The organism is Amycolatopsis sp. NPDC052450, assembly GCF_044547565.1.
Taxonomy (GTDB): Bacteria; Actinomycetota; Actinomycetes; order Mycobacteriales; family Pseudonocardiaceae; genus Amycolatopsis.
Genome location: NZ_JBIUAQ010000024.1, coordinates 1 through 54,840 on the forward strand (window position 1 = coordinate 1; position 54,840 = coordinate 54,840).

Annotated in this window: 56 protein-coding genes, 2 tRNA genes and 1 pseudogene (1 of these 59 only partly in view); 30 read left to right on the forward strand and 29 right to left on the reverse strand. The window is 68.6% G+C overall.

Features of this window, described 5'->3' with window-relative positions; translation table 11 throughout:
- Positions 1-370 precede the first annotated feature (370 nt).
- The 3 genes from ACIHAO_RS30635 to ACIHAO_RS30645 are packed head-to-tail and all read left to right on the forward strand — an operon-like array spanning position 371 to position 3,072.
- Entirely contained in the window at positions 371-850 is a 480-nt protein-coding gene (locus ACIHAO_RS30635; RefSeq protein WP_396563898.1) for a pyridoxamine 5'-phosphate oxidase family protein, read from the forward strand.
- A 30-nt stretch (positions 851-880) separates the two neighbouring features.
- Complete coding sequence (locus tag ACIHAO_RS30640; protein WP_396563663.1) at positions 881-2,428, forward strand: GAF domain-containing protein; 1,548 nt, start codon at positions 881-883, stop codon at positions 2,426-2,428.
- Positions 2,425-3,072: a response regulator gene (locus tag ACIHAO_RS30645; protein WP_396563665.1), complete on the forward strand. Its 648-nt coding sequence runs from the start codon at positions 2,425-2,427 to the stop codon at positions 3,070-3,072. Before ACIHAO_RS30640 ends, ACIHAO_RS30645 begins: the two co-directional genes overlap by 4 nt.
- Here the strand turns inward: ACIHAO_RS30645 and ACIHAO_RS30650 are convergent.
- Positions 3,069-3,701, reverse strand: a complete 633-nt coding sequence (locus ACIHAO_RS30650; RefSeq protein ID WP_396563667.1) for a sigma-70 family RNA polymerase sigma factor — start codon at positions 3,699-3,701, stop codon at positions 3,069-3,071. The two genes, ACIHAO_RS30645 and ACIHAO_RS30650, sit on opposite strands and share 4 nt — an antisense overlap.
- 243 nt (positions 3,702-3,944) lie before the next feature.
- Between ACIHAO_RS30650 and ACIHAO_RS30655 the strand changes: the two genes are divergently transcribed.
- Positions 3,945-5,714 (forward strand): chitinase, encoded by a 1,770-nt coding sequence (locus ACIHAO_RS30655; RefSeq protein ID WP_396563669.1) that lies wholly within the window; start codon positions 3,945-3,947, stop codon positions 5,712-5,714.
- A 248-nt stretch (positions 5,715-5,962) separates the two neighbouring features.
- On the opposite strand, the gene ACIHAO_RS30660 is transcribed toward ACIHAO_RS30655, so the two are convergent.
- The 3 genes from ACIHAO_RS30660 to ACIHAO_RS30670 all read right to left on the reverse strand — a co-directional run bounded on the left by ACIHAO_RS30660 (position 5,963) and on the right by ACIHAO_RS30670 (position 9,673).
- Positions 5,963-7,330, reverse strand: a complete 1,368-nt coding sequence (locus ACIHAO_RS30660) for a cellulose binding domain-containing protein (protein ID WP_396563671.1) — start codon at positions 7,328-7,330, stop codon at positions 5,963-5,965.
- Between the two features lie 11 nt (positions 7,331-7,341).
- Entirely contained in the window at positions 7,342-8,979 is a 1,638-nt protein-coding gene (locus ACIHAO_RS30665; protein WP_396563673.1) for a glycosyl hydrolase family 18 protein, read from the reverse strand.
- Positions 8,980-9,241: 262 nt separating this feature from the next.
- Positions 9,242-9,673, reverse strand: coding sequence for an RpiB/LacA/LacB family sugar-phosphate isomerase (locus tag ACIHAO_RS30670; protein WP_396563675.1), 432 nt, complete (start codon positions 9,671-9,673; stop codon positions 9,242-9,244).
- Positions 9,674-9,733: 60 nt separating this feature from the next.
- On the opposite strand from ACIHAO_RS30670, the gene ACIHAO_RS30675 reads away from it, so the two are divergent.
- Positions 9,734-10,363: a TetR/AcrR family transcriptional regulator gene (locus ACIHAO_RS30675; protein ID WP_396563677.1), complete on the forward strand. Its 630-nt coding sequence runs from the start codon at positions 9,734-9,736 to the stop codon at positions 10,361-10,363.
- Here ACIHAO_RS30675 and ACIHAO_RS30680 read toward each other — a convergent pair.
- Positions 10,360-10,902 (reverse strand): DM13 domain-containing protein, encoded by a 543-nt coding sequence (locus tag ACIHAO_RS30680; protein WP_396563679.1) that lies wholly within the window; start codon positions 10,900-10,902, stop codon positions 10,360-10,362. The two genes, ACIHAO_RS30675 and ACIHAO_RS30680, sit on opposite strands and share 4 nt — an antisense overlap.
- Before the next feature lie 169 nt (positions 10,903-11,071).
- Between ACIHAO_RS30680 and ACIHAO_RS30685 the strand changes: the two genes are divergently transcribed.
- Together ACIHAO_RS30685 and ACIHAO_RS30690 are read left to right on the forward strand one after the other, a co-directional pair.
- The gene (locus ACIHAO_RS30685; RefSeq protein ID WP_125786902.1) at positions 11,072-11,938 is read left to right on the forward strand and encodes a bile acid:sodium symporter family protein; all 867 of its coding nucleotides are present in this window, start codon (positions 11,072-11,074) and stop codon (positions 11,936-11,938) included.
- A gap of 13 nt (positions 11,939-11,951) precedes the next feature.
- On the forward strand, positions 11,952-12,752 hold the full coding sequence (locus ACIHAO_RS30690) for an alpha/beta fold hydrolase (RefSeq protein WP_396563682.1): 801 nt from the start codon (positions 11,952-11,954) through the stop codon (positions 12,750-12,752).
- Positions 12,753-13,023: 271 nt separating this feature from the next.
- Here ACIHAO_RS30690 and ACIHAO_RS30695 read toward each other — a convergent pair whose 3' ends face one another.
- A complete protein-coding gene (locus tag ACIHAO_RS30695) occupies positions 13,024-14,352 on the reverse strand; it encodes an aspartate aminotransferase family protein (RefSeq protein ID WP_396563684.1) in 1,329 nt (442 codons plus the stop codon).
- Between the two features lie 87 nt (positions 14,353-14,439).
- On the opposite strand from ACIHAO_RS30695, the gene ACIHAO_RS30700 reads away from it, so the two are divergent.
- The gene (locus ACIHAO_RS30700; RefSeq protein WP_396563686.1) at positions 14,440-15,336 is read left to right on the forward strand and encodes a LysR family transcriptional regulator; all 897 of its coding nucleotides are present in this window, start codon (positions 14,440-14,442) and stop codon (positions 15,334-15,336) included.
- On the opposite strand, the gene ACIHAO_RS30705 is transcribed toward ACIHAO_RS30700, so the two are convergent.
- Positions 15,257-16,483, reverse strand: a complete 1,227-nt coding sequence (locus tag ACIHAO_RS30705) for an MFS transporter (RefSeq protein WP_396563688.1) — start codon at positions 16,481-16,483, stop codon at positions 15,257-15,259. The two genes, ACIHAO_RS30700 and ACIHAO_RS30705, sit on opposite strands and share 80 nt — an antisense overlap.
- 64 nt (positions 16,484-16,547) lie before the next feature.
- Here ACIHAO_RS30705 and ACIHAO_RS30710 point away from each other — a divergent pair, with 64 nt between their 5' ends.
- Together ACIHAO_RS30710 and ACIHAO_RS30715 are read left to right on the forward strand one after the other, a co-directional pair.
- A complete protein-coding gene (locus ACIHAO_RS30710) occupies positions 16,548-16,919 on the forward strand; it encodes a MerR family transcriptional regulator (RefSeq protein WP_396563690.1) in 372 nt (123 codons plus the stop codon).
- An 88-nt stretch (positions 16,920-17,007) separates the two neighbouring features.
- The gene (locus tag ACIHAO_RS30715; protein ID WP_396563692.1) at positions 17,008-18,147 is read left to right on the forward strand and encodes a Gfo/Idh/MocA family protein; all 1,140 of its coding nucleotides are present in this window, start codon (positions 17,008-17,010) and stop codon (positions 18,145-18,147) included.
- Here ACIHAO_RS30715 and ACIHAO_RS30720 read toward each other — a convergent pair.
- Both ACIHAO_RS30720 and ACIHAO_RS30725 read right to left on the reverse strand, forming a co-directional pair.
- Positions 18,144-18,887 (reverse strand): GAF and ANTAR domain-containing protein, encoded by a 744-nt coding sequence (locus ACIHAO_RS30720; RefSeq protein WP_396563900.1) that lies wholly within the window; start codon positions 18,885-18,887, stop codon positions 18,144-18,146. The genes ACIHAO_RS30715 and ACIHAO_RS30720 overlap by 4 nt on opposite strands.
- Before the next feature lie 59 nt (positions 18,888-18,946).
- Positions 18,947-20,830, reverse strand: coding sequence for a GTP-binding protein (locus ACIHAO_RS30725; RefSeq protein ID WP_396563695.1), 1,884 nt, complete (start codon positions 20,828-20,830; stop codon positions 18,947-18,949).
- Between the two features lie 278 nt (positions 20,831-21,108).
- Between ACIHAO_RS30725 and ACIHAO_RS30730 the strand changes: the two genes are divergently transcribed.
- From ACIHAO_RS30730 to ACIHAO_RS30760, 7 genes are all read left to right on the forward strand, one after another.
- On the forward strand, positions 21,109-22,035 hold the full coding sequence (locus ACIHAO_RS30730) for an NAD(P)/FAD-dependent oxidoreductase (RefSeq protein ID WP_396563697.1): 927 nt from the start codon (positions 21,109-21,111) through the stop codon (positions 22,033-22,035).
- A 29-nt stretch (positions 22,036-22,064) separates the two neighbouring features.
- Entirely contained in the window at positions 22,065-22,664 is a 600-nt protein-coding gene (locus tag ACIHAO_RS30735) for a TetR/AcrR family transcriptional regulator (protein WP_125786893.1), read from the forward strand.
- Positions 22,654-23,535, forward strand: coding sequence for a crotonase/enoyl-CoA hydratase family protein (locus tag ACIHAO_RS30740; RefSeq protein ID WP_396563700.1), 882 nt, complete (start codon positions 22,654-22,656; stop codon positions 23,533-23,535). The genes ACIHAO_RS30735 and ACIHAO_RS30740 overlap by 11 nt, the downstream gene beginning before the upstream one ends.
- Complete coding sequence (locus tag ACIHAO_RS30745) at positions 23,532-24,422, forward strand: diiron oxygenase (protein WP_396563702.1); 891 nt, start codon at positions 23,532-23,534, stop codon at positions 24,420-24,422. Before ACIHAO_RS30740 ends, ACIHAO_RS30745 begins: the two co-directional genes overlap by 4 nt.
- 17 nt (positions 24,423-24,439) lie before the next feature.
- Positions 24,440-24,697, forward strand: a complete 258-nt coding sequence (locus ACIHAO_RS30750; protein WP_125792319.1) for a hypothetical protein — start codon at positions 24,440-24,442, stop codon at positions 24,695-24,697.
- Between the two features lie 202 nt (positions 24,698-24,899).
- Complete coding sequence (locus tag ACIHAO_RS30755) at positions 24,900-25,514, forward strand: GAF and ANTAR domain-containing protein (RefSeq protein WP_396563704.1); 615 nt, start codon at positions 24,900-24,902, stop codon at positions 25,512-25,514.
- A 20-nt stretch (positions 25,515-25,534) separates the two neighbouring features.
- A complete protein-coding gene (locus ACIHAO_RS30760) occupies positions 25,535-26,284 on the forward strand; it encodes a GAF domain-containing protein (protein WP_396563706.1) in 750 nt (249 codons plus the stop codon).
- Here the strand turns inward: ACIHAO_RS30760 and ACIHAO_RS30765 are convergent.
- The 6 genes and pseudogenes from ACIHAO_RS30765 to ACIHAO_RS30790 form a co-directional block, all read right to left on the reverse strand.
- Positions 26,281-26,538 (reverse strand): hypothetical protein, encoded by a 258-nt coding sequence (locus tag ACIHAO_RS30765; RefSeq protein ID WP_396563708.1) that lies wholly within the window; start codon positions 26,536-26,538, stop codon positions 26,281-26,283. The two genes, ACIHAO_RS30760 and ACIHAO_RS30765, sit on opposite strands and share 4 nt — an antisense overlap.
- Before the next feature lie 42 nt (positions 26,539-26,580).
- Positions 26,581-27,318 (reverse strand): ANTAR domain-containing protein, encoded by a 738-nt coding sequence (locus ACIHAO_RS30770; protein ID WP_396563710.1) that lies wholly within the window; start codon positions 27,316-27,318, stop codon positions 26,581-26,583.
- Positions 27,319-27,865: 547 nt separating this feature from the next.
- On the reverse strand, positions 27,866-28,213 hold the full coding sequence (locus tag ACIHAO_RS30775; protein WP_396563712.1) for a hypothetical protein: 348 nt from the start codon (positions 28,211-28,213) through the stop codon (positions 27,866-27,868).
- Positions 28,214-28,337: 124 nt separating this feature from the next.
- Positions 28,338-28,784, reverse strand: a complete 447-nt coding sequence (locus ACIHAO_RS30780; RefSeq protein WP_396563902.1) for an RICIN domain-containing protein — start codon at positions 28,782-28,784, stop codon at positions 28,338-28,340.
- An 18-nt stretch (positions 28,785-28,802) separates the two neighbouring features.
- Positions 28,803-29,162 (reverse strand): annotated as a pseudogene (locus ACIHAO_RS30785) (RICIN domain-containing protein); the annotation flags it as partial.
- Between the two features lie 458 nt (positions 29,163-29,620).
- Positions 29,621-29,693, reverse strand: a tRNA-Lys gene (locus ACIHAO_RS30790).
- 194 nt (positions 29,694-29,887) lie between these two features.
- Between ACIHAO_RS30790 and ACIHAO_RS30795 the strand changes: the two genes are divergently transcribed.
- On the forward strand, positions 29,888-31,108 hold the full coding sequence (locus ACIHAO_RS30795) for an Ig-like domain-containing protein (RefSeq protein ID WP_396563714.1): 1,221 nt from the start codon (positions 29,888-29,890) through the stop codon (positions 31,106-31,108).
- A 51-nt stretch (positions 31,109-31,159) separates the two neighbouring features.
- On the opposite strand, the gene ACIHAO_RS30800 is transcribed toward ACIHAO_RS30795, so the two are convergent.
- The 3 genes from ACIHAO_RS30800 to orn all read right to left on the reverse strand — a co-directional run bounded on the left by ACIHAO_RS30800 (position 31,160) and on the right by orn (position 32,446).
- Entirely contained in the window at positions 31,160-31,570 is a 411-nt protein-coding gene (locus ACIHAO_RS30800) for a hypothetical protein (RefSeq protein WP_396563716.1), read from the reverse strand.
- A gap of 113 nt (positions 31,571-31,683) precedes the next feature.
- Positions 31,684-31,759, reverse strand: a tRNA-His gene (locus tag ACIHAO_RS30805).
- A 78-nt stretch (positions 31,760-31,837) separates the two neighbouring features.
- Positions 31,838-32,446, reverse strand: coding sequence for an oligoribonuclease (orn, locus tag ACIHAO_RS30810; RefSeq protein ID WP_125786885.1), 609 nt, complete (start codon positions 32,444-32,446; stop codon positions 31,838-31,840).
- Between the two features lie 113 nt (positions 32,447-32,559).
- On the opposite strand from orn, the gene ACIHAO_RS30815 reads away from it, so the two are divergent.
- Both ACIHAO_RS30815 and ACIHAO_RS30820 read left to right on the forward strand, forming a co-directional pair.
- Positions 32,560-34,092, forward strand: a complete 1,533-nt coding sequence (locus ACIHAO_RS30815; RefSeq protein ID WP_396563904.1) for a helicase HerA-like domain-containing protein — start codon at positions 32,560-32,562, stop codon at positions 34,090-34,092.
- 47 nt (positions 34,093-34,139) lie between these two features.
- Entirely contained in the window at positions 34,140-34,517 is a 378-nt protein-coding gene (locus ACIHAO_RS30820; protein ID WP_396563719.1) for a DUF3224 domain-containing protein, read from the forward strand.
- Between the two features lie 85 nt (positions 34,518-34,602).
- Here ACIHAO_RS30820 and ACIHAO_RS30825 read toward each other — a convergent pair whose 3' ends face one another.
- The 3 genes from ACIHAO_RS30825 to ACIHAO_RS30835 all read right to left on the reverse strand — a co-directional run bounded on the left by ACIHAO_RS30825 (position 34,603) and on the right by ACIHAO_RS30835 (position 37,738).
- Entirely contained in the window at positions 34,603-35,562 is a 960-nt protein-coding gene (locus tag ACIHAO_RS30825; protein WP_396563721.1) for a S1C family serine protease, read from the reverse strand.
- 80 nt (positions 35,563-35,642) lie between these two features.
- A complete protein-coding gene (locus ACIHAO_RS30830) occupies positions 35,643-36,971 on the reverse strand; it encodes a M20 family metallopeptidase (RefSeq protein WP_396563723.1) in 1,329 nt (442 codons plus the stop codon).
- Entirely contained in the window at positions 36,968-37,738 is a 771-nt protein-coding gene (locus tag ACIHAO_RS30835) for a class I SAM-dependent methyltransferase (RefSeq protein WP_396563725.1), read from the reverse strand. Before ACIHAO_RS30835 ends, ACIHAO_RS30830 begins: the two co-directional genes overlap by 4 nt.
- A 141-nt stretch (positions 37,739-37,879) precedes the next feature.
- Here ACIHAO_RS30835 and ACIHAO_RS30840 point away from each other — a divergent pair, with 141 nt between their 5' ends.
- The 3 genes from ACIHAO_RS30840 to ACIHAO_RS30850 are packed head-to-tail and all read left to right on the forward strand — an operon-like array spanning position 37,880 to position 40,855.
- Entirely contained in the window at positions 37,880-38,821 is a 942-nt protein-coding gene (locus ACIHAO_RS30840; protein ID WP_396563727.1) for a DNA-3-methyladenine glycosylase family protein, read from the forward strand.
- Between the two features lie 35 nt (positions 38,822-38,856).
- Positions 38,857-39,570: a M50 family metallopeptidase gene (locus ACIHAO_RS30845; protein ID WP_396563729.1), complete on the forward strand. Its 714-nt coding sequence runs from the start codon at positions 38,857-38,859 to the stop codon at positions 39,568-39,570.
- A 52-nt stretch (positions 39,571-39,622) separates the two neighbouring features.
- On the forward strand, positions 39,623-40,855 hold the full coding sequence (locus ACIHAO_RS30850) for an aldehyde dehydrogenase family protein (RefSeq protein ID WP_396563731.1): 1,233 nt from the start codon (positions 39,623-39,625) through the stop codon (positions 40,853-40,855).
- Between the two features lie 139 nt (positions 40,856-40,994).
- Here ACIHAO_RS30850 and ACIHAO_RS30855 read toward each other — a convergent pair whose 3' ends face one another.
- The 4 genes from ACIHAO_RS30855 to ccrA all read right to left on the reverse strand — a co-directional run bounded on the left by ACIHAO_RS30855 (position 40,995) and on the right by ccrA (position 45,249).
- On the reverse strand, positions 40,995-42,140 hold the full coding sequence (locus tag ACIHAO_RS30855) for an adenylate cyclase regulatory domain-containing protein (RefSeq protein ID WP_396563733.1): 1,146 nt from the start codon (positions 42,138-42,140) through the stop codon (positions 40,995-40,997).
- Positions 42,140-42,589, reverse strand: coding sequence for a universal stress protein (locus ACIHAO_RS30860; RefSeq protein WP_396563735.1), 450 nt, complete (start codon positions 42,587-42,589; stop codon positions 42,140-42,142). The genes ACIHAO_RS30855 and ACIHAO_RS30860 overlap by 1 nt, the downstream gene beginning before the upstream one ends.
- A 105-nt stretch (positions 42,590-42,694) precedes the next feature.
- Positions 42,695-43,804 carry a chromosome segregation protein gene (locus tag ACIHAO_RS30865; protein WP_396563906.1) on the reverse strand — a complete coding sequence of 370 codons (1,110 nt, stop codon included), beginning with the start codon at positions 43,802-43,804 and terminating at the stop codon, positions 42,695-42,697.
- 104 nt (positions 43,805-43,908) lie between these two features.
- Positions 43,909-45,249 (reverse strand): crotonyl-CoA carboxylase/reductase, encoded by a 1,341-nt coding sequence (ccrA, locus tag ACIHAO_RS30870; protein ID WP_125798988.1) that lies wholly within the window; start codon positions 45,247-45,249, stop codon positions 43,909-43,911.
- Between the two features lie 203 nt (positions 45,250-45,452).
- On the opposite strand from ccrA, the gene ACIHAO_RS30875 reads away from it, so the two are divergent.
- The gene (locus ACIHAO_RS30875) at positions 45,453-45,821 is read left to right on the forward strand and encodes an SPW repeat protein (RefSeq protein ID WP_396563737.1); all 369 of its coding nucleotides are present in this window, start codon (positions 45,453-45,455) and stop codon (positions 45,819-45,821) included.
- Between the two features lie 16 nt (positions 45,822-45,837).
- Entirely contained in the window at positions 45,838-46,401 is a 564-nt protein-coding gene (locus ACIHAO_RS30880) for a TetR/AcrR family transcriptional regulator (protein ID WP_125792365.1), read from the forward strand.
- Here ACIHAO_RS30880 and mce read toward each other — a convergent pair.
- Complete coding sequence (mce, locus tag ACIHAO_RS30885; protein ID WP_396563740.1) at positions 46,395-46,844, reverse strand: methylmalonyl-CoA epimerase; 450 nt, start codon at positions 46,842-46,844, stop codon at positions 46,395-46,397. The genes ACIHAO_RS30880 and mce overlap by 7 nt on opposite strands.
- Before the next feature lie 131 nt (positions 46,845-46,975).
- Here mce and ACIHAO_RS30890 point away from each other — a divergent pair, with 131 nt between their 5' ends.
- Positions 46,976-48,157, forward strand: coding sequence for an acetyl-CoA C-acetyltransferase (locus ACIHAO_RS30890; protein ID WP_396563742.1), 1,182 nt, complete (start codon positions 46,976-46,978; stop codon positions 48,155-48,157).
- 5 nt (positions 48,158-48,162) lie between these two features.
- Positions 48,163-49,131, forward strand: coding sequence for a methylmalonyl Co-A mutase-associated GTPase MeaB (gene meaB, locus ACIHAO_RS30895; RefSeq protein ID WP_396563744.1), 969 nt, complete (start codon positions 48,163-48,165; stop codon positions 49,129-49,131).
- A 45-nt stretch (positions 49,132-49,176) separates the two neighbouring features.
- Here the strand turns inward: meaB and ACIHAO_RS30900 are convergent, their stop codons facing one another.
- Entirely contained in the window at positions 49,177-49,764 is a 588-nt protein-coding gene (locus ACIHAO_RS30900; RefSeq protein WP_396563746.1) for a hypothetical protein, read from the reverse strand.
- A gap of 146 nt (positions 49,765-49,910) precedes the next feature.
- Between ACIHAO_RS30900 and ACIHAO_RS30905 the strand changes: the two genes are divergently transcribed.
- A complete protein-coding gene (locus tag ACIHAO_RS30905; RefSeq protein ID WP_396563908.1) occupies positions 49,911-50,591 on the forward strand; it encodes a peptidylprolyl isomerase in 681 nt (226 codons plus the stop codon).
- Positions 50,592-50,674: 83 nt separating this feature from the next.
- Here the strand turns inward: ACIHAO_RS30905 and ACIHAO_RS30910 are convergent, their stop codons facing one another.
- On the reverse strand, positions 50,675-52,054 hold the full coding sequence (locus ACIHAO_RS30910; protein WP_396563748.1) for a PLP-dependent aminotransferase family protein: 1,380 nt from the start codon (positions 52,052-52,054) through the stop codon (positions 50,675-50,677).
- A gap of 46 nt (positions 52,055-52,100) precedes the next feature.
- Here ACIHAO_RS30910 and ACIHAO_RS30915 point away from each other — a divergent pair, with 46 nt between their 5' ends.
- On the forward strand, positions 52,101-52,565 hold the full coding sequence (locus tag ACIHAO_RS30915) for a carboxymuconolactone decarboxylase family protein (protein WP_016336647.1): 465 nt from the start codon (positions 52,101-52,103) through the stop codon (positions 52,563-52,565).
- A complete protein-coding gene (locus tag ACIHAO_RS30920) occupies positions 52,562-53,305 on the forward strand; it encodes an isocitrate lyase/phosphoenolpyruvate mutase family protein (RefSeq protein ID WP_396563751.1) in 744 nt (247 codons plus the stop codon). Before ACIHAO_RS30915 ends, ACIHAO_RS30920 begins: the two co-directional genes overlap by 4 nt.
- A gap of 58 nt (positions 53,306-53,363) precedes the next feature.
- On the opposite strand, the gene ACIHAO_RS30925 is transcribed toward ACIHAO_RS30920, so the two are convergent.
- Positions 53,364-54,840: the 3' portion of a cation acetate symporter gene (locus tag ACIHAO_RS30925; protein WP_396563752.1), read on the reverse strand. 152 nt of this gene lie beyond the right edge of the window; 1,477 of the gene's 1,629 nt are visible here — the last part of the coding sequence; its start codon lies beyond the right edge, outside the window; its stop codon occupies positions 53,364-53,366.

Sequence of the window (54,840 nt, forward strand, 5' to 3'; positions counted from 1 at the left end):
CCGACACCATGAAGTCAGCGGAATGCTCACGGCCTCAGGCGACAGCATCTTCACCGCGCGAAGCAACAACAAGATCCTCCGGCACCACGCCGAATTACCACACGAACTTCCGACTCGGGACACTAGGCGCAAGGGTGGGGGCCTTCACGCGCTGTCGCTGTAGTGCTGAGGCTCCAGGTGGTGTTCCTACCCGCCTGAAGCCCCGCCGCTGTCCAGAATCAGGCCTGCCCTGCCTCGACTTTGCCGGGCATCCCGGCCCGCGTGACCCAGCGCCGCCATCCCCCGCACGGGCCGGGTCCATCGGCCCTACCGGCGAGTCGGTAAGCCGGGGACCGTGGATCTCGACGAAGTACACGACGAGAACGCGGGGATGCCGATGTCCGACTCCTTGGGTCTCGAAACGCTCGACCGCGAGCAGTGCCTGTCACTGCTCGCGGGCGTCGGGCTCGGCCGGGTGGTGTTCACCTCCCGCGCCCTGCCGGCGATCCAGCCCGCGCGGTTCGCGCTCCACCACGGCGCGATCGTGGTCCGGACGCCGTCGCAGAGCGCGTTGTTCGCCGGGATACTCGACAGTGTGGTGGCGTTCGCGGTCGACGAGTTCTCCGCGGATCTCGGGACGGGTTGGTTCGTCACCGTCCTCGGCCGCGCCGCCGAGGTGCGTGATCCGATCGTGATCGCCGAGCTGGAGACCTTGCCGCTGTGCTGCTGGACTGGTCAGACGGACGCGCGCTACCTCCGCATCCCGGTCGAGTCGGTCACCGGTCGGAGGATCCTCGGCGGTCGCGGTAACGAAGCACTGTCCGTGATCGACGCACCAGATGAGCGATCCGGGCGCGTTTGTCATTCCTGACCCCACTGCCCGGGGAGTTACTCCGGGACGGTGACGCCAGTGCGGCGGGTGAGTGCGGCGAGTGACGCCAAGGCGCCCAGGATTCTGGACGCGGTGGCGGGGATCGCCCACGATCTCGGTCTCTCCGACGTCCTGCGGCGCCTGGTCGAATCCGCCTGCGACCTGACCGGCGCGCCGTTCGGCGCGCTGAGCGTGCTGGATTCCGACGAGTTCATCCGCTTCGGCGACGCCTGGGTGCGGCCGCCGTCCGAGGATGAGTCCCGGGTGGTGCCGATCCGCATGCGCGGCCGCATCTTCGGGATGCTGTACCTCGCCCGCAAACCGGACGGCGAAGAGTTCACCGAATCCGAAGAGGACCTGCTCGTCGCGCTCACCGCGGCGGCCGGTGTGGTGATCGAGAACGCCGCGCTGTTCGAGCAGGTGCAGCGGCGCGAACGCTGGCTCGAAGCGTCCTATCACGTCACCGGCGCGCTCCTGACCGACCAGGATCTGACCGCGACCCTGCGCCTGATCGCCGAGCGCGCCCGCGTCGTCGCCGGCGGTTCGGCGGGGGCGGTCGCCCGTCCGCGCGGCGACGGGATGCTGGTCTTCGAGATCGTCGAGCCGCCGGGGCCGGACGCCGACCGGATCGCCGGGGTCACCGTGCCGACCGAGGGCACCGCGACCGGGCTGGCGTACACGAGCGGCAAACCGGTCGTGGTCCGGGAGTACGGCGACAAGGTGATCGAGCACCAGGGCGGACGCGGCGTCACGATGCCCGCGATGATCAAGGACCTCGATTCCACGGTCGCCGTCCCGCTGATCGTCGGCGAGGAGAAGCTCGGCGTCCTGCTGATAGCGAAGTTCCGCGACAAGACCCCGTTCTCCGCCTACGACGTGCAGCTCGCCGAGACCTTCGCCGCGCACGCCGCGCTCGCCGTCGAATTCGCCCGCGCGCAGCAGGACAGGCAGCGGCTCGCCGTCTTCGAGGACCGCGACCGGATCGCCCGCGACCTGCACGACCTGGTGATCCAGCGGCTGTTCGCGATCGGGCTCGGCTTGGAGGGGCTCAGCAGGCTGACAGGCGAGGCCGCTGTCTCCGACCGTGTGGCCGGTTTCGCGCACGAGATCGACCGCACGATCCGCGAGATCCGCAACAGCATCTTTTCGCTGCAGGAACCGGCCGAGGCGCAGGGCAGCCTCCGATCGGAGTTGCTGCGCGTCGCGCTCGACGCGGGCTGCGTGTCGGAGCCAAGGGTCGGCTTCGACGGGCCGCTCGACTCGGCCGTGCCGGACACGGTCCGCTCGGACCTCATCGCGACCCTGCGGGAAGCACTGTCCAATGTGGTCAGACACGCGGCGGCGACGGCGGTGTCGGTCGACGTCTCGGTCGATCGCGACGGGCGGCGGCTGGAACTTTCGGTGGTGGACGACGGCGTCGGCATGCCCGCCCAACCCGGCCATCGCAGTGGCGTGGCGAACCTCGCCGAACGCGCGGCCCGCTGGAACGGCGCCTTCGCCGTCGAAGCGAGGCCGGAAGGCGGGACGAGGCTCGACTGGTCGGTGGAACTGCCGGCCCGACAGGGGAGTGTGGGATGACGATTTCGGTGTTCCTGCTGGACGATCACGAACTCGTCCGCACCGGGCTGAAGACCGTCTTCGAGGCGGAAGACGATCTCACGGTGGTCGGCGAGGCGTCCACGGCCACCGAGGCCTACGTGCGGATCCCCGCGGTCAAACCGCAGGTCGCGGTGCTCGACGTGCGGCTTCCGGACGGCGAGGGGGTCAGCGTCTGCCGGGAGATCCGGGCGTCCATCGAACCGCCGCCCGCCTGCCTGATGCTGACGTCCTATTCGGACGACGACGCGTTGTTCGGCGCGATCATGGCGGGCGCGGCCGGGTACATGCTCAAACAGGTCTCCGGCAGTGCGCTCGTCAAGGCCGTCCGCACCGTCGCCGCAGGAGGATCGCTCCTGGACAGCACGCTGACGGCGTCGGTGATGAACCGGCTGCGCGGCGAGAGCGACGCCCCGGACCCGCGTTACGAACAGCTGAGCCCGCAGGAGCGGCGGGTGCTCGACCACATCGCCGACGGGCTGACCAACCGCCAGATCGCGGAAAAGCTGTACCTGGCGGAGAAGACGGTCAAGAACTACGTGTCGTCCTTGCTGCACAAGCTCGGTTTCGAACGCCGTACCGCCGCGGCCGTCTACGCCACCCAACGTCGTAAGCCCATCGTCTAGAAGATCGTGAACTCGCCGGCGAAATCGGGATCGTCGCGCAGCACCCGGCGAAGTTCGTTGAGCGCCCGGTGCTGGGTGACGCGGACGGCGCCCGCGCTCGCCATGCCCAGCGCGACGGCGGTCTCCTCGGCGCTGAACCCGTGGATCACGCGCAGCACCAGCACGTCGCGCTGCCTCGCCGAAAGGAACTTGAACAGCCGCGACAACCGGCGGCCGCGGTCCGCCTTCTCGACCTCTTCGAACGTCGGGTTCCAGGGACCGTCCTGTTCGGGCTCCGGATCGGGCACCGGCGCGGACGGGTCGCGGGCGAGGTTCCGGCGGACGTCGGCGACCTTGTGCGAGGCGATCCCGAAGACGTACGGCAGGAAGCTGGTGTCCTGGTAGTTGTAGCGCGGCAAGGCGACGAGGACGGCCATGAGGACCTCCTGCGCGCAGTCTTCGGCGTTGGCGATGCCGCGCGTCGCCCCGCCCAGCCTGCCCGCGCAGTAGCGGAACACGATCGGCCGGAGAAGCGTCAGCAGGCTTCCCACGGCCCGCCGGTCACCACTGATCGCCGCGCGGATCAGTTCGCCGTCCGGCTCTCCCGGCCGGGGCTGGTACACCGGGCGCACGGCTTCCGACACGGTCATCACGCCGGATGGGCCGTTCTCGGCATGTGCCTGTGCGTTCCCATGGTCCCCACCTCCCGAAAGCCCCCAGCCCTCTTTGGCCCTTCCGACGTTACGGAGCGCGCTCGCGCGTCACACCGGTACAGCAGCCCGGAGTAGTCGGGTCTTTAGGCCCTGGTGTCCGCGGGGTATGGACTTTCGCCAGATTGGTCTAGACAATTAGCCCAGCGCGGCGGCAGGCCGCCCTTTCACGGAGGAATCGCGATGAGGCGTTCCAGATCCTTGGCCTTTCTGGCCGTTTTGGTGCTCACCTTCACCGGCCTGATCACCGGCGGCGGCACCGCGAACGCGGCCAACCTGCTCCTCAACCCCGGCTTCGAGGCGGGCTCGACTTCCGGCTGGTCCTGCGCGGCGGGCGCGGCCGTGAGCACCCCGGTCCGTTCGGGCGGTTACGCCGTTTCGGTCACGCCCGGCTCGACGACCGGGAAATGCGCACAGACGGTATCCGTCCGGCCGAACACGACCTACGCGGTTTCCGCCTGGGTGAACGGGAACCCGGTGTACCTCGGGGTCACGGGCGGGCCGTCGACCTGGACGGCGGCGACCTCGTACACACAGCTGTCGCTCTCGTTCACGACGTCGGCCACGCAGACGACGGCCGAGGTGTACGTCCACGGCTGGTACGGGTCGGGCACCTTCTACGCGGACGACATCAGCCTCGACGGGCCCGGCGGTGGCACCCCCGGCGCGCCGCCGACGCCGGGGAACCCGGCCGTGGGCACGGTGACGAACTCGTCGATCGCACTGTCGTGGGGTGCCTCGGCGGGCACGGTGACCGGCTACCGCGTTTACGAAGGCGGGACCGTGGTCGCGACGGTGACCGGGACTTCGGCGACGATCTCGGGGCTGACGGCCTGTTCCTCGCACAACTACTCGGTGGCCGCGTACAACAGCACGGGCGAGTCACCGAAGACCACGGACGCGAGCGCCACGACTTCCGGCTGCGTCGACACCGGCCTGCCGAAGCACGCGCTGATCGGCTACCTGCACGCGAGCTTCGCCAACGGCTCCGGTTACACGCGGATGGCCGACGTCCCGGCGGCGTGGGACATCATCAACCTGGCCTTCGGCGAGCCGACTTCGGTGACTTCCGGCGACATCCGCTTCACGCGGTGCCCGGTGGCGGAATGCCCGGCCGTGGAAAGCGACGCGGACTTCATCGCCGCGATCCGCGCGAAGCAGGCGCAGGGCAAGAAGGTGCTGATCTCCATCGGTGGCCAGAACGGCCAGGTCCAGCTGACCACGACCGCGGCGCGTGACGCTTTCGTCAGCTCGGTCTCCGCGATCATCGACCGGTACGGGCTGAACGGGCTCGACATCGACTTCGAGGGCCACTCGCTGTACCTCAACTCCGGCGACAACGACTTCCGCAACCCGACCACGCCGGTGATCGTCAACCTCATTTCGGCGCTGAAGACGCTGAAAGGCAAGTACGGAGCGGGATTCGTGCTCACGATGGCGCCCGAGACGTTCTTCGTGCAGACCGGCTACCAGTACTACGGCGGCCTCGGCGGCGCCGACAACCGGACCGGTTCGTACCTGCCGGTGATCCACGCGATGCGGGACGCGCTGACCGTCTTGCACGTCCAGGACTACAACTCCGGGCCGGTGATGGGCCTGGACAACCAGTACCACTTCATGGGCGGCGCGGACTTCCACATCGCGATGACCGACATGATCAAGGCGGGCTTCACCGTGTCCTCGACCGGATTCCGGTTCCCCGGGCTGCGTGAGGACCAGATCGCGTTCGGCCTGCCGGCCGCGGTGAGCGCGGGCAACGGGCACACCGCGCCGGCCGCGGTGCATTCGGCGCTGAACTGCCTCGTGAAGAATTCCGGCTGCGGGTCGTATTCCTTGCGTGGCGGCGCCTCGCCGGCGTTGCGCGGGCTGATGACGTGGTCGATCAACTGGGACCGGTACTACGGCTGGGAGTTCCAGAACGCTCACGAACCGTTCCTGAACGCCCTGCCCTGACGGCTCGCGGTCCTCTTCGCAAGTAGGTGACTACTTGCCGCAGGTCCGTGAAGGACCCCTTCCTGTACTTAGGCGCAAGGAAGGGGTCCTTCACGTACTCCGGCTTGCGGGCGACTGCCCACCGCGCAATTAGTCCTCTGGATGCGGTCCTTGCGCATGCATCCATCGCGAGTAGATGGCGAATTGCGGGAGAAAGGAGCGGGCCCGCACCGTGCAGCATCGGTGCGGGCCCGCAGTTCAAGGGGACGTCAGAAGGCCGCGGTGATCCGCGTGAAGTCCCAGTCGTTCTGAGCGATGCCACTGCAGTTCTCGGCCACCCCGCCGTTGGGACAGCCACGGTCACGGTTGGTCGACCAGAACGCGAGCCTGGCGATCTTGTTGGTCTTGGACCAGTCGGTGATCCGGGTCCAGGTGTCGAGACTCGTCAGTTCCCGCTGGTCCGAAAGACCGTTCATGCCGCTGATGCCGAGGTGGCTGTACGCCGTGGCGTCGTTCCACCCGAAGGTCGACTTCAGCTTGTCGCGCAGGCCGTTCGCGGCCTTGATGGTGTTGCCGTACATGTCCGCGCCACCACCGAAGTCGAACGGCATGATCGTGTAGACGTCGATCCCGGCGTTCAGCGCCTTCGACTGGTCGATGAGCCGGTTGCCCCAGGAGTTCGGGCCGCTGGTCGTCGTGCCGAAGGTGAGAATGGTCTGGATACCGGGGTTGTTCGCCTTCACGATCTTCAGCGCGTTCAGGACGCGGTCCTGCACCACCGCGTTCTCGAACTCGTCGGTGTTCTCGATGTCGATGTCGATCGCCTTGAGCGCGTAGGCGTCGATCACCTTCTGGTAGGCACCGGCGAGCGCTTCCGGCGTCGAGCAGTTCGGGCCGAGCTTGTTGCCGCTCCACCCGCCGAAGGACGGCACGATCTGCCCGCCCGCGGCCTTGATCTGCGCGATCGCGTTCGCGTCGACGCCGCCCTGCAGCGGGCGGCTGCCGTCCCAAGCGGGATTGCAGCCACCGGACGACAGGATGAACGCCATCGTGAACCACTTGATCCCGGTCGCGTTCATGACCGTCTGCGGGTTCGGCGGGCTGCCCCAGCCCATGTACAGATACGGCGCGCCACGGCCGCCGGGCGGCGGCGGGGTGCTCGTGGTCGTCGTCGGAGAGGTCGTGGTCGTGGTGGTCGGCGTGGTCGGCGTCGTGGTCGGACCGCCGCCGCCCGGATCGCAGGAACCACCGTTGATCTTGCAGTTCGCCGGGGCGACGTAGCCCCCGGAGTACTTGACGTTGAAGCCGAAGCTGGTGGAACCGCCGTTGGAAAGGTTGCCGTTCCAGGTGTTCTTCACCGTCACGTGCTGTCCGGAGACCGAGTAGCTGCCGTCCCACAGCGACGCGATCGAGTGCCCCGCGGGGAGGTCGAATTCGACCGTCCAGGTGGGCAGGCCCGATCCGGAGTTGTTGCTGATCGTGTACTTGCCCTCCCAGCCGGAGCCCCAATCGGAGCCCTTGCTGAAGGCGGCGCCGACGCCGCCGGCCGCGGAGGCCGGCGCGATCACGAGGACCGCGCCGGCCGTTGCGGCAGCGGCGGCCAGGCCGACGGCCTGGATCCAAGTCCGCTTGCCCACTGTCAAACCTCTCAGTTCAGGCCGTTGCGCATGGCCGAGACGAGTTCACCGTTGGAGGTGTCACCACTGAGTTCCCAGAAGAACGCGCCGCCGAGACCCTGGTTCTTGGTCCAGCCCATCTTTCCGTTGATGGTCGCGGGAGTGTCGTAGCTCCACCAGTTGTTGCCGCACTTCGCGTACGCGGTGCCCGCGATCGTGCCGGTCGACGGGCAGCTGTTCTTGAGGATCTTGTAGTCCTCGATGCCCGCCTCGTAGGTGCCCGGTGCCGCTCCGGTCGCGGTGCCGCCCGGCGTGTCCTGCGTGACACCGGTCCAGCCTCGGCCGTAGAAACCGATACCCAGCAACAGTTTGTTCGCCGGGACGCCCTTGGCCTTGAGCTTCTGGATGGCGTCGTCGGAGTTGAAGCCCTGCTGCGGGATGCCCGGGTACGAGGTCAGCGGCGAGTGCGGGGCCGTCGGGCCCTGCGCCGCCCAAGCGCCGAAGAAGTCGTACGTCATGACGTTGTACCAGTCGAAGTACGCCGACGCGGGGCCGTAGTCGGCGACGTCGAGCTTGCCGCCGCTGCTGGCGTCCGCGGTGATCGCGGCGGTGACCAGGAACGAGGAACCGAACTTGGTGCGCAGCGCCTGTGCCACGTTCTTGATCGCGGCGGGACCGCTGGTGTCACAGGTGAGACCACAGGCGTTCGGGTACTCCCAGTCGATGTCGATGCCGTCGAAGACGTCGGCCCACCGCGGGTCCTTGATCAGCTTGTAGCAGGATTCCGCGAACGCGGCCGGGTTCTTCGAAGCCTGGCCGAAGCCGCCGGACCAGGTCCAGCCGCCGAACGACCACAGCACCTTCAGGCCCGGGTACATCTTCTTCAGCTTGCGCAGCTGGTTGAAGTTCCCGCGCAGCGAGCCCGCGTCCCACGAGTCCGCGACACCGTCCACACTGGACCCGGCGTCGTAGAACTTGTCGTAGTCGGCGTAGGTGTCGTCATTCGCCGAGCAGGAACCGTTGGTGACGTTGCCGAACGCGTAGTTGATATGCGTCAGCTTCGCCGCGGAACCGGAAGTGTGAATGTTCTTCACGTGATAGTTGCGGCCGTAGACGCCCCACTGCACGAAGTAGCCGAGGTTCTTCTTCGCGCCCGGGTTCGGGTTCGAAGTCGTGGTGGTCGGCGGGTTGCTCGTGCTCGTCGACGTCGGGGGATTGGACGTCGTGGTGGTCGGTGTGGTCGGCGTCGTGGTCGGGTTGCCGCCACCCGGGTCGCAGGAGCCGCCGTTGATCTTGCAGTTCGCCGGGGCGACGTAGCCCCCGGAGTACTTGACGTTGAAGCCGAAGCTGGTGGAACCGCCGTTGGAAAGGTTGCCGTTCCAAGTGTTCTTGACGGTCACGTGCTGGCCGGAGACGGTGTAGCTGCCGTCCCACAGCGAGGCGATCGAGTGGCCCGCCGCGAGGTCGAACTCGAGGGTCCAGTTGGTCAGGCTCGATCCCGAGTTATTGGTGATCGTGTATTTGCCCTCCCAGCCGGAGCCCCAGTCCGAGCCCTTGGTCAGGGTGGCTCCGACGCCACCGGCCGCGTTCGCCGGCACGGTCACCAGACCGACCGCCAGCGCCGCCACGGCCGTGAACAGGCCGACCAGATGCCATCTTTTTCTCGACATTTCACTCCTTACAACCCGGTGCAGGGAAATGATCTTGGAGATGATTTCGTCAAAGGGAAATCGGCGACATCGCGTTGCCGCGGCCGGAGCCGGGCAGGCGGGGATGCGTCTTCATCGACCACCTCCATGCGGAAACGCTTTGTTGCGGGAGACGGTACGTGGTCTGGACCAATATGGGAAGCGTCACTACGTAGAGTGGTGATTTTCCTGCGAACGGCCTAATACGTTCGACAGCGTTAACCGTTCACTGGTTCGGTGCCGTTCAGCGGCGGAATTCGTCCATTTCGCCGAGCCTGGCGATATTCGCGGATTCGTCGGGGTCGGGCAGGACGCCGGAAAGGAACACCTCGGTGATTTCGACGGCCACGTCGGGGGCCAGCCGCTTGAGGCTCAGCGCCAGCACGTTGGCGTCGTTCCACTTGCGCGCGCCGGCGGCGATCCAGGTGTCCCAGGCCAGCGCCGCGCGGACCCCGGGGACCTTGTTGGCCGCGATGGCCGTACCTGTCCCGGTCCAGCACATCACCACGCCGAAATCGGCCTCGCCTGCCACGACCGCCCTGCCGACCGCCGCGCCGAGTTCCGGCCAGACGTCCGACGCCGCCGGGCGGAACACCTCGTGCCCCGCCTCGGCGAGATACGCCTGGACGGCGTCGGTGGTGGCGTTGCGGTCGTCGGCGGCGAAGGCGATCCTCATGTCCGGATCGTAACGCCGCGTCGACGGGTGACGAACCGGAAGTCATGGGAGGATCGCGGCGTGGACTCGTCTGCGGAGGAGCGCCAGGTCCAGCGTGACCAGGAGATCGCACGGACCCGGATTCTCGACACCGCCGCCCGCCTCATCGGCGAGGCAGGTTTCGCCCGGCTCAAGATCGGCATGATCTGCGCCAGGACGGGCTATCCCAGCGGCGTCGTCTACCAGTTGTTCGGCTCGAAGGAGACGCTGGTCCAGCGGCTCGTCGAGTTCGCGGCGGAGAAGTTCGCCGACGTCTTCAGCGCCGCCGTCGCCACCCGGACCGGTGGGCTGACGCCGAGTCCGATGGACATGTTGCGGGCACTGCTGGACATCTTCTTCGAGCTGCTCACCGACATGCCGCCGCTGAACCGGGCCTTCGTGGTGCTGTGGACGGACGCGACCGTGGGCGATCCCGCGGTGCGGTCGGCGATGACCGAAGCCGATCGCCGGTACCGGTTCGCCATCGCGCAGACCGTCGCCGCCGGGCTCGCGGACGGCTCCATCGGCGGCGTCCGCGATCCCGACGCGTACGCGGCGGCGCTCGTGGGGCAGCTGCGCGGGATCGCCGTGGCGGCGATCATCGATCCCGGCGGCATCGATCTGCGGGCCGTCCGCGCGGAGATGGAGTACGCCGTGGACCGGCTCGCCTAAACCTTCTTCAGTTCGGCCGCGCCGAAGGAAACGCTGAACCGTTCGCACCAGATGGTCACGCTCGAATACCGCGCCAGATCGGTGCCCGCCGGCAGCGTGTAGTTCTGGCTTCCCTTGTTGCCCTTGAGTTTCCCGGCGCTCACGTACGCGCCGTCGTCGAACACGAACCAGCCGCCCTTGCCGGGGATGACCGGCGCGTCGGTGAGCCAGACCCGCAGGTCCGGTCCGTTGCTCGTGTCGAGGTTCTCCAGGCGCAGCACCAGTGATCCGTCGGCCGCGCGCAGGATCCGGACGTCGCCGCTGGTCGTGTGCTCGTGGCTGATCAGTGCGCCGGTTGCCACGACCGCGGGCTCTTTCGGCGCGGGTGTGGCACTTCCGGTGGCTTGGGTCGTGGGCTGGGCTGTGGTTTCGGCGACGGGCAGCGCCTCCTGGACCGTCTCGTTCACCCAGAGCTTCCACGGCTGGAACCAGTAGAGGCCCGCGGCCACCGCCACCACCAGTCCGGCCGCCACGACGGCGAGCACCCGCTTGCGTTTCATGGGGACATTCAACCGTGTGAACCGTCCGGATCGCCCGGTTCGGGCGGTTACCGAACTCTTACGGGGCCGATCGGGCAGGGTCACGGCTGGGTGTCGGTGCCTTGACCCGGTTCACGCCGCTTGACACGATTGCCGATCTGAAAAGGGCATATCGGACGGAGGCCCCTCGATGGGTTCGGCGATGTTTTCCATTCTCCTGCCGATAGCGCTGGCGCTGGTCATGTTCGGGTTGGGGCTGACCCTGACCGTCGGCGACTTCACGCGCGTGCTGAAGTACCCGAAGGCCGCCGTCATCGCGCTGGTGTGCCAGATGATCGTGCTGCCGGTGATCTGTGTCGGCCTCATCATGCTGTTCGGGCTCGGCGGTGTGCTCGCGGTCGGCATGATGCTGCTCGTCGCCTCACCCGGCGGGACGTCGGCGAACCTGTTCAGTCACCTCGCCGGCGGCGACGTCGCCCTCAACGTCACACTCACGGCGATCAACTCCGTGCTGGCCGTGTTCACCCTGCCGCTGGTCGTCGGCCTGTCGATGGCCGAATTCCTCGACGGCAGCGCCTCCGTCGGGCTCCAGCCCGCGAAGTTCGTGCAGGTGTTCGCGATCGTGCTGATCCCGGTCGTGATCGGGATGGCGGTGCGGCACCGGTTCACCGACTGGGCCGAGCGGATGCGCAAACCGGTCAAGATCGGCTCCGCCGTGGTGCTCGTCCTGGTGATCGCGGCGGCGATCGCACAGGAGTTCCGGACGCTGGTCGACAACATCTGGACGCTCGGACCGGTGGCGCTGGCGCTCTCCGTGCTGAGTCTCGCGATCGGGTACTACGTGCCGCGGCTGTTCCGGGTGGACCGCGGGCAGTCGATCGCGTCCGCCATGGAGATCGGTGTCCACAACGCCACACTCGCCATCGCCGTCGCGATCTCCGTGCTCGGTGACAAGGCGATGGCCGTACCGGCCGGGATCTACGGCGTGCTCATGTTCCTCCCCGCCGGGATTGCGGCCTTCCTGTTGTCCCGCGGCAAGGTGAGCGCGCCGGTCTGAGTTACGTTGAGGTGTGCCTCGTTTCCCCATCGGAGACCTCCTCGACGTGAACGGTGTCGCCGTCCATGTCCGCCAGGACGGTGCCGGGCCGCCGATCCTGTTGCTGCACGGGTATTGCGGGTCGGTGCACTGGTTCGACAGGCTCACCCTCGGCCTGGCCGCGCGACATCGGGTGATCCGGGTGGATCTGCTGGGACACGGATGCACCGGTGGTTCTTCGGGTTTCGAGGCGGCGTCGCAGGCACGCATGGTGGCCGCCGTTCTCGACGCGCTGGACGTCGAGGACGTGCTGGTCGCCGGTCATTCCTTCGGTGCGGACGTCGCCTTGGCGCTGGCCGCGATCTCTCCGCGAGCCGGTTCCTTGGTGTTGATCGGGCAGGCGCCGGACTACAGCTACGCGTCCTTCCCGCCGGGCAGTTCGGTGTTGCTGCCGATGGTCAGTGCTGTCGTGCGACTTGTCGCCCATCGGCGGTGGATCCGGTTCGCGTCGCGGTTCCGGCGGGTGAGCTGGTTCGACGATCCCTTGCGGGAGTTGGCCGATCACGCCGTCACCGCGCCGGCGATGGCCCGGGTGGTGCTCGGGGAACGCGCGCGACTGCTCGCGTTTCGTCCTCTCGATGCGCAAGTGGCGGCCTTGGGCTTGCCGTGTCTGGTGATTCTCGGGCGGCGGGACCGTTTTTACGACTGTGAAAAGACTTTCGCCCGGTACTCGGCGGTCGGGGCTCGTGTGGAGGTCGTCGAGGGCGCCGGGCACTCGCCGTTCTTGGAGCGGCCAGGCGAGGTGGCTCGGTTGCTTCGCGAGTTCCGGGCATAGCGGCCGACGCTTTCGCGTGTCCGGATGGACGACTCGCGTGTCTGGATGGACGACACGCGTGATAGGGCGGACGACTCGCGGCGGAACGCGGCCGCGTGTCGTCCGTCGGATCACGCGTGTCGTCCACTCGGTCACGCGAAACCGCCTTGAGCGGCGCGTGAAGGACTCCTTCCCTCGGCTCAGCCGAGGAAACTCGACCTTCACACCTTCCCCATGTACATGAAGGACCCCTTCCTTGCGCCTAGGTACAGGAAGGGGTCCTTCATGTACTTCAGGCGCCGGCGTCACCGATCGCCTTGTCCAGGATCCCCAGCCCTTCCGCCAGTTCGTCCTCGGTCGCGGTCAGCGGGGGAGCGATCCGGAAGACCCCGCCCATTCCCGGCAGCTGCACGATGTTCATGTGCAGCCCCAGTTCGAGACAGCGCCGGGTGACCAGGGCGCCCAGTTCGTCGGAGCTTTGCTTGGTGGCGCGGTCCACGACGAGTTCCACGCCGACCAGCAGGCCGCGGCCGCGGATGTCGCCGACGACCGCGTGGCGGGTGGCGAGGTCGTCGAGGCCGCGGCGGAGGAAGGCACCCAGTTCGGTGGCGCGTTCGTCGAGGCGGTCGCGGGTGAGGACGTCGAGCACGGTGTTCCCGACGGCCGCCACCAGTGGGTCCGCGACGTGCGTGGTGAAGAACAGGTAGCCGCGGTCATGCGCTTCCTGCTCGATTTCGGCGCTCGTGATGACCGCCGCGAGCGGGAGTCCCGCGCCGAGCGTTTTGGACAGCGTGAGGATGTCGGGGACGACGCCGTCGCGCTCGAAGGCGTACCAGTTTCCCGTGCGGCACAGGCCGGTCTGTGCTTCGTCGAGGATCAGCAGCATCCCGCGTTCGCGGCACTTTTCTTGCAGTGCGGCGAAATAACCCACAGGCGGCTCGATGATCCCACCCGAGCTGAGGATCGGTTCGACGACGCACGCCGCGAGGCTGCCGACGGACTGGGCGTCGATCATCTCGAAGCCGAAGTCCAGCTGCCGCTTCCAGTCCGGTTCCCCGTCCGGGGTGAGGAAGTCGGGCCGATAGGAATTCGGCGCGGGGATGGCGAAGTTGCCGGGCGCGGACGGGCCGTAACCCTTGCGGCCCGCGCTGTAGGTCGCGCTGGCCGCCGCGTGCGTCATCCCGTGCCACGACCTGGCGAACGAGACGATCTCGTGGTTGCCCGTCACCAGTTTCGCCATCCGGATCGCGGCCTCGTTCGACTCCGCCCCGGTGGTCAGCAACAACGCCTTTTCCAGCGGTGACGGCAAAGTCTCGGCCAGCCGCCGCGCGAGGTCGACGACGGGGCGGCTCAGCATCCCGCTGAACAGGTGGTCGAGCGAGCCGATCTGCCGCCGCACGGTCTCGACGATCTCGGGATGCGAATGCCCGAGGATCGCGCTCATCTGCCCGGAGGTGAAGTCGAGGATCCGCCGCCCGGACTCGGTGAACAGGTAGCTCCCGGCGGCGTGGTCGATGATCTCGCGGGTGAAGTCGCCGGCCCCGGCGTAGCGCACGAGGTGCCGGTCGGCGTCGGCCCAGAAACGGTCGGCGGTGGACAGGTCGGTGTGGGGAGCAGCCATGTTCCGACGGTAAATCCGATCCGAGCGACACGTCCAGCTCACGATTCCGGCTGTGCTGTTCGGCCGATCCGTACAACAATGGCGTCCATGCTCAATCCCTGGAGGCTCGGCCTGCTGAGCAGGCTGGACACGCTCGGCACCGTCCGCGCGGTCGCGAAGGCGGCCAACCTGAGCGCGTCGAGCGTGTCCCAGCAGCTCGCGGTCCTCGAGGCCGAAACGCGTACCCAGCTGCTGGAACGCACCGGCCGCCGCGTCCGGCTGACCCCGGCCGGGCGGATGCTCGCCCGCCGCGCGAGGGAGATCCTCGACCATATGGACACCGTCGAGGCCGAGCTGCGCGGTCTCGGCGAGGGGCCGGCGGGGCTCGTCCGCCTCGGTGCCTTCCAGAGTTCGATCCACACCATCGCCGTCCCCGCGGTGAACCGGCTGGCGCGCTCACATCCGCGTCTCCAGATCGAACTGCTCGAACTCGAACCGCACGTGAGCATGCCCGCGCTCCGCGTCGGCGACGCCGACGTCATCATCACCACCACGGACTTCGTCGAGCAGCCGCTGGGCCCCGACATCGAGCTCGTCCCGCTCGCGACCGACCCGATCGTGCTCGTCGTCCCGCCCGGTCATCCGGCCGCGGGCCGCGGGCCCGCCGACCTCGCCGCCTACGCGAGCGAGCCATGGGCGTTCGACATCCCCCAGTCCTACATGGCGAACCTCGCCACCCGGCTCTGCCGCGAAGCCGGGTTCGAGCCGCGCGTGATCGCCCGGTTCAGCAATTACATGATGACCTTGCAGCACGTCGAGGCCGGGCTGTCGATCGCTCTCCTGCCCGGCCTCGCCGTCGACCGGCGCTACCGCGTCGCCACCCGTGAGCTCGCGACGCCGGTCGACCGCGCCATCACCGCGGCGATCAGGCGCGGGTCCGCGCCGCGCGCCGCTGTCGACCTGGTTCTCGAGGCGATCCGGAGTCATCCGGAACTGCCGCTGTGAACCCGTGCCGTCGCGCCACCAGCACCACGGCCAGCGTCGGCACGAGCAGCACCAGGACACTCCACGGGAACGAACCGGCGCCGAAGCCGTCGAGGAGGACGCCGCCGGCGATCCCGCCGCCCGCCATCGCCGCGTTCCACAGTGTGACCAGCATGGCCTGCGCGATGTCCGCCGCGCCGCCCTTGTCGCCCGCTTGCGCGGCCGCGGTCTGCAGCAGTGTCGGGATCCCGCCCCAGCCGAGTCCCCACAGTGTCACGGCGACGTAGACGAGCGCCGGACTTTCGCCCGGCAGAGCCAAAATCGTCGCCCCGGCCGCTACGAGGAGCGTGCCCGCGACGGTCAGCGGGCGCAACCGCCGGTCGATGAGGAGGCCGACGAACCAGATGCTGACCATCGACGCCAGCCCGAACACGAGCAGGATCCGATCCACCGAGCCGCCCATCGACACGTGCTCGAGGAAGGTGGCGATGTAGGTGTAGAGGATGTTGTGCGCCAGCACGAACGTCAGCGTCACGAACAGGACCGCGGCCACGCCCGGTACGGCGAGGGTCCTGCGCACCGGGAGCCTGCCGCCCTTGTCCTGCCCGGGGAAATCGGGGACGGCCAGCGTGATCCAGCCGAGCAGGACGAGCGCGAGCGCCGACATGAGCGAGAACGTCACCTGCCAGCCGAAGAGGCCGCCGAGGAAGGTGCCGGCGGGGATGCCGAGCGAGAGCGCGAGCGGGATGCCGGTCATCACGATGGCGATCGCCTTGCCGCGCACCGGTTCCGGCGCCAGCCGACGGGCGTAACCGGTCAGCAGCGCCCAGACCACGCCCGCCGCGATCCCGGCGACGAATCGCGCGCCGAGCGTCAGGGGGTAGTTCGTGGACAGTGCCGTGACCGTGTTGGCGACGGCGAAACCGGCCACACCGGCCAGGAGCAAACGTTTGCGGCGCCAGCCCGCGGTGGCGGCGGAAAGGGGGATCGCGGTGAGCGCGGTGCCGATCGCGTACACCGTCACCAGCTGCCCTGTCGCCGCTTCGCCGACACCGAGGCCGGCGCTCATCGCGGGCAGCACCCCGGCGGGCAGGGCTTCGGTGAGGACGGTGACGAACGCCGCCGTGGTCAGCGCGAGCAAGGCGCCGAGCGGGAGTTTCGGAGTCATGATCCGTATGCTCGAACCATCACATAGATGTGAAGGTCAAGTCGGCCGGAGTGAGGTGGCGCACATGCGGATCGGGGAGCTTTCGGAACGGACGGGGACGTCGCGCCGTCTGCTGCGGTACTACGAAGAGCAGGGTCTCATCATCTCGGAGCGGCAGGCCAACGGCTACCGCGACTACGGCGAGCCGTCGGTGGACCGGGTCATCCAGGTCCGTGGCCTGCTCGACGCCGGGCTGCCGACCCGGATCATCAAGCAGATCCTGCCGTGCCTGGACAAACCCCGGCAGATCTACTTCCCGGACGCGACCAGGGAGATGCTCGAGACCCTGGAGGCCGAACGCGACCGGATGACCCGGCGTGCCGAATGCCTGCTGCGCAACCGGGACGCCATCACCGAGTACCTCGACGCCGTCCGCGCCTACGACCCGGCGTCCTGAGCCGGAGGGACTTTCCTCGCATCGGTCTTGACAGGGTGAGAAAGCGCTTTCAGGATGTGCGCAGGAAAGCGCTTTCAAAGGAGAACGGATGACCACGCGGAAACTCGGCGTCGTGATGAACGGCGTCAGCGGGCGGATGGGCTATCGGCAGCACCTGGTGCGCTCGGTCCTGGCGATCAGGGAGGCCGGCGGGGTCGAGCTGGCCGATGGGTCGCGGGTCCAGCTGGAGCCGGTTCTGGTGGGGCGCAACGCGGACAAGCTCGAGGAGATCGCCACCAGGCACGGGCTCACCCGCTGGACCACCGACCTCGACGCCGCCCTCGGCGACGACGACCTCCCGCTCTACTTCGACGCGCAGCTGACCGCGGTCCGCGAGAAGTCGATCATCCGCGCCATCGACGCGGGCAAGCACATCTACACCGAGAAGCCGGTGGCCGAGTCGGTCGAAGGCGCGCTCGCGCTGGCACGGCACGCCGAGGCGGCCGGGGTCAAGAACGGCGTCGTCCACGACAAGCTGTACCTGCCCGGCCTGCTCAAGCTGAAGCGCCTGATCGACAGCGGCTTCTTCGGCCGGATCCTCTCCGTGCGCGGCGAGTTCGGGTACTGGGTCTTCGAGGGCGACTGGCAGGCGGCGCAGCGCCCCAGCTGGAACTACCGCGCCGAAGACGGCGGCGGCATCGTCGTCGACATGTTCTGCCACTGGAACTACGTGCTGGAGAACCTCTTCGGCGCCGTCGACGCCGTGACCGCGAAGGCCGTCACGCACATCCCGGAGCGCGTCGACGAGAAGGGTGACCGGTACGCCGCGACGGCCGACGACTCCGCGTACGCGATCTTCGAGCTCGAAGGCGGGATCATCGCCCAGCTCAACTCGTCCTGGTGCGTGCGGGTCCACCGCGACGAACTGGTCGAGTTCCAGGTCGACGGCACCAAGGGCAGCGCGGTCGCGGGCCTGCACAAATGCGTCATCCAGCCGAGGGAGGCCACCCCGAAGCCGGTGTGGAACCCGGACCTCGCCGAGACGCGGTCGTACCGTTCGCAGTGGCAGGAAGTGCCGGACAACGAGGACTTCGGCAACGGTTTCCGCGCGCAGTGGGAGCAGTTCGTCCGCCACGTCGTGGAGGACGCGCCGCACCCCTACGACTTCATGGCGGGGGTGCGCGGCATCCGGCTCGCGGAAGCCGGTCTGGAGTCGTCACGCGAGAACCGGCGGATCTCGCTGGGCTAGCGGCCGAAAACCGCGCCCGGGTCTTCGGCGATCAACACGGAGATCTCCCGGATCTTGCGGTTCGTGTGCTGTGACGCCTCGGTGAGCCAGCGGAAGGCTTCTTCGGCGTTCAGCTCCAGACGGGCCATCACGATGCCCTTCGCGGTGGCGATGGCGTCCCTGGTCTCCAACGCGGCGACCAGGGTCTCCGCCTGTCGTTCGGCGGCGGCCCAGCGGGACGCGGTCAGGATGATCGCCGAGATCGCCGAGGTGAACATCGCGACCAGTGCCGCCTCGACCGGGTCGAAGGCGTTGTCCTCGAAGCTCCAGACATTGAGGGCGCCGGCCAGCGACTCGGTCTCACGCCGCTTGATGTGGGAGTCGTCCGGGACGAACAGCGGACAGGACAACGCGGTCCGCACGCCGAGCTGTTCGGCGGCGGCCGCGAAATCCGGCCAGCGTCCGGCGGTCTCGTCGTCCAGCCGGGTCCGGACGATCGTGCCGCTCTCGGCGGCTTTCAGGCAGGGACCTTCGTCCGCGCTGTACTGCGCCTTGTCCAGGGCCAGCAGCGATTCGTCAGTGGTGGCGACGGTGCTCGGCTCGTCGCCGGAGTACAGCGTGACCGTCGCCCCGTCCGCACCCGGCAGCAGGCCGACCACCTTCTTCGCCACCCGTTCCAGCAACTCGTCGCGGGGCTCGTCGAGCCGCATCGACTCCGTGAGCTCCCGCAACGCCGAAGCGGTGTCGCGAAACTGATCCATCATGGCCCTTTCCCTCGGACGGCGGATTTCGCCGACCACCAAGAACGTACTCGTTCCGGCTAGCCGGGCATTGCCCGATTCGGGCTAACCCGTGGCCGGTGTCCCGCCGGTTCGCTTGCCATCAGGCCTTCACCGTGAGTGATCCCCGGTAGTTGCTGTTCGAATCCGGCGACCTCTCCCGTGGGCAGGATCCCCGTCAGTTCGGCCCGGTCACCACGGGCCGCCGATCCGGTGACGGTCCCACCGCGTTCGACCAGCCGGGACAGCGTCGCGGTCACCGAGTCCGCGGGCAGTTCCACCTCGATCCGGCTGACCGGTTCGAGCACCTCGGTCCCCGCCTCCCGGAGCGCTTCCCCGAGCACCAGCGGGGTGACCTTGCGGAAGTCGCCCGCCGCGCTGACCGGGCTGAAGTAGCCGGTGTGGGTGACGGTCACGTCGCAGTCGATCACCTCCCTGCCGGAGGGGCCTCGCCGGAGCGTCGCGTCGACGGTCTCTTCGATGGCCTTGTGGAAGGCGAGGGGGAGAGAGCCGAGTTCGACGTCGAGGCCGAAGGTCAGCCCTGATCCGGGAGCGCCGGGGCCGACCCGCAGCCCGAGTGTCGCGAAGTACGGATTCCGTTTCTCGGTGATGAACCACACCGAATGCCCGGTGCCGACCGGCCGTTCGACGCAGACCGGCAGGGTGAGGCTGAACGTGACGTCGAGGCCGTGCTGTGTGGCGAGTGTCTCCGCGATGATCTCCTTCTGCACCTCGCCGTAGAGCCGCACCGAGATCCGGCGCGTCTCGTCGTCCTGCCGGACGGTGATCAGCGGATCCTGTTCCGCCAGTTCCTGTAGCGCGGCGAACACCGACGCCGTCTCTTCTGGCCGAACCGGGCTGACCACGGTTTCCAAAGCGGGCGGCGGAAACTGTGCGGTGGCGCCCTCGCCCTCGGCAACGCCGACGAGGTCGCCGATCCGGATTTCCTTGAGCCCGGTGACCTTGGCGATCTGACCGGCCCGCGCCCGGCCCTCGACGGTTTCGTCACCGAGTTCGAAGACGTGCACCGCGCTGACCTTCGCCTCCTTCGTGAGTCCACGGCGATGGAACCGGACGTGGTCCCGCGCGCCGATCTCACCGGAGAACACGCGGACGTAAGCGATCTTCTCGTGCGCGCGGCCGCGTTCGATCTTGAACACGGTGGCGCGCAGCCGATCGTCCGGCACCGGCTTCGCCGCTCCCGCAAGGAATTCGCGGATACCGGTGGTCAGCTCGGCGATCCCTTCGCCGCTGCGCGCGGAACCGAAGAAGACGGGGGACACGACGCCGAGCCGGGTCTGACGGACGACTTCGGCCCGGTAGTCCTCGGCCGTCACCGTGTCTTCGAGATACGCGGTGAGGAACGCGTCGCTGTGCTCGGCGAGCTGTTCGGCCAACGCGGGCGGCGGTGGGACCGGCCGGATCTTCGCGGCCGCCGTGCCGATGTCGTCGACTTCGGACAGCGGCACGCAGGTGACACCGAGACGTCCGGCGAGATCGGCGAGGAGGCCGTCGTACCGGGCACCTGCCCTGTCGGCCTTGTTGGCGAAGATCAGCACGGGGATCCGCAGCCGCTTGAGCGCGCGCATGAGCACCCGGGTCTGCGCCTGCACCCCTTCGACGGCGGAAACGACGAGGACGACGCCGTCGAGCACCCGCAGCGCGCGTTCGACCTCGGCGATGAAGTCCGGGTGGCCCGGGGTGTCGATCAGGTTGACGTGCAGTTCGCCGATGCGGAAGGCGACCACGGCCGAGCGGATGGTGATGCCGCGACGGCGTTCCAGCTCCATCGTGTCGGTGCGGGTGTCCCCGGCGTCGACGCGGCCGAGGGTCCCGATCGCGCCGGTGTGGTGGAGCAGGCGCTCCGTCAGGCTCGTCTTACCGGCGTCGACGTGGGCGAGAATTCCGATGTTCAGGTGATCCATGGATGAACGGCTCCAGGGCTGTCGAAAGGTCCGTACGGCTCGGGGACTCGACAGCTCGGCGCACGCCGTTCTCCATCTCTGCGGGAAACACCTGGTCAGGCCGGACGTTAGCAGTGTGTTCCCGGCCGGTCACGCGATTTAGGGCCGGGCGCCATCCGGTCGAGGACGCGGTGCTGACGAACGTGTCGATCACCGGCGGCCCGCCGGGAGCCGGTGTGAACGTGGACCCAGCGGGTACGCGGGAGCCACCCCGACTTTCCCGACAGAGAGGCCGTGCCGTGCGCGATGCCGGATATGACGTGGTGATCATCGGTGCCGGGCCCGCCGGGTTGAGCGCCGCGCTGGTGCTCGGCCGATCCCGGCGCAGCGCACTGGTGGTCGACGGCGGGCCGGGCCGTAACTCCCCCGCCATGGGGGTGCACGGCCTCTTGGCCTGTGACGGGATGACCCCGGACGCGCTGCGGACGGCCGGTCGCGAGCAACTGCGGGAATACCCGGCGGTCAGCCTGCGCGAGGGCCGGGTCCAGGCGGTCGAAGGTGAATGCGGCGACTTCACCGTCGGGTTCGAGGACGGCCACTCGGTGCATGCGCGCCGGATCGTGCTGGCCACCGGCGTGATCGAAGACCTGCCCGCGATCGCGGGGCTGGCCGAGCGCTGGGGAAAGAGTGTTCTCGGCTGCCCGTACTGCCACGCCTGGGAGGTCCGGGATCGTCCGTTCGCCGTCCTGGCCACCGAGGGGCGGCAGGATGTCTTGTTCGCCGCTCAGCTGACCGGATGGAGTTCGGAGGTCACTTTGTGCACCAACGGAATCCCGTTGTCCTCCGAAGACGAGGCGATCCTGGGCGAACGTTCCGTCCGCGTGCGCACGGAGCCGGTGCGAAGTGTGGAGGGACCCGGTGACGCCGTCGAACGGGTCACGTTCCGCGACGGCGAGCCGGTGGCGTGCGCGGCGGTCTTCCTCCATGCCACCACTCGGCAGGCCGACCCGCTGGCCGGGAAGCTCGGCTGTGTCGTCCAGGACGACGGGACCGTGCGGGTCGACGACGCCGGATTCACCGGTGTGCCGGGTGTTTACGCCGCAGGAGATCTGGCGCGGCGGGAATCGTGCCCGCCGGGCATGACGTTCGTGGCGACCGCGGCCGCCATGGGTTTCGTGGCGGCCACCGCGGTGGATCACGGACTGTTCCGGGAAGAGCTGGACTGAAGTGCGGAATCCGTGCTTCACTCTTTGACGTGCCGTACCGACGCACCCCGAAGACGCAGGCAAGACTGGACTCCCAGCGAGGGGAGATCCTGGTCGCGGCCATCGCGCTGCTGGCCGAGACCGGCTACGCGGGCTGCTCCATGGCCGCGGTCGCGGCGCGGGCGGGGGTCGGCACCGGCAGTGTGTACCGGCAGTTCCCCTCGAAGGCCGACCTCGTCGTCGAGGTCTTCCGCGAGGTGGTCTCCCGGGAGGTCGACGCCGTCGAGGCCGCCGCGTCCGAAGGCGACGTCCGGGAGCGGGTGGTCGCGGTGATCGAGACCTTCGCCGGCCGGGCGCTGAAGGCGCCGAGGCTGGCGTACGCGTTGCTGGCCGAACCGGTCGACGCCGTCGTGGAGGCCGAACGGCTGGTCTTCCGCCGCGCGTTCCGCGAGGTCATCGCCAGGAACATCGCCGACGGCGTCCAAAAAGGACTGCTGCCGCCGCAGGACGCGGAAGCGACCGCCGCGGCGCTCGTCGGCGCGGGTGCGGAAATGCTGGTCGGGCCACTGGCCGGGGAAAGCGGACCGGACACGATCCCGCATCTGGTCACGTTCACCCTTCGGGCGCTGGGAGGCTCCGATGGAGCTTGAGACGCTGACGTACCGCGTCGAAGACCGGAAGGCATATCTGACGTTGAACCGCCCCGAGCGGCTCAACGCGATCAACGACGTCATGCCCGGCGAGATCCGGCAGGCCGTGGAGCGGGCGAACGAGGACGACGCGGTCCGCGTGATCGTGGTGCGCGGCGAAGGCCGCTCGTTCTGCGCCGGGTACGACCTCAAACAGTTCGCGGAGGAAGACGCCGAAGGCCGCTGGAACCAGGGCCCGGTCTGGGATCCGGTCAAGGACTACCGGGTGATGAAGCGCAACACCGACGACTTCTTCAGCCTGTGGCGCTCGCTGAAGCCCACCATCTGCCAGGTGCGGGGACACGCGATCGCCGGTGGCAGCGACATCGCGCTGTCGTGCGACGTGCTGATCATGGCGGCCGACGCGCGTATCGGCTATCCGCCCGCACGGGTGTGGGGCTGCCCGACGACGGGGATGTGGGTCTACCGCGTCGGCGCTCAGCGCGCGAAGCGGATGCTGCTCACCGGAGACACCATCGACGGCACCACCGCGGCGGACTGGGGACTCGCACTCGAGGCGGTGGAACCCGGACGGCTCGAAGCCGCCGTCGAGGAACTGGCCGACCGGATGGCCGGTGTGCCGACGAACCAGCTGGTGATGCAGAAGCTGATGATCAACCAGGCCTACGACAACATGGGCCTCTCCGGCACGCAGACGCTCGCGACGCTTTTCGACGGCATCACCCGGCACACCCCGGAAGGCCGCTGGTTCCGCGAATTCGCCGAACGCGATGGTTTCCACGAGGCGGTGGCCTACCGCGATTCCGGACAGGTCATCCCGGACGGCGGCGGACCGCTGCCGGAGCACACGGATCCGAGGAGGTCGTCTTGACCGCGAACGCCGAGAGCGAACGTGTCGCCGAGCGCCTGCAGCGCTCCTCCGCACGGCTTTCCTACGACCCGGACGTCGACGTCGACTGGCTCGCACCGCTGGTCGACGGGGCGTACGGCAAGGCCCCGGAACGATGTTCCTTGTACGGCACCGAATTGTGGGAACGTCTCGACGAAAGCCGTCGTGCCGAGCTGAGCCGTCAGGAGGCCGCGGCCGCCGCCGCGTCGGGTATCTGGTTCGAGCTGATCCTCATGCAGGGCCTCGTGCGGCACGTCTACAACAGCGACCCGACGACCCACAACGCCCAGTACGCGCTCACCGAGATCGCCGACGAATGCCGTCACAGCACCATGTTCGCCCGCTCGATCGAGAAGAGCGGCGGTGTCGTCCGGCGCCCGAGCCGCTCGGCACACCGCGCGGGCAAGGTGTTCGGCGCGATCTGCGGTCCGGCGCTGCTGTTCGCCGGCGCCATCTACGTCGAAGAACTCGCCGACGGCATGCAACGCGAGATGATGCGCGACGACAGCCTGCAGCCGATGATCCGGATGATCTCCCGGATCCACGTCATCGAAGAGGCACGCCACATCAGCTTCGCGAAGGACGAATTGGGGCGGGCCTGGGCAAGGCACGGCCGCGTCGGCCGCGAACTGATCCGCTGGGCGATCGCCGGCATGGCCTACGTCGCGACGTCGGAGCTGTTGCACCCCAAGGCGTACACCGCAGTCGGACTCGATCCCCGCGAAGCCCGCCAGGTCGCCGCCGCGAATCCGCACTGGCGGCGGACCAAGGCGTCGTGGGCGGCCAAGGCCGTCGAACACTTCACCGAGATCGGCCTCATCGGCGGCCCGAGCCGACGGCTCTGGCGCCGCGCCGGCGTCCTCGACTGAACAAGGAAGGCAACTCCATGTCCTCACGCACCGGCAAGGTCCTCGGCCTCGGCATCGCCGCGACCGGTCTCGCCCACTTCGCCGCTCCGGCGGCCTTCGAACCCGTCACGCGGATGGCCTTCGCCGACGACGTCCGCAACTGGACCTACCGCAACGGCGCCACCGAAGTCGCCATCGGCCTGGCGATCGCGGCCCGCCCCACCAGGAAGGCCGGGTTCGCCGGACTGGCCGTCTACGCCGGTTGGCTGGCGAAGCGAGTCCTCGCCCGGCGCTGACTTGCCGCCGGGATGAAGCTGCCGTCACCGGCGGTATCTCGTAGGGTGATGGTTCCGGGCGTCAGCTCGGATGGCCCGCGGCGGACGAGGGAGCACGGCGGTGGATGGGCGGCATCGGGGACCGTTGTGGCGGGCCATTGCCTCCGCCGAGAATGTGGCGGGCCGCCGTGACAGCTGGGCACAGACCGTGTGTCTCGCCTGCGTGGAGACTTTCGACCGGGTGGACGCGGCGATTCTGGCGTTGCGGGGTGGTTCGCACGCCGAGGAGGTCTTGGGCGCCAGCGACCCGTGGGCCGCCGATCTGGCGGAAGCGCAGTACACCGTCGGCGAGGGTCCTGGCGTGGAGGCGTTCGCCGCCGGATCCCCGGTGCTGGTCTCCGACCTCAGGTTCGAGCAGGTGCGCTGGCCGGGGTTCGCACAGGCCGCCCTCGACGGCGGGGTGGCGGCGATGTTCGCGTTCCCGCTCCAGTTCGGGGCCATCCGGCTCGGCACCCTGGAACTGATCCGCCGCGGCCCCGGCGGGCTGCCCAGCGACGAACTGAGGGATGCCGTGCTGGCGGCGGACCTCGGCGCGGCGGCGCTGTTGCGGCAGGCGAGGACGGCCGAGGTCGAAGGCCACGAATTCGCCCCGGATCCGGTGCGGTCGTTCCAGGATGTCAATGTGGCCACCGGCATGCTCGCCGCCCAGCTGCACATCGGCCTGGACGACGCCTTCACCCGGTTGCGGGCGCACGCCTACGGACGGAACCGGTCGATCCTGGACGTCGCCCGTGATGTGCTGGAACGGCGCATCGTCCTGGACGAGCTCGCCGAATGAACCGTCGACCTGGAGGAAACATGAGTCGCCACCGAAGGGCTGACGGCGGTCCCGGCACCCTGCCCGCCGATCTGACCGAGGCCCTGGCCGCCATCACCGCCCGGCTGGTCAACACCCCGGACAACGCCTCCGTGCTGCGTCTGATCACCGAGGTCGGTACGGATCTGCTCGGCGCGGCCGCGACCGGTGTACTGCTGGTCCGGCCCGGTGGCGGCTTGAACGTGGTGGCCGCGTCCGACGGGAAGGTGCGGTTCCTGGAGTCGCTGCAAACGGACATCGATCAAGGGCCGTGTGTCGATTCCATCGCGTCGGCCACCGTGATCACTTCGCCCGATTTGGCGGCTGATCGGGCGAAGTGGCCGGACTTCGTGCCCGCCGCGCTCGCGGCCGGATTCCACTCGGCGGTCGCGGTGCCGATGAGGCTGGACGAACGGGCGGTGGGCGGGTTCAACCTGCTCTACGACACCGAAACGGTGTTCGAGCGGTGGCAGCTGGAACTGGGGCAGGTGGTGGCGGACCTGGCGGTGCTCGCGCTGGTACAGGAACGCGGCGAGCGCCGTGCGGACCGGTTCCTCGAAACCACGGTCACCGCGCTCAACGACCGGGTCCAGTTCGGCCAGGCCGTCGGCGTCGTGGCGGGAACACTCGGCATGGAGCCCGCGGCCGCGCATGCCGCGATCCTCGGCTACGCGACCGAACACGCCCTCGCGCTGCGCGACGTCACGGGAGCGATCACCGACGGTTCACTCGACCCGGCGAACCTGACCTAGACCCAGCCCTCGTAGTCGGGGTCGGCGGTGCCGTCGGCCTGGGCGTCGACGATGGCCGCGATCCGGACGGCCTCGGCGTCGCGTCCCGCCGGACCGGTGCCGTCGGTCAGCTCGTCGAGCGCGTGCGCGGTGTCGCAGCCCTGCCAGCCCTGCAGGACACCGACCGCTTCATTGACCGCCGCCCGTCCCTCGAGCGCTTGGACAAGGCGAGCCGCGGTCTCGAGCAATTCGGGATCCGGCTTGGGGGAGGTCATGCCCCCACCGTCCTCCATTCGGCGTACGAACACCAGGGCTGCTCAATGGTGTGCCTGGACGATCGCGGTGACGAGCTGCTCGGCGAAGTCGCGGAGTTTGACGTTCTTTCGCTGTGATTGCTCCACCAGGAGCTGGAAGGCTTCGTCGGCGGAGACGCCGTGTACACCCATGAGGATGCCTTTGGCCTGGTCGATCACGGCGCGGGAGAGCAACGCGGTGGCGAGCTGGTCGGCTTCCTCCCTGGCGATCCGATACCGGGCGGTGGCCCGCATCGCGCCTTCGACCGCGGTCACGAACAGTTCGAGCAGTATGGCGTCGACCTCGCGGTAGGCGTGGACGTGGAATCCGTAGAGGTTCAGCGAACCGGTGTGCTCGGCGTCGATCGCCAGTGGCGCCGAGAGGAAGCTGGCGACCCCGGCGGACGCCGCCTGTCCGGCGAACTCGGGCCAGCGCGTGTGCGCGGACCCGACGTCCACCCGGACGATCTGCCGCTTCACCGCGGCTTCCAGGCACGGCCCGGACCCGGCACGGTACTGGTCGGTGTCGATGCCAAGGGCACGCTGATCGGTGCAGGCGGCCGTCGCCGGGACGCCGTCCTTCAGCAGGGTCACACTGACGATGTCCGCGCCGGGAATGACGTGGAGCAGCTGGCGGGAGATCACCTGGAGCGCGGTGTCCAGGGCGCCGTCGTCCTCCAAAGACCGGATGAGCGCTTCCAACGCCGTCGTCACGTCGTCCAGCTGACGGCGGATGCCGATGGGTTCGTCTGGCGACGACATGGCGGTTCCCTTTCCCCGAACCACCGTGGGGTCGCTCAGGACTCCACGGTATTGAGAGAACCCTGTGTGTTCAAGTCGCCACTGTCGATGACTCAGGTCCTGAACGGCCGGCTCTCCCCTGGGAGTTCCACCCTCACCAACGGAAAGCCGGCCGTCCTGGGGCGCGGTGGGGTGCGTGCACACCGCCCACCGCCGTCGAGGTCCCGCGAGGACTCGACGAGTGGCTACCCGCTCGCGCTGGGGCCAAACCCGGCAGTGGGGCATCTCCTTGCGGCCTGCCGAATCGCTTGATCGCCGCCGACCCGTTCGCCGAACCCGACCGCGAGGGAACGGCTGCGCCAGTGGACGAAGCGAATGCTGTGGCCGGGATCATCCCGAGGCAGTCCACGGACCTGGCGAGCGTTCTCGGGCTCGCTGGTGACCATTGTGGACAGAGGAAAGCAACCAGGTTGTGGTGATCCGTGGCCTGGAGTCTGGGCGTGCGCCATCAGGGAGGCGGTGGCTCCTTCTCCGAGTCAAGGAGGAGCCACCGCCGCTCATCGGTCGTTTAATTGATCAGCTCAAGCTCTCGGGCCTGCTCCACGAGATCAACTAACTCCGTTGCAAAGTCGTAGGCATCGACGTCGCCCGGGTACCATTCGGCAACTGCAGGTAAGAGCGATTCTCGGATTACGGCCATGATCTCTTCGGCTTGCTTGCTCGTGTATACGCTGAGGGAAAAGAAACTGTATCCACCTTCGGTGAAGTGGTTCAGATTTTCGGAAAGTTCGTCGTCCGCGACTTCGCCGGCGATGGATTCAATCACTCGGAGCAGCAGTCCCCGCGAGGGCATCCATGACAGCATCTGCGGTGGCTGAACGCGCCCCGGTGGATCTACGATGAAATCTCCGGACAACTCATTTCACCTTAGAATGAACACGAATGGTTCGTGTGGTCGAATAAACTTGAGCTTTGGATCCGTCAAGAACTTTTGTCTGGTCGCGGGTCAGCTTGGCCCGCCCATTTGGAAGGCTACCTCATCAGGTTGTGCGGTGAGCGGTGACGAGCCATTGCTGGTCGTCGCCGTTGCTGTCGGCGAACTGCTGCACCGGCCCGCCGTTGTGCGTCCCGGAGTTGAGCACGGAGGCGATACCGCCGCTGAACGCGCTCTGCAGTTTCACCGCGCCGTTCTTGCCGGTGACGAAGGTCCATTGCTGGTCTACGTCGAGGTGGCAGTTGTACTGCGTGAGCGACACACCGTTGCGGGCCTGGAAGGCTGTGACGTCAAGGCACTTCTTCGAGTTGACGTTCTTCAGCGCGTACTTGTGACTGCCGAGGTCGACAAGTTCCCAGCGCTGTTTACCGCCACTGCCGCAGTCCCACAGCTCGGTCCCGCGGCCATCCGCGAGCGCGTCCTGGACACCACCGGAGACCTGCAGGCACCGCTGGGACTGAACCGCCTTGACTTCGATGACACCGGGCTGCATGGCGATGGTCTGACCGGTGTGGTTGACATCGATCAAGCGCCAGGCCTGATTACTGGCGTGGGTGTTGGTGTACTGCACGACCAGAGTGGCGTTGTCGGTGCCGCCGCCCGCGGCGGTGGCGGCCTTGCCGCTCTTGACGTTGCGCAGCTCCATCATGCCGTCGTCACCGACCGGGACGAACTCCCAGAGCTGCTCGGGCACGGTACCGGCGCAGCCGTTCTGCACCAGGGAGTCGTTGTTGTTCACGCCACCGCCCGCGACCGCCAGGCATTTGAGGGAGTTGACGTTCTGGAGTGCGTACCTGTCGTTGCCCTTGGCGCGCAGCACCCAGCGCTGCTTGTTGCCGTTCACGCAGTCCCACAGCTCGGTGCCGGCGCCGTTGTTCGAGCTTGGCGGCGTCGCCGGTCGCGGTCGCCGCGCCTGCGGCCACGAGGTGGCCTACCTGCGACGCCTGCATCATCGCTGAGCCCGAGCTGTGGCCGCAGGGAATGACCTGAAGACGGTGTAGACGATGCTGGGCCACGCGAGCATCGTCCTGACGGCCGACACCTACACCAGCGTGCTCCCGTCCCTCGCCCGTGCAAGCGCCGAAGCGACCGCGAGCCTTATTCGTCGCGCCGGCTACGAACGGGGTCAGAAGATCTGCAGGTCACGCGCCACTCGCGGTCGACAACAACGGGGGGCAGGGCAGCGGTCGAGGTCCGCGCCTCATCTACCGAGGAGAGGCACTCGAACGGGCTCACGGTGGCCCCACCTCGGGCTCACGCATCAACAAAGCCCACCAACGGCACCCCTGAAATGACGGGAAATCGTTGGTGGGCTTTGGTTACTCACTGTGCGCCATCAGGGACTCGAACCCCGAACCCGCTGGTTAAGAGCCAGCTGCTCTGCCAATTGAGCTAATGGCGCCTGCTTGTCCGCCGCCTTGGTGTTCCCCTCGGCGACGTGGAAAACATTAACACAGGGTTGCTGGGGCCCGTTTCAGGGGGGTCCCCTTGCGACGGGCCGGGACGTATTCGGCCATCCGGCCGCGGGCGTTGCGGCCGGTCAGGCAGACTATAGCCAGACGTTGGGGTTGGTACCACGCGAAACGGGCGGTGTGCATGAGGGTCTGGGGAGCGACGGGGCGGTCGCGGGTGGCTGTGGTGGCTTTGGTGGCCGGGTTCACACTGGCCGCCTGCAGCAGTACACCGTCGGGTGAATCGCCGTCTCAGGGTGGTGCTCCCGGTGGTTCGCAGCAGAGTGGAGCGCCCGCGCCGGAGCCGAAGGCCGCCGTGGTGACGCTGACGCCGGCGCAGGGCGCGGCGAACGTGGCGCCCGGTGAGCCGGTCCAGGTGGCCGTCGCCGACGGCAAGGTGGGCGAGGTCAAACTGACCGGCGCCGACGGCAAGGTCGTCGCGGGCAAGCCGAAGGAAGACGGTTCGGGTTGGGAGTCGGCGGAGCCGCTCGGTTACGGCAAGACCTACACCGTCACCGCGGCCGCGACCGGGACCGACGGCAAGCCGGTCACCTCCACCTCGACGTTCTCCACGGCCAAGCCGGGCCGTCAGATCGGTGTCTCGATCAACCTGGTCGAAGGGGAGACCGTCGGCGTCGGGCTGCCGCTGATCTTCACCTTCACCGCCAACGTGCCGGACAAGGCGGCGGCCGAGAAGGCGCTGAAGATCGTCACCGAGCCGCAGGCCGAGGGCGCGTTCCACTGGTTCGGCGAGAAGACCGTGATGTGGCGGCCCAAGGAGTACTTCAAGGCGGGCACGAAGATTTCGGTCAACGCCGCGATCTACGGCAAGAACCTGGGCAACAACACCTTCGGCCGCGAGGACAAGCCTGCCAAGGTGGTCGTCGGCGACAAGCTGGTCGCGACCGCGGACGGCGGCACCCACCAGATGAAGGTCGTGGTGAACGACCAAGAGGTCAAGCAGATGCCGATCTCGATGGGCAAGCCGTCGAGCAGCACCCCGGCCGGGACCTACACGGTGATGAGCGAGCACACCGGGTACACGATGGACTCGAGCACCTACGGCGTGCCGACGGACAGCAAGGCCGGCTACCGGACGTTCGTGAAGTACGCGGTGCGGATGTCGAACAGCGGCATCTTCTACCACTCGGCGCCGTGGTCGGTCGGTTCACAGGGCAAGCGGAACGTGAGCCACGGCTGCATCAACCTGTCGACCGAGAACGCGCAGTGGCTGATGGAAACTTCGAAGAAGGGTGACATCATCACCGTCACCAACTCGGGCCCGCAGGTGCTGGAGCCGACCGACGGCTGGTCGGTGTGGCAGATGTCCTGGGATGACTGGAAGACCGGCGGCGACCGGAACTGACCTGTTGCCAGGAGGGTCCTGTCAGGACGGAATCAGTCCTGACAGGACCCCTCATGGCGTTCCGGGCGGCAGGGTGCCGTAGAAGTGCTCCCATTGCGTCTCGCCGCTGGTCTTGTAGCGGCACTTCTGGGTGCCGGTGTCCCAGATCTTCTCTGGATCGCGTCGGCACTTCTGGTGCTCGAGTTCGGCGAGGTACTTCTGAGACTGGGCTTTCGAGCAGCTCGGGTAGCCGGGTTCGCAGCGCCACGGTGACTTCTTGGCCGATGTGGCCGTCTTCGTCGGCTTGGGCGGGCTCACCGTCACGGTCACCGGCGGCGGCGCCGATGTGGACGGTGTCGCGGTCACGGTCGTGACCAGGGCCGGCGTCGTCGACGGTGCGGGTACTTGATTCGGTGGAGAGGCCGTGCAGGCTCCGGCCAGCGCCAGGAGTCCCGAGAACGTCAAGATCGGCCATCGTCTCATGGCATCCTCCGCGCGAGTTCCTTCCTGAACTCGCGCGAGGGCCACGCCGTGTTACCGGACCCATGAAAAAGCGAAACCCCAGCCTGGCGGAAGAACCGGCCAAACTGGGGTGATGGGGTGAGCGACGGGTTTCGAACCCGCGACCTCCTGGACCACAACCAGGTGCTCTACCAGCTGAGCTACGCCCACCATCGCCGGGCTCGGGAAGCTTCCCCATCACCTCGGCCGCACTATATTAGCGTGCCGGTTTCCGGGGCTCGCAACGGGTTACCGTTGGTGGCGTTCCTGCACTTCAGCGGCCGCGGCCTTGGCCTGTTCGGTGGTCGGGCCGGGCTGCGGGACGAAGGCGGCGCGACGGTAGTAGTCGAGCTCCCAGATGGATTCCTTGATGTCGGCGAGCGCGCGGTGCGCGAGGCCCTTCTCGGGCTTGGCGTAGTAGATCCGCGGGTACCAGCGCCGGACGAGTTCCTTCACCGAGGAGACGTCGACCATGCGGTAGTGCAGGTGCGCGTCGAGAAGGGGCATGTCGCGGGTGATGAAGCCGCGGTCGGTGGCGATGGAGTTGCCGGCGAGCGGGGCGACGTTGGCCTCGGGCACGTGTGCGCGGATGTACTCGAGGACGCGCTGCTCGGCTTCTTCCATGGTGACCGTGGAGCGCCGGACCTCTTCGGTGAGGCCGGAGCGGGCGTGCATTTCGCGGACGACCTCCGGCATGCCGTCGAGGGCTTCGTCGTCGGCGTGGATGACGATGTCGACGCCTTCGCCGAGGACGTTGAGCTCGGCGTCGGTCACCAGCGCGGCTATTTCGATCAACGCGTCTTTGCCGAGGTCGAGCCCCGTCATCTCGCAGTCGATCCAGACTAGGCGGTCGTTCACCCCGGAACCCTAACCCGACCCGGGGATTCGTGGCGCGCGACGTGCGGGTTCGGCGCGTTGCTGGCAGCGTGTGCACCCTCAGGTGAGTCATGTCACAGATCAGGGGAGCGACAGTGGCCGAACAGGGTCCAGCCCAGGAGATCGCGCAGGGGTACGTCAGCGAGGGTCCGGCGGTCGAACTCGGCGCCGTCGTGATCGACGGCAAGGCCGACGCGCGTGCCGCGGTCCGGCTGCCGCTGGCGACGCTGAACCGGCACGGGCTGGTCGCGGGCGCGACCGGTACCGGCAAGACGAAGACCTTGCAGCTGGTCGCCGAACAGTTGTCGGCCGCGGGTGTGCCGGTGGTGCTGGCGGACGTGAAGGGCGACTTGTCAGGGCTCGCCGCGCAGGGCGAGAGCAACGACAAGGTCACCAAACGCGCGGAAGAACTGGGCGACTCCTGGGAGCCAGCCGCGTTCCCTGTTCAGTTCCTGTCGCTGGGCACCGGCGGCAAGGGGTCGCCGATCCGGGCGACGATCACGAGTTTCGGCCCGATTCTGCTGTCGAAGGTGCTGGGGCTCAACGAAACCCAGGAGTCGACGCTCGGCCTGATCTTCCACTGGGCCGATCAGCGCGGGCTGGCGCTGCTGGACACGAAGGACCTCCGCTCGGTCATCACGCACCTCACGAGTGACGAGGGCAAGGAGGACCTCAAGGGCATCGGCGGCGTTTCGGCCGCGACGGCCGGGGTGATCCTCCGGGCGCTGTCCAATCTGGAGGCTCAGGGCGGCGAGGACTTCTTCGGCGAGCCCGAGCTGGACGTCCACGATCTGATGCGCGAGGTCGACGGCAAGGCGATGGTGACCTTGCTGGAGCTGGACAACCTCCAGTCGAAGCCCGCGCTGTTCTCGACGTTCCTCATGTGGCTGCTCGCCGAGCTGTTCGAGGAACTGCCCGAAGAGGGCGACCTCGACAAGCCGAAGCTGGTGTTCTTCTTCGACGAGGCGCACCTGTTGTTCAACGACGCGTCGAAGGCGTTCCTGGAACGCATCGAGCAGACCGTGAAGCTGATCCGCTCCAAGGGTGTCGGCGTGTTCTTCTGCACGCAGCTCCCGACGGACATCCCGAACAACGTCCTGTCCCAGCTGGGCGCGCGGGTGCAGCACGCGTTGCGCGCGTTCACGCCCGAGGACCAGGCGGCGCTGACGAAGACGGTGAAGACGTACCCGAAGACGAAGCACTACGAATTGGACTCGGCGCTGACGTCGCTCGGTATCGGCGAAGCGATCGTCACGGTGCTCTCCGAGCGGGGCGCGCCGACACCGGTCGCGTGGACCCGGCTGCGCGCGCCGCGGTCGAAGATGGGGTCCATCGGTGCCGAGGCCATCGCCGCGGCGACGACGTCTTCGGATCTGCACGCGAAGTACGCCGAGACGATCGACCGCGAGTCGGCCTACGAGAAGCTCGCCGCGAAGGTGGCCGCGCCGCCCGCGGGCGAGGCTCCACCACCGGTGGAAGCGCCCCCGGCGCCGAAACCGGAGAAGGAGGGCCCGGGCATGGTCGAGCAGGCGATGAAGAATCCGGCGGTGAAGTCGTTCTTCCGCTCGGCGGCGAGTGCGCTTGGACGTGAGATCACCCGCGGCCTGTTCGGGAACCGGAGGCGCTGAGGAATACCTGACGCGTTCTGTCAGGTATGTCCGGCAGGCTGAGCGGCATGACCAACACCGCGACAGCGTCGTTCACCGTGGACGGCTGGGAGCCGCAAGCCACCGACAAGCCCGAAAGCACCGAGTTCTCCCGGGTGTTGCTGACCAAGACGTTCACCGGTGGCGTCGAGGGGACCAGCGCCGTGGAGATGCTGACGGCGGTGAACGGGACGTCGTCGGCGTACGTCGCCTTCGAGCGGCTGGCTGTCACCGTCGACGGACGTAAAGGTGGCTTCGTCCTGCATCACTCGGCGGGGGAGAACGGGCATCACCTGATCGTCCTGCCGGGCTCCGGTCACGGTGAACTGGCAGGTATCACCGGAACGGCGGAGATCGTCAAGGACGACGAGGGCAACCACACGTTCACCCTCACCTACGAACTCTGAACGCGCGTGAAGGACTCCTCCCCGAAGGAGCCCTTCACGCGCTCACCGGCTGGGCCGCCCCCTGACGCGGTCCAGAAGGCCGGGGTCAGCCGACGATCTGATCGACGATCTTCTTCGCGTCGTTGACGGGGATCGCGAAGCCGATGCCGATGCTGCCGGTCGAGGCCGGGTTGTACAGCGCCGAGTTGATGCCGATGACGTTCCCCTGCGCGTCCACCAGCGCCCCGCCCGAGTTGCCCTGGTTGATCGGGGCGTCGGTCTGGATCGCGGTGTAGCTCGGCCCGGCTTCGTTCGTGGTCCTGCTGTAGGGCGAGCGCCGTTCCTGGCCACTGCTCAACTCGTCTAGGTTGCGGTTCAGCGCGCTCACGATCCCGGTGGTCACGGTGTTCTGCAACCCGCCGGGCGAGCCGATCGCGACGACCTGCTGGCCGACGGAGAGCTTGCTCGAATCGCCGAGCGAAGCCGGTGTCAGGCCGCTCGCGTCCTTCGCCTGGAGCACGGCGATGTCGGCCTTCGTGTCGGCGCCGACCACGCTCGCCTTGTACTGCTTGCCGTCCGACAGCGTGACGGTCACGTCGCCCTGGGCGTCGGCGACCACGTGGGCGTTGGTGAGGATGCGCCCGTCCGCCGTCAGGATGACGCCGGAGCCGACGGCCTCACCCTGCGCGGTGGTCACGTTCACCTGGACGACGCTCGGGGTCACCTTCGCGGCGACACCGCTGACGTCACCCGAAGTGTTGTTCCCGACCAGTTGCCCGTTGGCGACCGCGGACGAACCCGTGCCCGACGCCGACGACGTGGAGCCGAGCCCCACGATCGCCGCTCCACCGACTCCGCCGAAGAGTGCGGCGGCGAGCGCCGTCGCGGTGACGAGGACGGAGACCCGGCCGCCCTTCTTGCGGGGCGCCGGAGCCGGGGGAGGCTGCGGGGTGAAGAGCGGATTCGGCGCGGCCTGCCAAGGGGTGTAGCCGGGGTACTGCTGCTGGTGCGGCGGCTGGGGCCCACCGGTGGAGGCGGGGCCGGGCCGACTCTCGTTCTCGGTCATGGAACAAGATTCGCGCCCGTACTTGTGAACCGCCTGTGGAAATCCCCAGGGCTTTCCTGAGAAGAATCTCCTGAGAAGGCTCAGTCGAAGAACGCCGGGACGTCCAATGCCCCGCCCGATGCCTCGAACTCCTCGTGCACCGCGGCGCGGAGTTTCGCGTCGGCCAGGTAGTCGACGGCGGTCAGCGCCAGCCCCAGCGCGCCGTCGACGACCGCGCGGTCGCCGTCCGGCGAACCGGCCGCGGCCGCGAACTCCTTGGTGTGCAAGGCGGTCGTCGGTCCGGCGATGGCGATCATCGGGTGGATCGCGGGCATCCGGTAGGAGAGGTTGCCGAGATCGGTCGAGCCGGTGAGGAATTCGGGCACGATCCCCGGCGGCAGCGGTTTGCGGCCGGCGTCGACCTGATGCACCGACCAGCGCCCGGCGAGGGTGGTGTTGAACCGGATCGGCAGATACGCGGGCTGGTCGTCCCACTTCAGTTCGACGCCGCAGCCGGTCATCTCCGCCGCGCCGCGCGCGATCGCCGAAACCCGCTCGGCGAGGTCGCGCAGCGTGTCCGGTTGCGCGGAGCGGAGGTAGAACAGCAGAGCCGCGCGTTCGGGGACGACGTTCGGCCGCGCGCCGCCATCGGTGAAGACCCCGTGGACTCGGTCGCTGGAGGGCAAGTGCTGCCGAAGCGCCGCGACGCCCTGATAGGCGGCGACGGCGGCGTCGAGCGCGTTGCGTCCCATGAACGGCTGAGCCGAGGCGTGCGCGCCGACCCCGTGGAACACCATTTCCAGCTGCCGCCTGCCGAGGAACGGGTGCATGGCGATGTCGTGGCTGAACGGATGCAGCATGACCACGGCGTCGACGTCGTCGAAAACACCCGCGCGGGCCATCGTCTCCTTGCCGCCACCGCCTTCCTCCGCCGGCGTGCCGATCAGCGAGACCCGGCCGCCCAGCCGTTCGGCGACCGCCGCCGCGCCGAGGAAACCGCCCGCGCCCGCGGTGCAGATGACGTTGTGCCCGCAGCCGTGGCCGAGCCCGGGAAGGGCGTCGTACTCGGAGAGGACGGCGATGTGCGGACCGCTGCCGGGGGTGGTCGCGACCAAGGCGGTGTCCAGTCCGCCCGCGCCGATCGTCACCTCGTGACCGTGCCGCTGGAGCAGGTCCCCGAGCGCGCGGACCGAGCGGTGCTCGGCGAATCCCTCTTCGGGATGAGCGTGCAGGTCTTGGCTCAGCCCCACCAGTTCCGCCGTCAGCGCGCGGATCTCGGTGCTGACGGCGTCCCGCGTGGCGGCGTCCGCGCCGTCGTGGGGCGAGCCGAGGGGTTCGGCCGCGGCGACGGCGCCCGCGGTCGCTTCGACCAGCGAACGGAGGTAGCCGTCGTCGGGGGGAATCGGCGAAGCGTGCTCAGAGCGGATCATTTCCGGATGTTAACTCCTAGCTCCGCCGTGACGATCTGCGTGACACCGGAGTACCGCTCGTCGACGTGGTCGAAGCCGCGCCGGAGAAGTTTCGCCGCGATCTCGCCGCGGTCGAACATCCGCTGCCCGCTCAGCCTCCCGAGGACGGTGTCCGCCAGCCGCATCGGCTGATCGCTGTGCCGGGCACTGGTCAGCATCACCAGTGAGCCGCCGGGTTTCAGCACGCGGGCGAACGAATCCAGCGCCGCGTCCGGATCGGCGAACATGTGCAGCGCGGCGAAGCAGCAGACGGCGTCCACAGTGGAATCATCGAGCGGCAGGTCGACGGCGTCGGCGCGAAGGTAGGCCACCGACGGCGGATTGGGGGCGGAGAGTGCCTTTTCCAGCATGGTGACCGAACCGTCGAGGCCGATGGACAACCCGTCCGGGCCCACCGCTTCGCCGAAGGCACGCGTGAACCGTCCGGTGCCGCACGCGACGTCCAGCGAAACCTGGCCGGGGCGCAGGCCGAGCGCTTCGATCGCGATACGGACCTCGTCCGCCATGGTCGGGCCGTTCAGTCCTTTCGCGACCCTGCCCAGCGTCGGGCGCCAGTACCGCTCGTAGATCATCGGCACGGCGGAGGTGCGCATCAGCCGCTGCGCGAGTCCGGTCGGCGGCCCCGCCTGCGGGATTTCTCCCAGCAGGTCAAGGAAATCCTTCGGAGTGGCGGTGGGTGTGGTGCCCGGCCGCAGCAGGCTTTCGAGACGTTCGCGATGGTCCGGCATGGCTGCTCCCTTCACGGTCTTCACCGGAGAATCTGCCATGACCGGCCCGTTCGCGACATTCCCGCCGCCGCGACCCGAAACTGTCGGTGGCCATCTCTAACGTCGGAGGGAGTCGCCGTTCCCCAGCCGAAGGAGCCCGAAATGACCGGCTCGATCCTGCAGCACACCGCCACGACCACGCTTCGCATCCCGGTGCGCGGCCCGTTCGACCTCGACAAGTCCATCCGGTTCCTGACCGACTTCCCGCCCGCGTGCCGCGCGGACGCCGCCGCCGAACCCGGCACCCTGCGCTTCGCCTTTCCCGCCGAAGCGGGCTGGGAGCACGTCGGTGCGGCCGTCAGACAGAGATCGCCCGGCTCGATCGAGGTGGAGGTCTTCGCCGAGGAAGGGCTCGCCGTCGAGGTCGGCGCCCAGGTACGCCGGATCCTTTCGGTGGACGTCGACGGCGTCGGCTTCGCCAAGATCGGCGCCGCGGATCCCGTGGTGCGCCGTCTGCAGCAGACGTTCCCCGGGCTGCGGCCCGTGCTGTTCCATTCGCCCTACGAAGCGGCCTGCTGGGCGATCCTGAGTCACCGCGCGCGGATGTCGCAGGCCGCCACGGTGAAACGACGGCTCGCCGAGGAGTTCGGCAGGCCCGTGGACGTCGGCGGGAAGATCCTCAGGTCGTTCCCTGCGCCGGACGTGCTGGCCGGGCCCGAGGCCGGACGTGGTCTGCCGGAGGTGAAGGCCGAGCGGTTGCGCGCGGTGGCCAACGCCGCCAAGGACGGTCTGCTCGACGCCGCTTATCTGCGCGCGATGCCGGTCCCCGACGCGCTGCGCTGGTTGCAGCGGTTGCCGGGGATCGGGCCGTTCTCGGCGCAACTGATCCTGATCAGGGGCGCCGGGCATCCGGACGTCTTCCCCGCGGGCGAGCCCCGGTTGCAGGAGGCCATGCGGGCCGCGTACGACCTGCCGATGGCGCCGCCCGAGGAGCTGGAGGAGCTGTCCGCGGTATGGCGGCCGTTCCGCAGTTGGGTGGCCTTCGCCCTGCGCAACGACCGGGAGTTTCGCACGCGCGAGTTCGGGGGTTCGATGACCGCCTGACACAGGACATATCCGGCTTGTGGTGAGCTGGTGCGGTGAGCGCGTCTCCCGCCGAAACGGTTTCCGACATCGCCCAGTCCACCCCGCCTGGCACGATCACCCTGGTCACCGGTGGTCTCGCCCTGCTCGTGGTGCTCTCGGGCAGGCCTTGGCGGATCGCCCGCAACCTGATCACGCTCGTCCACGAGGCGGGCCACGCGGTGGCGGCGGTGCTGGTCGGGCGACGGCTGCAGGGCATCAAGCTGCACTCGGACACCTCCGGGGTCACCGTCTCCCGCGGCAAACCGGAGGGGCCGGGGATGGCGTTCACCGCGCTGGCCGGGTATCCGGCGGCCGCCGTGCTCGGGCTGGTGTTCGCGGGGCTGCTCTCGTCGGACCTGATCACCGTCGTGCTGGTGGTGATGGCGCTGATGCTGCTGGGCGTGCTGGTGATGGTGCGCAACACCTACGGCGTGTTCACCGTGGTCGCCAGCTCGGTGGTGCTCGGGCTGGTCGCGCTGGTGGCGCCCTCGTGGTTCCAGGCGATCTTCGTCTACCTGCTGACCTGGTTCCTGCTGTTCGGCGGCGTCCGGCCGGTGGTCGAGCTGCAGATCAAGCGGCGCCGGGGTGCGGCGAGGGATTCCGACGCCGATCAGCTCGGCAGGCTCACCGGGATGCCCGCGGTGCTGTGGGTGCTGGTGATGGCCGTGCTGACGGTGAGCTGTCTCTTCGCGGGCGGGTTGTGGCTGCTGGAGCCGACCGTCGCCTGACCGGGGCGGTACGGCAGACTGATGGCTCGTTCCGCGCGGAAGGAGTCACCAGATGGACGAGGTCGCCAAGGCCGTCGAGGAATGCGCTCGATCGGCGAAACGGGCCGCACCGTCGCTGGCCGCCGCCTCCGCCGAGGCGATCGACGCCGCGCTGAACGCCATGGCCGACAAGCTGGTCGAGCACGCCGATGTCGTGCTCGAAGCGAACCAGGCCGACATCGCCAAGGCACGCGAGGACGGGATGAGCGCGGGCCTGCTCGACAGGCTCACCATCACCCCCGAGCGGCTGACCGGCATGGCCGAACAGCTCCGTCTCCTGGCGGGCGCGCCGCATCAGGAGCGGTCCGTCGATGTGTCCACTTTGGACGGAGGACTGCGGCTGGTGGAACGCCGCCGCCCGGTCGGCGTGATCGGCGCGAACTACGAGGCGCGGCCGAACGTCACGGTCGACGTCGCCTCGCAGTTGGTGAAGTCGCGCAATGGCGGCGTGCTCCGCACGGGTTCCGCCGCGCTCGGCTCGGCCCAGCGTCTGCGCGAGACCGTGATCGCCCCCGCGCTCGCCGAGGCAGGCATCGACCCGGACGTCATCCAGCTGGTGCCGCGCGCCGAACGCGAAGCGGCTTCCGCGCTGGTCCGGTTCCCGGCGCTCGTGCCGCTGGTCATCCTGCGCGGCAGCGGTGACAGCACCAGGGCGCTGGCCACCGAGGCGGCCGTCCACGGTGTCCGCACGCTGGCCCACGCCGACGGCGGCGGCGTGCTGTACGTCGACGAGGCCGTCGACACCGACAAGGTGCGCGACCTGGTTTTCAACAGCCTCGACCGGCTCGGCGTCTGCAACCGGCTGAACCTGCTGCTGATCCACGAAGACGCCCACGACCGCGTCTGGCCCGGCATCTCCGGCGCGCTGGCCGAACGCGGCGTGACCCCGTCGCTCGCCCCGCACGAGCACGCCATCGGCTACGAATGGGCCCTCGACTCCGACCGCGAAGCCACCGTCACCGTCGCGAAGGTCTCGGGCCTGCCCGAAGCGGCGGAGATCGCCAACGAGCGCACCTCGGGCCTGGCCGCCGGCATCGCCACCGAAAGCAGCGAAGCCGCCGACGCGTTCTTCGACGCGTACACCGGCACCGGCGTCTTCTGGAACGCCCCGACCCGGCTGCTAGACGGCTTCAAGCTCCTAGCCGTCCCCGAGACCGGCATCAACCTGGACAAGGTCCCCGGACCGCGCGGTCCGGTCACCTACACCGATCTCTACGTGCGGCAGTACGCCGTGCTGCCAGCCTGACCTCGCGTTGGTGCCCTTCACGGATGTCATGAAAGGGTCGTTCAGGACGAAAAATGTCCTGAACGACCCTTTCATGACACTGGGGCTTCCGCGGCCGCAGAAGCGATAGCAAAGGTCCCTTGCTCTCCCCGGCGGGAGCTCAGCGCCGCCGGCGCTTGGACCGCGGCCGCGGCCGAGGCGGCAACGACTCAGCGGTGGCGTCCTCGCCCGGAGCGGGCGCGGCAGCAGAGGCGGCGTCAGCCAGTCCCAGCATTTCCGCGGCAAGCTGCTGCGAAGAGGCGAACATGCCCGAAGGCCGTTCCCGCGCCCGGCGCAGGGAGGAAGGCCGCAGCCGGTTGTACCCCCGGACCGACACCGGCCGTCGCGTGCGAACCTCGTATTCCGGGAAGTCCGACAGCTCCGTGGCGAGTTCCTTGTCCACCAGGATGGTGCCCGGCCGCGCGGTCGAGGTGAGGCGGGCGGCGAGGTTCACGACCGAGCCGTAGACGTCGCCGAACCGGCTGAGGATCCGGCCCGACGCGAGGCCCGCGCGCACCGCGGGCAGGGTCTCGTCGGCGTCGGCGCGTTCGGACAGGGCGAGGGCGATCTCGGCGCCGTCGACGGCGGAATCGGCGACGAACAGGACCTCGTCGCCGATCATCTTCACGATCCGCCCGTGGTGGTCGGCGACCACCTCGGTGGCGACGGATTCGAACCGGTCGAGGATGTCGGTCAGCCGCTCTTCGTCGACCTGCCTGGTCAGCCGGGTGTAGCCGACCATGTCGACGAACCCGACCACCTCGGTCCTCGCCTCGAGGTCCTCGTCGGGAAGGGCCATCGCCCGGCCGGCGTAGGCCGCGAGGTGGCGGCGCCAGACGAACTCCTGGACCTTCTCCAGTTCGGGCAGCAGCCGTTCGACCAGCCGCCCGATCTGCCGTTCGCTGCTGCCGATCTCCTTGTTCTCGGTGATCATCGTCCACAGCATGTGGACCTGCCATTCCGCGAGCCGCGAAAGGTGCTGGCCCAGCGCGCGGGTCACGGCCAGTTCGATGCTCGGGTCGATCAGTCCCGAGTTCATCAGCTGATCCGCGGTGCGGATCGCTTCGATGTCGGCGTCGGTGAAGACGACCTCGTCGTCATCGACGGTCGCGAAGCCCAGCGCACGCCAAAGCCGCCGAGAGCGTTCCTCGGGAACGCCTGCCTTCTCGGCGACTTCGAGCCGGGTGTACTTGCGCTTTCCGCCGAGCAGGATCCGTTCGAGTCGCTGTTGCAGCGCGTCGGCCGGGATCTCGCCGGGTTCGGGCATCAGGTGGTGTGGACGATGAGCACGTCCACCCCGGACTTTCGCGCGACTTCGGACGGCACGGAGCCCAGGATGCGGCCCGCGAGGGTGTTCAGCCCGCGGTTGCCGACCACCAGCAGGTCGGCGGAGCGGTCGGCGACGACCTTGCGCAGCGCGTCGACGGGGTCGCCGACGACAGCGGCGGTCTCGATGTTCTTCGCGCCGGCCTTCGCGGCCCGGTCACGGGCGGACAGGAGGGTGTCCTCGGCCGGTGCCGAGCCCACCACCTGGTACGCCTCGTCACCGAGGACGTCCTGCGCCTTCTCCACGTCGCCCTTGTTGGCGGGGTAGTAGGCGCACACGACGACCAGGGTCGCTCCGGAGTCCCCGGCGACGCTCGCCGCCCGGTCGACCGCGGCGAACGAGGAATCCGATCCGTCCGTGCCCACGACCACGGTCCGATATGCAGCCATCCGCAACCTCCACCGATCTGACAGCCCGCACCTGCGTGCGAGCAGCGACGATAACCGCTCGGCGAGTGGCTCGCAGGCCGTCGTGAGAGCGGTCGGGTGGAAAGGTTACTCGCCAGTCGGTTTCTGCGCTGCCGCAGGTCGTGGTGAAGGCTTCGCGCCGGATGTGGCCTTCGGCACATCGGCCGTCCGCAGCTGCACGGTGGCTTCCGCGTCGGGTGACGGCTTCGCCTTGAGCTCCGCCGGGATATGCGGTTCGTCGCCGAGCACGTGCGTCGCCTCGGCGAGCGCGGTCCGCGCGGTGCGGACCTGCTCGGCCAGGCTGGAGCGCACCTTGCGGAGCGCTTCCACCCGTTCGGTGGCCTGGGTGATCCGCCGGTTGGACTCCTCGGTGGCCTGCCGGACGCGGCGGCGTGCCTCGTCGGCCGCCTCGGCGAGCCGGGCGTTGGCCTCGGTGATCGAGTCCTGTTTGCGCTTGTTGGCGTCGGCGACGGACTCCCGCTGACGGCGTTCGATGTCGGCCTTGGCCGCCGTCTCCTCTTCGAGCACCTTCGCGCGGATGGCGGCCGCGTCCTCGGTGGCCTCGCGGACGCGGCGGGCGGCCTCGGCCTTGCTCGCGGCCTCCTGCTCGGCCAGCGCGTGCATGGCCTCGGTGCGGCGCGACGCCATCGCGATCTCGAAGTCCTCTTCGACCTGCGTGCGGCGCTGCTGCGACTCGGCGTCGAGCTTGTCGCGCTCGGCCTTCGCCTTGTCGATGATGTCCTTCGCCTCGGCGCGGGCCTTCTCGAGCACACCGCGGTGCTCGGCCTCCATCTCCTTGCGACGGAGGTCGAGCTCGTTGAGCAGCTGCTCGTAGCGGGCACGCATGGCGCTCGCGTCGGTCTCCGCCTTCGCGCGGATGTGCCCGGCTTCGGCTTCCGCGCGCGCCTTGGTGTCGGCGGCTTCGTCCTGCGCGAGCCGCAACATGCGCTGCAGGCGCTCGGAAAGGCCTTCGACGCTCGTCGGCGGCTGGGCGAGCCTGTCGACCTGTCCGCGCAGGTCCGCGATCTCGCCGCGCGCGATCTCCAGCTGCCGTGCCAGGTCGCCCGCCTGTCCGATGGCGGCATCGCGATCGGCGGTGAGCATCTTCAGATCGGCGTCCAGCCGTTCGAGATGTTCGTCGACCTGCGCACGGCTGTAACCGCGCTTCGCCACGTCGAAGCCGGCTCCCAGCGGCACTAGCTCCCGTTCCTCGCCAAGGCTCATCCTTCTACCGTAGTCGAGCTGGAGTCACGGAAGGGTGAGCACCCACGCAACGCGCGGCGAAAGCGCGTTCTGGCGCGCTAAACGTTCCGGAACGCGTTGATCCCGTCGATGTGCTTTTCGCGCAGCTCGTGGTTCCGGACGCCCAGACCTTCTTCCGGCGCAAGGGCGAGCACGCCGACCTTGCCCTGATGCGCGTTGCGGTGGACGTCCAGCGCGGCCTGCCCGGTGTCTTCGAGCGTGTAGGTCTTCGACAGCGTCGGGTGGATCAGACCTTTCGCGATCAGCCGGTTCGCCTCCCACGATTCGCGGTAGTTCGCGAAGTGGCTGCCGATGATCCGCTTGAGGTTCATCCACAGGTAGCGGTTGTCGAACTGGTGCATGTAGCCGGAAGTCGAAGCGCACGTGACGATCGTGCCGCCCTTGCGCGCGGCGTAGACGGAAGCGCCGAAGGTCTCGCGGCCAGGGTGCTCGAAGACGATGTCCGGGTCCTCACCGCCGGTCAGCTCGCGGATCTTCTTGCCGAACCGCTGCCACTCCTTCGGGTCCTGGTTGTGCTCGTCCTTCCAGAACTTGTAGCCCTCCGCGTTGCGGTCGATGATCAGCTCCGCGCCGAGCTTCCGGCAGATCTCCGCCTTTTCGGGGCTGGAGACCACGCACACCGGGATCGCGCCGCCGTTGAGCGCGTACTGGGTCGCGTAGGAACCGAGGCCACCCGAAGCGCCCCAGATCAGCACGACGTCGCCCTGCTTCATGTCCGCGCCGTTGCGCGAGACGAGCTGGCGGTAGGCGGTGGAGTTCACCAGGCCGGGGGAGGCGGCCTCCTCCCAGGTGAGGTGGCCCGGCTTCGGCATCAGCTGGTTCGCCTTCACGAGCGCGATCTCGGCGAGCCCGCCGAAGTTCGTCTCGAAACCCCAGATCCGCTGCTCGGTGTCGAGCATCGTGTCGTTGTGCCCGTCCGGGCCTTCGAGTTCGACGTTGAGGCAGTGCGCGACGACCTCGTCGCCCGGCTTCCAGTTGTGCACGCCGGGTCCGGTGCGCAGCACGACGCCGGACAGGTCCGAGCCGACCACGTGATAGGGCAGGTCGTGCCGCTTCGACAGCGGCGAAAGCCGCCCGTAGCGCTCCAGGAACTTGAAGGTCGAGACCGGTTCGAAGATCGAGGTCCAGACGGTGTTGTAGTTGATCGCGCTCGCCATGACCGCGACCAGCGCCTCGCCAGGGCCGAGCTCCGGCGTCGGGACCTCGTCCACGTGCAGCGACTTGCGCGGGTCCTTGTCGCGGCTTTCGAGGCCTTCGAACATGGCTGCCTCGTCCTTGCGCACGGTCACCCCGCGATAGGACTCCGGCACGTCGAGCGACGCCACGGCGCCGAGGTCATCGTTGAGAATGGCCTGCTGGATCTCGCCGATCTGCGTCATCGAAACCTCCGCGATTGGGGGGACGGCGTAGGCGCAACAAATTACTCACCGGTAACCGGGTTCACAACTGTACGAGACGTGGAGCACGTACACATCCCGAAGTGTTACCGGCCGGTCTTGACCGGCTGGCCAACCAAGCGGACCATGGGCGGTGGAGACCTCTCCGACCTGCAGGTTCAGCCGATTTTCGGAGGTGAGCACGCATGAACGAACCCACGACGCGCCCTTGGACCCGTCCCCATGACTGGGCGGAGGTGATCATCGGTGTCGTGGTCGCTCTTTCACCCCTCTGGATGACCACGGACAACACCGCCATGTGGTCGCTCGTCATCCTCGGCGCACTGATCGCCCTCGACGGTCTCGCGTCGCTTGCGATGCCTGGCATGGTCTATGGCGAAGGCATTCAGATCGTCCTGGGCGCGCTGCTGTTCATTTCGCCGTGGGTGATGGGATACGCCGGCTTCATGGGCGCGTCCTGGACCGCTTGGATCGGCGGCGTCCTGACCGTGGTGGCCGGGGCGGCGGCGATGCCGATCGCCCAGGCGACGCACCGGACGGCGGGGCAGCACTGACTCAGGAGGGAACGGCGTGAAAGAGGATTCGGCGAAACAGCGCATCCTGCGGGCCGCGGAGGCGCTTTTCGCCGAATCCGGTTTCGACGCCACGCCCACTTCGCGGATCGCGGAGCGGGCGGGTGTGCCGAAAGGCCTGGTGCACTACTACTTCCGGCGCAAGTCGGACCTGTTGGCCGCGCTGGTCGCCGAACTGCCGGACGCCCGGATCGAACCGGCCGTCGTGGTGGTCCCCGGCGACCTCGTGGGCAGCCTCCGCGGCCTCGTCGTCGAACTCGACAGACGGTTCAACCGCTCCTTGGCGCTGTCACATCTGCTGTGGCGCGAGGCCGACACGCACCGCGCGGTCCGCGACGCGCTGGCCGACCGGTTCCAGCAACTCGTCCGCCAGGTGAAGGCGGTGATCGTCGCCGCGACCGGCGGCAAGCTCGCCGCGGCCGACATCGATTCGGCGTCCGGACTGCTCGCGCGGGCGGTCAGCCACCGGCACGCGACAGCGCGGCACACCGAGGACGAGGACCCCGCCGAAATCGATCGCGAGGTCCTCTTCATCGCCTCCGCGTTGACGCGGGGTCAGTGACCGTCCTTCGCGGGCTCCACCAACTCGACGAGCACGCCGCCGGCGTCCTTGGGGTGGACGAAGTTCACCCGGCTGTTGGAAGTCCCGCGCTTCGCCTCGTCGTAGAGCAGCCGGAGTCCCTGGGCGCGCAGTGCCGCCGCGGCGGCGTCCACATCGGACACTCGATACGCCAGCTGCTGCAGCCCGGGGCCGCTCTTCGCGAGGAACTTGCCGATCGCGGAATCGTCGCGCAGCGGCGCGAGGAGCTGGATCGCGGTCTCGGTCCCGGCGGCGCCCGGCGCGCGCAGCATCGCCTCGCGGACGCCCTGTTCCTCGTTGACCTCCTCGTGCGCGACCTCCATGCCGAAATGCTCGGCGTGGAAGGCGATCGCGGCGTCGAGGTCGGGTACCGCGATGCCGACGTGGTCGATGGCCGTCACGAACGGTTTCAGCGCCTGGTTCATGCAGAGCAGGATAGGTGCGCGGGCGGGCGGACCGGCGTGCGCCGCCTCACACTGGCTCCATCAAGAGACCCGCGACCCGGGTATGGTCGCGAAGACCCCCTTTGCCCTTGCGCCGATGCTTGGAGGACGCCGTGTCCGGTTCCGTGATCCTGGGTGCCGCCCGTACACCGATCGGGCGATTGCTCGGTTCCCTGAAGGACTTCTCGGGCGCACAACTCGGCGGATTCGCCATCAAGGCGGCGCTGGAGCAGGCCGGTGTCTCGCCGGACGCGGTCCAGTACACGATCATGGGCCAGGTGCTCACCGCCGGCGCGGGCCAGATCCCCGCCCGCCAGGCCGCGGTGGCCGCCGGTATCCCGATGACCGTCCCGGCGCTGACCATCAACAAGGTCTGCCTGTCCGGTCTCGACGCCATCGCGCTCGCCGACCAGCTCATCCGCGCGGGTGAGTTCGACCTGATCGTCGCGGGCGGCCAGGAGTCGATGACGCAGTCGCCGCATCTGCTGCCGAAGTCCCGCGCGGGCTTCAAGTACGGCGACACCACGCTCGTCGACCACATGGCCTACGACGGTCTGTTCTGCGCCTTCGACCAGGTCGCCATGGGCTCGTCGACGGAGAAGTACAACAGCCGCTACGGCATCACCCGCGAGCAGCAGGACGAGTTCTCGGCGCGCTCGCACCAGCGTGCCGCCGCCGCCATCGCGGAGGGCCGCTTCGACGCCGAGATCGCGCCGGTGTCGATCCCGCAGCGCAAGGGCGACCCGGTCGTCTTCTCGAAGGACGAAGGCGTCCGCGCCGACACCACCGCGGAAGGCCTCGCGAAGCTGCGTCCGGCGTTCGCCTCCGACGGCACGATCACCGCCGGTTCGGCGTCGCAGATCTCCGACGGCGCCGCGGCGGTCGTCGTGGCCAGCAAGGCACTGGCCGAGAAACTGGGCCTCACCGCGCTCGCCGAGATCGGCGCGCACGGCGTGGTCGCCGGCCCGGACGCGAGCCTGCACGAGCAGCCGTCGAACGCGATCCTCGCCGCGCTGGCCAAGGAGAAGCTGACCGCGGACGCGCTCGACCTCATCGAGATCAACGAGGCGTTCGCCGCCGTCGGCCTCGTCTCCAGCGACAAGCTCGGCGTCAGCGCGGACAAGGTGAACGTCGACGGCGGCGCCATCGCGCTCGGTCACCCGATCGGCGCGTCCGGCGCGCGGCTCGCCGTGCACCTGATCCACGAACTCCGTCGTCGCGGCGGCGGCCTCGGCGCGGCCGCTCTCTGCGGTGGTGGCGGTCAGGGCGACGCTCTGCTGCTCCGCGTCCCGTAAAGCCCTTGCCGGTACAGCTGGACATCGACGAACTGGTCGATCGCGCGCGGGACGGCGTCCCCCGCGCGATCGCCCGGTTGCTGTCGCTGGTCGAGGACGCCCATCCGCGGCTGCCCGAGGTCGCGGCGAAACTGACGCCGCATACGGGCAACGCGCGGGTCATCGGGCTGACCGGCCCGCCCGGTGTCGGCAAGTCGACATCGACCTCCGCGCTGCTCACCGCGTTGCGGGCGAAGGGATCGAGGGTCGGCGTCCTGGCCATCGACCCGTCGTCGCCGTTCTCCGGCGGCGCGCTGCTCGGCGACCGGATCAGGATGACCGAACACGCCACCGATCCCGGCGTGTTCATCCGTTCGATGGCCACCCGCGGGCATCTCGGCGGCCTCTCGTGGGCGACGCCGCAGGCGGTCCGGGTGTTCGACGCGGCCGGTTTCGACGTCGTGCTGATCGAGACGGTCGGCGTCGGTCAGTCCGAAGTGGACGTCGTGAAACTGGCCGACACCACGGTGGTCCTGCTCGCGCCGGGGATGGGCGACGGGATCCAGGCGGCCAAGGCGGGCGTGCTGGAGATCGCGGACGTGTTCGTGGTCAACAAGGCCGACCGCGACGGCGCGGACGCGACCGTGCACGACCTCAAGCAGATGATCTCGTTGGTACGCCGGGAAATCCGCGGCCCGAGCTGGCGCCAGCCGATCGTGCGAACGGTGGCTTCACGAGGCGAAGGCGTCGAGGACGTCGTCCTGGCGTTGGACGAACACCACGATTGGCTGGTCCAGCGCGGCGAACTGCCCGGCCGTCGCGCGGCACGGGCTCGCGACGAGGTCGAGGCGATCGCCTTGCGGCGGCTGCGCGCGGAACTCGTCGACCTGCGCTCCGGCGACCGGCTCACCGAACTGGCCGAACGCGTGGTGGCGCGAACGCTCGACCCGTTCGCGGCGGCCGAAGAACTCATCAAGGACCTTCGCGGCTCGTGAGTGGTAAGTGTTGTTAGAACGACACTTACCACTCACGAGGCTTGGTCAGAATTCGACGTACATCTTGATGTCGCCGAAATCGCTGTCGAGATTGTCCAAATGGGCGATCGCGTCCTCTTTCCAGACCTCGAGCTGGTTCGTCTCGCCATAGGTGAGCTGCTCGCCGTCGGCCACCTTGTTGGCGTAGTTCGTGATCGTGACGGTCTGCCCCCGGCAGAACTCGACGCGCTCCAGGAACCGGTCGGCCATGTCGGGGTCGAAGACGCGGCCCATCCGGACGTAGCCGTTGTTGATGTGCTCTTCGCAGTAGAAGTGCGCCGCGGCCGAGGCGATCCACTCGGTGAGCGACGCGTCGCGAGGCGGCCACTTCTCCCGGACGTGCGACTTGATCTCCCTGGCGAGGCGGATGACCCGGCGCCGTTCGAGATCGGTCAGCCCGTCCTCCTTGCGGAAGTCGAGGATCATGTCGTCGACGACCTTGGCGAGCCTGAGCATGCGCGGTTTGTCGAGTTCGGCCGGCTTGTCCGGCGGCAGCCCCGCCATGACCCGTTCGTGCACGAGGACGTACTGCGTGTACGCGTACAGGAAGGTCAGGGCGTTCAGCTGCCATTGGTGTCGTTCGGCGATCTCCACGGTTCCGACCCTAACCGCGGACCTACTTCCGGACCTGTGTGAGCGGTGGGGATTCACCCTATGCTCTCTTCTTCGTCCACGGCTGGGAGGCAGGAACCGTGCAGAGGATCGCGAAGGTCTTTGTGGCAGTGCTGGGTACCGGGCTGATGCTCGCGGCCGGTACCGGAACGGCGTCCGCGGAAGGCACGCCACCGAAGGTCACCAAGGGGCCGTGCCAGTACACGCAGACGCCGGACGAGCCTGCCGCGCGGCCGGTCCCGTTGCCGCCGGACCCCCGTCGCACGCCGGATCGGGGCAAGGTGCCGGTCCAGCTCAAGACGAACCAGGGCGAGATCGACCTGACCCTCGATCGAGCGAAGGCGCCGTGCACCGTGCAGAGTTTCTTGCACCTGGCGAAGCACCGGTTCTACGACCGCACGACCTGCCACCGGCTGACCGCGTATCCGACGCTGAAGGTGCTGCAGTGCGGTGACCCGAGCGGCACCGGAGAGGGTGGCCCGGGCTACAAGTACAAGGACGAACTGCCCGTCGGCCTGCCGCCCGCGCCGACCGACCCGACCGGCGAGCGCAAGGTGTACGCCCGCGGTGTCCTCGCGATGGCCAACGCGGGCCCGGCGACGAACGGAAGCCAGTTCTTCGTCGTGTACGGCGACTCCGCGCTGCGCCCGAACTACACGATTTTCGGCACCGTGGGTCACGAAGGCCTCGAAACCCTCGACGACGTCGCCGCCGGCGGCATCAAGCCGACCCCGGAGAACCCCGCCCCGGTCGACGGCGCCCCCGTCCTGAAGACCGACATCCTCCGCGCGCGCCCCTGGTTCTGCTGACCCCTTCGCAATTCGTCATCTACTTGCGGTAGTTCGGACCCTCAACCATCGCAAGTAGGTGACGAATTGCGGGCGAGGGGGGGTTAGGTGACTTCGAAGATGGCTTCGCGCAGGGCTTGGGTGGCGCCGCCGAAAGCGTGTTTCGCGGCGGCGCCGTACCCGATGATGAGTCCTTCGCGTTGTGGCTCGCCGATCCAGTGGCCGCTGAGCCCCTCGAGCCCGATCGCGCGACGGCGGCAGGCGGCCAGCACCTCCATCTCCCCTGGCAGGTCACCGGGGAACTGGAGCACCAGATGCAGCCCGGCGGAGATCCCTTGCGGCAGCACGGAATCCGGTAGGGCGGCGAGCAGCCGGTCCCGCCGGGTGCGGTATTCGGCGCGACAGCGGCGGATGTGCTGGTCGTAGGCGCCCGATTCGATCAGTTCGGCCATCGCCAGCTGGTCCAGCAGCGCGGGCCGGGCCCCGCTCGCGGCCATCTCCGCGCGGACCGGTTCGACCAGGAAGCGCGGCAGCACCATCCAGCCCAGCCGCAACGACGGCGCGAGTGTCTTGCTCGTCGTGCCCACGTACACGACCCGTTCGGGTGCCAGTGCCTGCAACGCGCCGACCTGCTGATGGTCGAACCGGAACTCGCCGTCGTAGTCGTCCTCGATGACGACGGCGCCGGTTTCCTCCGCCCAGCGGGTGAGTTCCGCCCTTCGCCCGGGCGCGAGGGTGACGCCCAGCGGGTATTGATGCGCCGGGGTGACCACGACCGCCGGACTGTCCAAAGCGGACACCGTGATCCCGTGGTCGTCGACCGGGACGCCGGCCACGCGGGGACCGTTTCGGGCGGCGATGTCCCGGTAGATCCGCAGTGACGGGTTCTCGAACGCGATCTCGTCCGCGCCGCGGGCGTGCAGGACCCGGGCGAGGATCGCCATCGCGTGCGAGAACCCGGCGCACACCAGGATGCGTTCGGGATCGGCGACCACGCCGCGGCTGCGGGCCAGGTACGCGGCGAGCGTCTCCCGCAGTTCCGGCGCGCCGGATTCGGCCGTGTAGTCGAACGCCGACATCGGCGCCCGGTGCAGTGCCCGGCGGGTCGCCGCGAGCCAGGCGGACCTGGGGAACGCGGACAGGTTCGGCCTGCCGGGGCGCAGATCCCAGCGCGGCGCGGGATCGCGGGGGGCGGGCCGCGGCGGTGACGCGGGCAGCGCGCCCGCCGTCGCGACGCGGGTCGGCGCGCCCTGCGCCGTCCGCAGGTAGCCCTCGGCGGCGAGGTCGGCGTAGACCCGGGTGACCGTTCCCCGCGCCACTCCCAGGTCCTGCGCCAGCGCCCTGGTCGAGGGCACCGCGGCGCCGGCCTGCCAGCGGCCCTCCCGGATGGCCGCGCGGATCGCCGCGGCGAGCCCGGTCCGGCCGCTTTCGTGATGCCAGTCCAGGTGGACGTCCATTCCCGAACTGGACCATGAATCTGCCATGCGACTGGACCATACTCGTGGGCCAGTCGCCGCTAGATTCGACGGCATGACCGAGCGAATCCATGTGGGCAAACGAGTGCCCGAGATCTACCAGGCGATGGCGAAACTGCAGGCCGAAGTCGAGAAGGCCGCCGCCAACGCCGGCGTCGACCAGAAGATCCTCGAACTGGTGAAGATGCGGTCGTCGCAGATCAACCACTGCGCGTTCTGCCTCGACATGCACTCTCACGACGCGCTGCAGATGGGCGAGTCGCCGCGGCGGCTGTTCGTGCTGCAGGGCTGGCGCGAGACCGAGCTTTTCACCGAGCAGGAGCGCGCCGCGCTCGCGCTCACCGAAGCGATCACGAACGTGGCGACGCTGCACGACGTGCCGGACGACGTCTACGAAGAGGCCACCCGCGTCTTCACCGAGGAGCAGTACCGCGCCATCGTCTGGGAGGCGATCGCGATCAACAGCTGGAACCGGATGTGCGTGACCAGCCACGCGCCGCTGCCCGAGCGCGCCGAATGACGGCGGCTCGGCTGCGGGAACTTCACGTCGCGGGTACGCCGCTGCTCCTGCCGAACGCGTGGGACGCCGACAGCGCGCGTCTCGTGGAAGCCGCCGGGTTCCCGGTCGTGGCGACGAGTTCCTTCGCCGTCGCGAAGGTCCTCGGGTACGAAGACGGGGAGGACGCGCCCGTCGACGAGATGTTCGCCGCGGCGGCGAGGATCGCGCGGGCGGTCTCGGTGCCGGTGACCGTCGACGTGGAAGGCGGGTACGGGCTCGAAGCGGGAGAACTCGCGGCGAGGCTGGCCGAAGCGGGTGCCGTCGGCTGCAACTACGAGGACACCGACCACGCTTCAGGGGGAGTCCGTTCGCCTGCGGCGCAGGCGGAACGGATCGGGGAGTTGCGCGAGGCGGCCGGGGACGCGCTGGTGATCAACGCTCGCGTCGACGTCTTCCTCGGCGCGTCCGACGAGCGAGCCGTGCTGGACGACGCGATCTTGCGGGCCAAGGCGTACTTCGAGGCCGGGGCGGACTGCGTCTACCCGATTCTGGTGAAGTCGCCGGACGTGCTCGTCGATTTCGTGCGGGCGGTCGCGCCGGGGGCGGTCAACGCCTTCCCGATGCCTGGAGGCCCCGATCTCTCCGCGCTCACCGCACTGGGGGTGGCGCGGATCTCGCTGGGCACCGGGCTGTGGAAGTCGGTCCGCGCGGATCTCCGCGCGAAACTGGCGGAACTGACGGCGGGGAAGCTGCCTTACTGAATGGGAACCGGGACGGTGCGGCCGGGGGCGTTGGATGCCGGCCGCACCGTCCCGGCGACTAGTGGGCGACGGCCTTTTCGGCGCCGACGCCGGTGAGCGAGCGGACCTCCATCTCGGCGTACTTCTTCTGGTTGTGTTCCTTGGACAGCACGGTGCCGAGCCAGCCGAGGAAGAACGCGACGGGGATCGAGACGAGGCCTGGGTTGTCCAGCGGGAACCAGTGGAAGTCGACGCCCTGGATCATCGAAGCGCTCTTGCCGGTCTTGGCGTCGACGGGCTTACCCGAGACGGCCGGCGAGAAGACGATCAGCACGATGCAGACCGCGAGACCGCCGTAGATGCTCCACAGCGCACCCTGGGTGTTGAACCGCTTCCAGAACAGCGAGTACAGGATCGTCGGCAGGTTCGCCGACGCGGCCACCGCGAAGGCGAGTGCCACGAGGAACGCGATGTTCTGCCCGTTGGCGAGGATGCCGCCGAGGATCGCGACCGCACCGATCACCAGCGCGGTGATCCGGGCGACCTTCACCTCCGAGGCCGGGCTCGCCTTGCCCTTCTTGATCACGTTGGCGTAGACGTCGTGCGCGAACGACGCCGACGCCGTGATCGTCAGACCCGCGACCACGGCGAGGATCGTCGCGAAGGCGATCGCCGCGATCAGGCCGAGCAGCACCGGTCCGCCGAGTTCCAGCGCCAGCAGCGGGGCCGCCGAGTTCACGCCACCGGGAGCGGCCTTGATCTTGTCCGCGCCGACCAGCGCGCCGGCACCGTAGCCGAGCACCAGGGTGAACAGGTAGAAGAGGCCGATCAGGCCGATCGCCCACACCACGGAACGACGGGCTTCCTTGGCCGTCGGCACCGTGTAGAAGCGCATCAGGACGTGCGGCAGGCCCGCGGTGCCGAGCACCAGCGCGATACCCAGCGACAGGAAGTCCAGTTTGGTGGTCCCGGTCTTGCCGTACTGGTTACCCGGCCCGAGCAGGGCTTCACCGGCGCTGCCCGCCCTGTCCACGGCGCCTTGCAGCAGCGAGGAAAGGTTGAAGCCGTACATGCCCAGCACCCACAGCGTCATCACGAGCGCGCCGACGATGAGCAGCGCCGCCTTGATGATCTGGACCCAGGTGGTGCCCTTCATCCCGCCGATGAGCACGTAGGCGATCATGATGATGCCGACGATCACGATGATCGCGGCCTGCCCGGCCTTGCTCTCGATCCCGAGCAGCAACGCGACGAGACCACCGGCACCGGCCATCTGCGCCAGCAGGTAGAAGAACGAGACGGCCAGGGTGGACGTCGCCGCCGCGGCCCGCACCGGGCGCTGCTTCATCCGGAACGCCAGGACGTCGCCCATGGTGAACTTGCCGGTGTTGCGCAGCAGTTCCGCGACCAGCAGCAACGCCACCAGCCACGCCACCAGGAAACCGATGGAGTAAAGGAAACCGTCGTAACCGTAGACGGCGATCGCGCCCGCGATCCCGAGGAACGACGCGGCGGACAGGTAGTCGCCCGCGATGGCGACGCCGTTCTGCGGACCG

What these genes read in the sequence shown, in the direction of transcription:
- ACIHAO_RS30680 (WP_396563679.1), bottom strand. Translation starts at nt 10,902, where the DNA reads ATGAAACGCAAGCGGGTGCTCGCCGTCGTGGCGGCCGGACTGGTGGTG.
- ACIHAO_RS30850 (WP_396563731.1), top strand. Translation starts at nt 39,623, where the DNA reads ATGGACGAGGTCGCCAAGGCCGTCGAGGAATGCGCTCGATCGGCGAAA.
- ACIHAO_RS30840 (WP_396563727.1), top strand. Translation starts at nt 37,880, where the DNA reads ATGACCGGCTCGATCCTGCAGCACACCGCCACGACCACGCTTCGCATC.
- ACIHAO_RS30695 (WP_396563684.1), bottom strand. Translation starts at nt 14,352, where the DNA reads ATGGCTGCTCCCCACACCGACCTGTCCACCGCCGACCGTTTCTGGGCC.
- ACIHAO_RS30860 (WP_396563735.1), bottom strand. Translation starts at nt 42,589, where the DNA reads ATGGCTGCATATCGGACCGTGGTCGTGGGCACGGACGGATCGGATTCC.
- ACIHAO_RS30830 (WP_396563723.1), bottom strand. Translation starts at nt 36,971, where the DNA reads ATGATCCGCTCTGAGCACGCTTCGCCGATTCCCCCCGACGACGGCTAC.
- ACIHAO_RS30800 (WP_396563716.1), bottom strand. Translation starts at nt 31,570, where the DNA reads ATGAGACGATGGCCGATCTTGACGTTCTCGGGACTCCTGGCGCTGGCC.
- ccrA (WP_125798988.1), bottom strand. Translation starts at nt 45,249, where the DNA reads ATGACGCAGATCGGCGAGATCCAGCAGGCCATTCTCAACGATGACCTC.
- ACIHAO_RS30920 (WP_396563751.1), top strand. Translation starts at nt 52,562, where the DNA reads ATGACGGCGGCTCGGCTGCGGGAACTTCACGTCGCGGGTACGCCGCTG.
- ACIHAO_RS30915 (WP_016336647.1), top strand. Translation starts at nt 52,101, where the DNA reads ATGACCGAGCGAATCCATGTGGGCAAACGAGTGCCCGAGATCTACCAG.
- ACIHAO_RS30820 (WP_396563719.1), top strand. Translation starts at nt 34,140, where the DNA reads ATGACCAACACCGCGACAGCGTCGTTCACCGTGGACGGCTGGGAGCCG.
- ACIHAO_RS30725 (WP_396563695.1), bottom strand. Translation starts at nt 20,830, where the DNA reads ATGGATCACCTGAACATCGGAATTCTCGCCCACGTCGACGCCGGTAAG.
- ACIHAO_RS30740 (WP_396563700.1), top strand. Translation starts at nt 22,654, where the DNA reads ATGGAGCTTGAGACGCTGACGTACCGCGTCGAAGACCGGAAGGCATAT.
- ACIHAO_RS30670 (WP_396563675.1), bottom strand. Translation starts at nt 9,673, where the DNA reads ATGAGGATCGCCTTCGCCGCCGACGACCGCAACGCCACCACCGACGCC.
- ACIHAO_RS30715 (WP_396563692.1), top strand. Translation starts at nt 17,008, where the DNA reads ATGACCACGCGGAAACTCGGCGTCGTGATGAACGGCGTCAGCGGGCGG.
- ACIHAO_RS30645 (WP_396563665.1), top strand. Translation starts at nt 2,425, where the DNA reads ATGACGATTTCGGTGTTCCTGCTGGACGATCACGAACTCGTCCGCACC.
- ACIHAO_RS30710 (WP_396563690.1), top strand. Translation starts at nt 16,548, where the DNA reads ATGCGGATCGGGGAGCTTTCGGAACGGACGGGGACGTCGCGCCGTCTG.
- ACIHAO_RS30825 (WP_396563721.1), bottom strand. Translation starts at nt 35,562, where the DNA reads ATGACCGAGAACGAGAGTCGGCCCGGCCCCGCCTCCACCGGTGGGCCC.
- ACIHAO_RS30650 (WP_396563667.1), bottom strand. Translation starts at nt 3,701, where the DNA reads ATGACCGTGTCGGAAGCCGTGCGCCCGGTGTACCAGCCCCGGCCGGGA.
- ACIHAO_RS30635 (WP_396563898.1), top strand. Translation starts at nt 371, where the DNA reads ATGCCGATGTCCGACTCCTTGGGTCTCGAAACGCTCGACCGCGAGCAG.
- ACIHAO_RS30795 (WP_396563714.1), top strand. Translation starts at nt 29,888, where the DNA reads ATGAGGGTCTGGGGAGCGACGGGGCGGTCGCGGGTGGCTGTGGTGGCT.
- ACIHAO_RS30705 (WP_396563688.1), bottom strand. Translation starts at nt 16,483, where the DNA reads ATGACTCCGAAACTCCCGCTCGGCGCCTTGCTCGCGCTGACCACGGCG.
- mce (WP_396563740.1), bottom strand. Translation starts at nt 46,844, where the DNA reads ATGAACCAGGCGCTGAAACCGTTCGTGACGGCCATCGACCACGTCGGC.
- ACIHAO_RS30875 (WP_396563737.1), top strand. Translation starts at nt 45,453, where the DNA reads ATGAACGAACCCACGACGCGCCCTTGGACCCGTCCCCATGACTGGGCG.
- ACIHAO_RS30835 (WP_396563725.1), bottom strand. Translation starts at nt 37,738, where the DNA reads ATGCCGGACCATCGCGAACGTCTCGAAAGCCTGCTGCGGCCGGGCACC.
- ACIHAO_RS30765 (WP_396563708.1), bottom strand. Translation starts at nt 26,538, where the DNA reads ATGACCTCCCCCAAGCCGGATCCCGAATTGCTCGAGACCGCGGCTCGC.
- ACIHAO_RS30750 (WP_125792319.1), top strand. Translation starts at nt 24,440, where the DNA reads ATGTCCTCACGCACCGGCAAGGTCCTCGGCCTCGGCATCGCCGCGACC.
- ACIHAO_RS30700 (WP_396563686.1), top strand. Translation starts at nt 14,440, where the DNA reads ATGCTCAATCCCTGGAGGCTCGGCCTGCTGAGCAGGCTGGACACGCTC.
- ACIHAO_RS30720 (WP_396563900.1), bottom strand. Translation starts at nt 18,887, where the DNA reads ATGGATCAGTTTCGCGACACCGCTTCGGCGTTGCGGGAGCTCACGGAG.
- ACIHAO_RS30855 (WP_396563733.1), bottom strand. Translation starts at nt 42,140, where the DNA reads ATGCCCGAACCCGGCGAGATCCCGGCCGACGCGCTGCAACAGCGACTC.
- ACIHAO_RS30905 (WP_396563908.1), top strand. Translation starts at nt 49,911, where the DNA reads ATGCTCGCGGCCGGTACCGGAACGGCGTCCGCGGAAGGCACGCCACCG.
- ACIHAO_RS30780 (WP_396563902.1), bottom strand. Translation starts at nt 28,784, where the DNA reads ATGCAGCCCGGTGTCATCGAAGTCAAGGCGGTTCAGTCCCAGCGGTGC.
- ACIHAO_RS30655 (WP_396563669.1), top strand. Translation starts at nt 3,945, where the DNA reads ATGAGGCGTTCCAGATCCTTGGCCTTTCTGGCCGTTTTGGTGCTCACC.
- ACIHAO_RS30760 (WP_396563706.1), top strand. Translation starts at nt 25,535, where the DNA reads ATGAGTCGCCACCGAAGGGCTGACGGCGGTCCCGGCACCCTGCCCGCC.
- ACIHAO_RS30770 (WP_396563710.1), bottom strand. Translation starts at nt 27,318, where the DNA reads ATGTCGTCGCCAGACGAACCCATCGGCATCCGCCGTCAGCTGGACGAC.
- ACIHAO_RS30685 (WP_125786902.1), top strand. Translation starts at nt 11,072, where the DNA reads ATGGGTTCGGCGATGTTTTCCATTCTCCTGCCGATAGCGCTGGCGCTG.
- ACIHAO_RS30665 (WP_396563673.1), bottom strand. Translation starts at nt 8,979, where the DNA reads ATGTCGAGAAAAAGATGGCATCTGGTCGGCCTGTTCACGGCCGTGGCG.
- ACIHAO_RS30910 (WP_396563748.1), bottom strand. Translation starts at nt 52,054, where the DNA reads ATGGCAGATTCATGGTCCAGTTCGGGAATGGACGTCCACCTGGACTGG.